This is a genomic window from Halorarius halobius (assembly GCF_024298865.1).
GTDB classification, from domain to species: domain Archaea; phylum Halobacteriota; class Halobacteria; order Halobacteriales; family Haloarculaceae; genus Halorarius; species Halorarius halobius.
Genome location: NZ_CP101161.1, coordinates 1,206,917 through 1,261,192, shown reverse-complemented (window position 1 = coordinate 1,261,192; position 54,276 = coordinate 1,206,917). Strand labels below are relative to the sequence as shown.

Here is a 54,276-nt window from a genome sequence, read left to right as displayed (position 1 = left end):
GGGTACACGAACTTCCGGGAAGTGCAGAAGGAGCGGGAGTACACCGCCGACAGGGACCACATCTCGTGGTTCTACACCGCCCGCAAGGCCGCCGAGCGGGAACACGAGGCGCTACGGAGCGTCTACCCGGAGGTGTCGGTTCCCCGGCCGGTCGACCACAACCGCCACGCCGTCGTGATGGAGCAGTTCGACGGCGTGGAGCTGTCGCGGGCGAAACTCGAGGACGGGCAGGCCGTGGGCGTGCTCGACCTGGTGCTCGGGGAGATGGGGACCGCCTACGAGCAGGGGTACGTCCACGCCGACATGAGCGAGTACAACGTCGCCGTCTCCTCGGAGGGCGTCACCGTCTTCGACTGGCCGCAGGCCGTCGAGACCGACCACGAGAACGCCGACGAACTGCTGGAGCGCGACTGCGAGAACGTCGTGGGCTACTTCCGCAGGAAGTACCCCGGGGCGACCCCCGACGAGGTGGACTGCGAGGCGCTGGCGGCGGCGCTTCGCGACGGCTCGTTCGAGACGGTGCGGGCGTTCGCCTGACCGAAACGCCTATACCCGACGACTGTCAGGGCCGAACCGACCGGCGGCCGCTACCGAACCGGGCCTACACGACCCCGGTCGCACCTGGGCGCCGCCGGTCAGGTATTCCCTTTCCCCCGTTCGGCGAGCGGCGGCGTTTCGACGCCCTTTTGAGCGCGGACGGGCAACCTCGGCCAAGCACGTCGGGTGCGGGCTCCGACGGGCACCTGCTACGGCAGGCTGGAATGTGGTTGCCCCCGTGGCAACTGAACCGCTCGACGCCCGCGGTGAACACACATGGCACGAAGCTTCTACTCGCACATCCGCGAGGCGTGGCAGACCCCCAAGGAGGGGAAGCTCGCCGAGCTCCAGTGGCAGCGACAGCAGGACTGGCGGAAACAGGGCGCTATCGAGCGCATCGAGCGCCCCACGCGGCTCGACAAGGCCCGCTCGCTCGGCTACAAGGCCAAGCAGGGCGTCGTCGTCGTCCGCGTCTCCGTCCGGAAGGGCTCCGCGCGCAAACAGCGGTTCAAGGCCGGCCGCCGCTCGAAGCGGCAGGGTGTCAACCGCATCACCCGCCGGAAGTCCATCCAGCGCATCGCCGAGGAGCGCGCCTCCCGCAAACACCCGAACCTCCGCACGCTCGCCTCCTACTGGGTCGGCGAGGACGGCTCCCAGAAGTGGCACGAGGTCATCCTGCTCGACCCCGAGCACGGCGCCATCCAGAACGACGACGACCTCTCGTGGATCTGTGACGACACGCAGAAGGGCCGCGCGTTCCGCGGCAAGACCAACGCGGGCAACGACGGCCGCGGCCTCCAGTCGAAGGGGACGGGCACCGAGCAGACCCGACCCAGCATCCGGTCGAACCGCCGCGCCGGCAAGTAACCACGCGCGTTCCGTTTTTTCCGTCGCACCCGCCGACCAGCGGCGCGTCCCTACGCGTACAGCTGTGACTCGACGTAGCCGTCGAGCACGTCGCGGACCTCGGCGGACGCGTCGGAGTCGGTGCTGAGCGTCCAGGTCACGCCGCCCGACGCGACCGCAAGCAGGAGGCGGGCCGTCCGCTCCGGGTCCACGTCCTGGAACGCGCCCGAGTCGACGCCGCGCTCGACGACGCCGACCAGCATCGCCTCGATGGCGTCGTACAGCTCCTCGAACCCCTCGGCGTACGCCGGGTCGTGTGGCGCCTGCGCCTGGAGCGCGAGGATGGCGACACGGAACGTCCGGTCCTCGCCGTCGAACGTCCGGGGGAGCAGTTCATCGAGCAGTGCCTCCAGCGCCGCCCGGGGGTCGTCGATGCGCCCGTTGAGGTCCCCTTCCATCTCGCTCCGGAACTCCTCGATGACCCAGTCGAGAAACGCCTGCAGGATGGCATCCTTGTCGTCGTAGTGGTAGTAGAGCAACGACTTCGACTTCGGGAACGCGTCCGCGATACCCTGGATGGTCAAGTCCGCGTGCCCGTGCGCGGACAGCGCCTCGTAGGTCGCCTCCATGATGGCGGCCTCCGTGTCGTTCGGCTCGGCGTCACCCATGAGACGGAAGGCGCAATCCGCGCGTAAATCCGTTTCGGGCGACCGGCCGCGGCCCCCCGTCGTTGGCCGTCAATAGCCGCCTCGTCGCCGGGGCGTGCGCTACTCGTCGCCGGTGAACTCCGCGCCCCCGTCGTCTGCGGACGACGATGAGTTGCCGGAGAGCGCGCCACCCGCGTCCTCGGCCGCCGAGGCCGCGTCGCCCGTGACGCTCCCGACCGGGTCGTTGGTGTCGACGCCGGCGACGACGTTCGTGTCGGAGGTGCTCGGAACCGCCACCCACGAGGCGTCGGGGTCCGCGGGCATGGGGTTCGCCTCCGCGGGCCCGAACGTGTACCGGTTCGACTCCGCGAGCGAGTCGGGCGCCTCCACCAGATAGGAGTACTCCGTCGACTCGCCGGCGGCGGCCTCGTCGGCGAAGTAGACGTACTTGGGGCCGCCCTCGTTCGGCTGTTCGACCCGTTCGATGTCGTCGGAGAACTCGGTCTTGACGGTCCAGGCGCCGGGCACGACGTCACGAACCGTCGCGTCGGCGTCGGGGTCGGTCACCGTCAGGTCGATTTCGTCGGTCTGGCCGCCGGTGAACAGCGAGCCGTCGTCGGTTCGGGAGCCGCCGGCGACGCCGAACGTCTCGGCCGTCGCGTCGACGCTCACCGAGAGGTCGAAGTGGCTCTGCACGTCGTGGCCGTTGACGACGCCGGGGACGTTGACGAGTTTGGCGACCACCACGTACGTGGTCGTCTCGCCTGCGTCGCCGGGCACCGAGACGCTGACCGAGGGCGCGCCCGTCATCCCCTGGCCGCGGGCGACGATGGTGGGCTCGCCGCGGTCGCTGGGGTTGGCGGGGTCGTAGACGAACAGGTCGACGTGGGGGTCGTCGGCCGCCATCCCCTTGTTGCCGCCCGACAGATGCGACAGTTCGACGGACACCTCGAGCGTGCCGGCCGGCGCCTCGACGTAGCCCGCCGTCGCCCGCGAGTCCTCGGGGACGTAGAGGCCGAGCGTCTCGCTCGTACTCCGGGAGCCGGTGGTCGGGTCGTCGTCGGCACCCGCCGTAACCTCGGGAGTCAGGTCGCGCGTGACCGCGTCGACGGCGGCGTCGGGGTTGACCCGGCCGTACCCCTCGTAGGGGTCGCGACCGCCGAAGTCGTAGGTCGGCGCCTTCGGCGGGTTCTGCCCCGCGTGGTACGGCGCGGCGGTGAACACCGACTCGCTGGCGGTCGCGAGCAGTATCTGCTTGAGCCGGTAGACGTCCGACTCGTCGGTCTTCGCCGGCTCGGGGAGCGTCACCGCCTCGGGACGCTTCCCCTGGTCGGGCAGGCCGAACTCCATCGCCTCCGCGACGAGGCCGGCGACGCCGTTCGTGTACGGCGACGACATCGAGGTGCCGGCCTTGTCGGTGTAGTCGCGGGGGGCGAACGGCTCGTCGGCACCCGCGTCGGGGGTGCCGTCGGCGTTGCCGTACGTCGTCGAGGGGTCGCCGTTCTTGGCCGCGCGAGCGAGTTCGTAGATGCTCGGAATCGGGTAGCCGACGCCGACGGGGGGCTCCGGCAGGAACTCCGTGACCAGCGGCGGGTTCGTCGCCAGCCCCAGCCCGATGTTGGCGAGCGCGTCCGGGCCGATGTCGCCGCCGGGCGCGGTCACGTCGGGCTTCATGTAGACGGGCGAGGACTCCGCGGAGGGGTCGCTCTGCTCGTCGACGCCGCCGATGCCGCCCGAGGAGTACGTCGCGATACCGTCGAACGGCCCGGTGGCGACGACCGAGATGGCCTCGTCCGCGGCGGCGGGGCCGCCGTTGCCGTTCGCGGGCGTGAACGCGTTGCCCGCAGAGGCACAGACCAGCATCCCGCCCTCGGTTATCTTCCGCACGTCCGCGCGGGTGGAGTCGAGCTGTTCGACCTGTCCCAGCGGGACGCCCTGGAGCGGCCCCCAGGACATGTTGACCGAGCGGATGTTGAACGTCTCCTTGAACTCGGTGGCGTACTCCCCGAGGTCGGCCGTCGGGGTGCCGAGCCCCTGCAGGCCGACGATGCCCGCGTTGGGCGCGACGCCGGGGTGGAGCGCCTGCTCGCTGTCGACGGCGTCGCCGGGAACGGCCTCGCCGACGGTGTCGGCGGCGAACTTCGTCGCGCCGACCGCGATGCGGTCGAGCGTGCCCGCGGTGGGGTTGCCCGCCTGCGCCTGCTCGGCGACGCCCTCCAGTTCGGCGTCCGTCTCGCGTGGCCGCACCTGCACGGTGTAGGTGCCGTCTTCCTCGATGGGGTGTTCGAGGATGATGGAGTCCTTCCGGATGGGCGAGGCGTCGAGTTCGCGGCCGTCCGGCGCGACGATGTGGAGCGCGACGTTCGTGCCGAACGCGGAGGCCCAGACGCTCTGGCCCGCCTTCGCCTCCACCTCGTACTCGCGGAAGTCGCCGGGGAGAAGCGTCGCCCCCGGTTCCTCGACGGCGCTCGTCTCGATGGTGCTGGCGCGGCCGGAGCCCGCCATGATAGAGGAGACGTGCGTGCCGTGGCCGTTCTGGTCACGGGGCTTCTCGAACTCGCCGTAGCGGGTGCCCGCGTCGTACCAGCCGACGGTCTTGCCGTCGCCGGCGAACGGGTCGACCGACTCACCCGTCTCACCCGTCTCGGTGTCGACCACCGAGAACCCCGAGTCGTCTATCTCGGCGCGCACGCCGCTCCACGGTCCGAGGTCCGGGTGGCGGGCGTCGACGCCCGAGTCGGTCAGCGCCAGCGTCCGGTCACGGCGGCCCCGCAGGCCGCGGTCCCAGACCTTCCGGGCTTCGACCGCTCGCCAGTTGAGGAACCGTTCGTCGATACCGTTCGTCGCCGCGCTCGCGCCGGTCGACCCGAGCGCGAGCGCGGTGGCCGTCAGGCCGACCCCCTTCAGGAACGTCCGGCGTCCCACGCCGGAGTCGTCGTCTGACATGTGGCTCAACGGGGCGTCAGCACGGTAAAGGTGGTTGTGACAAAACCGTCGAATGGACGTTCAGTCTATCGCGTGGTTTACATTTAAACACCACTCGATAGCCGGAACTACCACAACTCATTTAGTGTTGCTAACTAATTATCAGCCAGAACAGTCCGTCGACCATGAGGGGTATCTCACGAGGAGTGGCCGCTCTCCTCCTGTCGCTGGTCGTCTTCGGAGCCCTGGCTGGCGGCGCAACCGCGGGCGCCCCCGACGACCCACTGACGAACGACACCGCCACGCCGACCGGCGACACCGCCGAGACGGTGGGCGACACGGTCGAGGAGACGCTCGACGGCGATGGGTTGGACACGACCCTGGGTGACGCGGGGGAGACTACCCACGGGACGCTCGGCGAGACGGGCGACCGGACCGACGAGACGCTCGGCGACGCCGGGACCACCGTCACCTCCGACCTCGATGCGGCGGTCGGGGCACTCCCCGAGTCCGAAATCGCCAGCACCGGCACCGACGGCGTCGCCACGGTCGGCGCGGAGACGACGAGCGGGCTGAAGAGCGTCGGCGCCAACCTCACGAACGCGACCGAGACGGTCGGCGCCGAGACGACGGAGGGCGCCGAACGGGCGGGCGAGGCTCTCGCCGACGGTGACACGGCGCTGTCGGCGTCGCTCGACGGCGGCGACGCGTCCGCGGGAACGACCGGGGACGACGGCTCCGGGGGCGACGGCTCCGAGCCCTCCATCGAACCCGTCGGCGCGGGCGACGGCACCGACGACGCCGGAAGCGTCGCGGTCGGCAGTCTGGCCGCCCCCACCGACGCGACCACGCCGCGTATCGCCGCGATGAGCGCCGCCGGCACCCGACTCCCCGACGGACCGGTCTCGGTGACCGCCGGCGCGACCGCCGCCGCGGGCGTCGCCGCCGTCGCGGCGGGGACGATGCTCGGGAGCGGCACCGGCATCGAGACGGAGGTGAGTCGCCGTCTCACCGCCGGACTCGACCGCCTCGCACGGATGGTGGCGCCGTTCCGCTACTCCAGCTACGACGGCTCCGACCCGCTGGAACACGAGGACCGCGCGGCCATCCACGACTACGTCAGCGAGCAACCGGGCGCGTACATGTCGGCGGTGAGCGAGGCGGTCGACGTCCCCCACTCGACGGCCCGCCACCACGTCCGCGTCCTCGAGCGGGAGGGGCTCGTCGAGAACGCGAAGGTCCGCGGCCGCCGCCGACTGTTCCCGGCCCACAGCCAACAGCAGGAACTGGCGGCCGCGATGGCCGACGACGCCACCGCCGAGATGCTGGAGGCCATCGCGCGGCTCGGCCCCTGCTCGGGGTCGGCGCTCGCCGACGAGGTCGGGAAGTCGGTGTCGACGGTGAGCCACCACCTCTCGCGGCTGGAGGACGACGGGCTCGTCGTCCGCGAGAAGGACGGCCGCGCGACGGTGAACACGCTCCCGGCGGACGTACAGGACGCGCTCGCGCCGGACCGCGAGCCCGCCGACCGGGACGCGCCCACCGTCAGCGCGGACTGAACCTCTTGTAGGAAGCCGCGGCCACCCGCGGCATGGCCGACCGCACGCTCGTCGCGTACGCCCGCGACGACGGCTACGACACCCACTACGCCCACAGCGGCGTCGATGCGGACGCGCTCTCGCCCGAGACGCCCACCGGCGGCCCCGCCGACCGCGAGTTGACGCGCCTGCGCGAGGCGCTTGCGGACCGCGGGGTCGCCCTCGGCCCGACCCGCGACGGTCCCGCGGTCGACCCCGACCCGCTCCGCCGTGGAGTGTCGTGGGACGCGGTGGTCGCGGGTCTCGACTACCGCGCGTACGACCGCTGTCTCCGGGTGGCCGACGGCTGGACGGTAACTGCCTTCCTGGTCGTCTGGTTCGGGTTCGAATCCCGGGGCGGCGAGGAACGGGACCCGAGCGGCGACGGCGCCCTGCTCGCGGTCGAGGAGGGAGAGGAGACGTACGCCCGCGGCTGGTTCGAGGGGACGAAGAGCGCCGTCGCCGACGGCCTCCGCTGTGGCCTGTACGGCGAGGACGGCGCCCGGGCGTATCTCGGGGGGCGCGTCCGCGCGTTCGCGGGCGACCGGGAGGTGTACGTACCCTGATGAGCCGCCACGACAGGTACGTGACGGTTGAGTGACCCCCGGACGGCAAGGTTTTGCCCGCGGCCGCACAACCGCGACCGATGAGCGAGTCGTCCGTGCTGGCGGCCCCCGACGCCGCCGGCGCACGCGACGCGGTGGCCGCGGGCGTCGACGCCGGCGAACTGGTGAGCGTGTTCGGCCGCTGTACCGTCGAGTACGAGGGCCGCGCGAGTTCGACGCTCGGGGCCGGCGACCGCCTCCTGCTTCTGAAACCGGACGGCACCGCGCTGGTCCACACCGACGAGGGCCACCAGCCGGTGAACTGGCAACCCCCCGGATGCGAGCACGCGGTGCGGGTCGACGACGGCGCGCTGGTCGTCCACAGCACCCGAGAGACGCCCGAGGAGGAACTGCTGGTCCGGTTCGAGGCCGTCGAGCGCGTCACCCGCTACGCGGTGGCCGACGACTCCGAGTTGTCGCTGTCGGGCACCGAGGCGGACCTCAAGGAGCGGGTGCTCGACGACCCCGAACTGGTCGAACGGGGGTTCGAACCGCGCGCCACCGAGCGGGAGACGCCCGCCGGCGCCGTCGACGTGTTCGGCGTCGACGCCGACGGCAACACGGTGGTCGTGGAACTGAAGCGGCGGCGCGTCGGCCCGGACGCCGTCGGGCAGTTGAACCGCTACGTCGAGGCGCTCCGGCGCGACCTCCACGGGGACGCGACCGTGCGGGGGATGCTCGTCGCCCCCTCCGTCACGGACCGCGCGCGGCGCCTGCTCGCGGAGAAAGGACTGGAGTTCGTCGCCGTCGAACCGACGCCCGACGACTAATCGTCGAGGTCGCGTTTCAACTCGGCGAGCAGTTCCAGCGCCTCCATCGGCGTCGTCGTCGCCACGTCCGCGTCCTCGATGCGGTCACGAACGCCGGCCGGGAGCTCCTCGTCCGCCCCGTTCGTCCGCACGTCCGCGTCCGAGTGGCCGTTCGAGTCGAAACGCTCCCCCGCGTCGAGCAGTTCGTGCGCCCGCGAGACCACCGGGTTCGGGACGCCCGCGCTCCGGGCCACCTCGACGCCGTACGACGCGCCGGCGGCACCCTCCCGCAGTTCGTGCGAGAACGTCACCTCGCCGCCGGAGCCGTCGGCGGCGAAATGGAGGTTCCGGGCCCGCGGCAGGTCCGCGGCGGCCTCGGTCAACTCGTGGTGATGCGTGGCGAACAGGGTCGTCGCGCCGACGGCGTCGTGGAGGTGTTCGGTCACCGCGCGGGCGATAGCCAACCCGTCCGTCGTCGACGTCCCGCGGCCCACCTCGTCGAGCAGGACGAGCGACGCCTCGGTGGCGCTCCGCAGGATGCTCGACAGTTCGGTCATCTCGACCATGAACGTCGACTGCCCGCCCGCGATGTCGTCGCTGGCGCCGACGCGGGTGAACACCCGGTCGACCACGGGGAGCGACGCCGACCCCGCGGGGACGAAGGACCCCGCCTGCGCGAGTATCTGTATCAGCGCGACCTGCCGCATGTAGGTGGACTTCCCCGCCATGTTCGGCCCCGTGATGACCGCGACGGTGCCGGGCGCGAGGTCGGTCGGGTTCGGGACGAACGAGGACGGCGTGGCGGCGTCGCCGTCGGCGAGACTGCCGGCGGAGCCTGCGGTCCGCTCGACCACGGGGTGACGGCCCGCCTCGATGTCGAACCGGTCGCCCCCGATTTCGGGTCGACAGTAGTCCCGCTCGGCGGCGACGGTCGCGAGCGACTGGAGGGCGTCGAGCGCGGCGACGGCGTCCGCGACCTGCTGGACGCGCTCGGTCTCCGCGGCGACGCTCGCGCGCAGGTCCGTGAACAGCCGATATTCGAGGTCGTCCGCGCGGTCCTCGGCGGTGACTATCTCCTCTTCGCGCTCCTTCAGTTCCGGCGTGACGAACCGCTCGCTGTTTTTCAAGGTTTGGCGCCGCTGGTAGTCGTCCGGGACGGCGTCGAGGTTCGGGTTCGTCACCTCGATGTAGTAGCCGTGGACCTGGTTGTAGCCGACCTTCAGCGAGTCGATGCCCGTCCGCTCGCGCTCGTCGGCTTCGAGCGCGTCTATCCACGCTTTCCCCTCGCGTTCGGTCTCCCGCAGGGCGTCGAGGTCGTCGTCGTACCCCTCGCGGATGAGCCCGCCCTCCGTGAGTTCGATGGGCGGCTCCTCCCGGAGGGCGCGGCCGACGTGGTCGCGCACTTCTTCGAGGGGGTCCAGTCGGTCACGGAGGTCACCCAGCAGGTCGCTGTCGGCGTCCGCCAGCGCCGCCCGGAGGTCGGGCACCACGTCGAGCGTCGACTTCAGCGAGCGCAACTCGCGGGCGTTCGCCCGGCCCCGGGACACCCGCGAGATGAGCCGTTCGAGGTCGTACACGTCCCGCAGGTCCTCGTGCAACTGCTCGCGGGTGGCCACGTCACCGACCAGTTCCTCGACGGCGTCGTGACGGGCCGCGATGTCGTCCTCGTCGAGCAGGGGGCGGCGGAGCCAGTCCTTCAGGCGGCGCGCGCCGAGCGCGCTCGCGGTTTCATCGACCGTGCCGAACAGGGTGGCGCCGTCCTCGCCGTGGACCGCCCGCCGCTCGAACAGTTCCAGCGAGCGGAGCGCGACCGCGTCGAGCAGCAGGTACTCGCGGGGGTCGTACCGCGTCAGGTGGTTGAGGTAGTCGAGGCGGTCGGACTCGCCGGCGCGGGTGTACTCGGCGTACGCCAGCAGGGCGCCACACGCGCGGACCTCGGCGTCGCCGGCCAGCAGGCTCTCGGGGTCGCCGAAGTAGTCGCCGACCCGCTCGGCGGCCGCCTCGCGGTCGAACGCGTCCGGCCGGAACGGCGTCACCATCGTCTCCGAATCGAGGAGGTCGGTGTCGACGCCCGGCGCGACCACCGCTTCGGCCGGCGCGAACCGGTCGAGTTCGTCCGCGACGGCCTCGCGGTCGCCGCCGGTCGCGTAGAAGTCGCCCGTCGACACGTCGAGGACGGCGAGACCGAGCGCGTCGCGGTCGGCCGCCAGCCCCGCGACGAAGTTGTTGTCCTCGTCTAAGAACTCGTCTTCGGTGAGCGTGCCGGGCGTGACGATGCGGGTGACCGCGCGGTCGACGACGCCCGTCGTCTCGGAGGGGTCCTGCACCTGGTCGGCGACGGCGACGCGGTAGCCCGCATCCAGCAAGGTCTCGATGTAGCTCTCGGCGTTGTCGATGGGGATGCCCGACATCGGGTAGCGACCGGTCGAGTCCTCGCGCTTCGTCAGGGTGATTTCGAGCAGTCGGGCGGTCCGCTCGGCGGCTTCACAGAACGTCTCGTAGAAATCCCCGACCTGGAACAGCACCAGCGAGTCGGGGTACTGCTCGCAGAGGTCGAGATACTGGGACATCATCGGGGTGAGGTCCTCCCGCCGGTCGGCCATCTTCTCGGGGGGTCCCAGCGCGGCGTCCATGTCCCGCGGAAGCGCCTCGCGGCTCAAATACCCCTCGGTGGCGCGGCGACCCAAGGCTTATTCGCGGACCGGACCGCGTGGCCGCATGGTCCTCCTCGACAAGGCGGTGCGGCTCTACGTCGCCTACGCGCTGGCGGGCGTTCTCCTCCTCGGCTGTATCGCCCTCGTCGGCGCGGTACTGCCCGCGGGGGTGGCGGTGTTCGCGGGCGGCGTGCTGGCGGTGCTACTGGTGTTCGCGGGGCTGGCGTGGACTGCACTCGCGGGGTGAGGCGACCGGTCGTTTATATCCGATGGCGAACTACGTCTCCGTAGATGGCCGAAATCGTCCATACCGACGACGTGCTCGGCGGGGACCCGCGGATCGAGGGGACCCGGGTCGGCGTGTTCGACGTGTACGAACTGGTCGTCGAGGGCGACCACTCGCCGGCCGACATCGCCGACCAGTTGGACCTCTCGCTCGGCGAGGTGTACTCCGCGCTCGCGTACTACCACGAGCACGCCGAGGAGATGCAGGCGATTCGGGACGCCCGTGCGGACGGCGACGCGTCGGTAGCAGAGCGGTCGCTGTCACCGCCCGAGCGCGTTCCCTGAATGGGGTTCCTCACGGACGAGCACGTTCCCCGCGTGTTCGTCACGGCGCTCCGGTCGAACGGCCACGAGGTCGCCCGTGCCAAGGAGCTGTTCGGGGAAGCGACCAGCGACCAGCAGTTGCTTCACACTGCCGCCGAGCGGAACCACCTGCTCGTCACACACGACAAGAAGGACTTCGCGGGGGCGACCGGCGAGGCGGTGGACCACGCCGGCATCGTCGTCTACACCGACGCGAACTGGCTCCGCGACGAGCCGGAGCACGCGGTCCGGACGCTCGAGCGCGTACTCGCGCACTACCCGCTCGACGAACTCTCGAACGAACTGGTCTGGCTCGACCAGTGGCGCGGGTAGGGGCTCACTCCCCGACCGACGGCAGGTCGACGACCTCCCCGTCGGCGTACACGGTCGGCTCCCGCAACACGCCGTCCGAGTGGATGGGCGCGGAGGTGTCGCCGCCGATGGAGGCGTCGTCGCCGACGGCGATGTGGACGGTGCCGCCGGCCTTCTCGTCCAGCAGGACCGAGCCGACGAGGTCGGTGACCGCGAGGTTCGTCCCGATGCCCAACTCGGCGACGTTGTACGCGTCCCGGCCCACCTCCTCGGCCGCGGTTTCGAACTCGGCGCGCACCTCGGGGTCGTCGATGTCGGTGACGTAGCCGTCCTCGACCTCGAAGGTGACCGTCTGCCCCTCGTCGAGCAGGTCGTACGGGCGGATGGTGCCGTCGACGACGAACCGGCCGGTCGCGTCCGCGGGCGAGACGAACACCTCGCCCGCCGGGAGGTTCGAGAACGCGCCCGCCTCGTGGACGATGCCGGTGTCCGAGAGCCACTCGCGGCCGTCGAACGAGAAGGTGACGTCGGTGCCCTGCGGCGAGGTGACCCGGACCTCGTCGGCGCCGGCCACCTGGTCGAGCATCCTCTCGCACTCGGCGGCGATGGCCTCGTAGTCGGCGTCCAGTCCCGTCGTGAACACCTCCTCGGTGATGCCCGGAAGCGTCGCACCGCGGGCGCCCGCCTCGCAGGCGGACTGGCGGGCGCGCGTGTGCGAGAGGGATTTGGTGGTCGGCGCGAGGAACACGTCGGCCGCCGCGAGCGCCGCGGCGACGGTGTCGTCGGGTTCCTCGCCGTGCTGGTCCAGCGGCGGGTACTGCATCAGGACGGCGTCCTCGGTCACCTCGCGGGCGGCCTCGTACAGCGCCCGCCCGATGTCGACGCGCTTGTCGTCGGTGACGACGAGACACGACTCGTCCGGCTTGAGGTCGAGACACTGGTTCACGGCCGTCTCGGCGGGCGCTGAAAGGTCGCTCATACCCGGGGTTGGTCGGTCGCGCGCTTCAAGCCTCGGCTTCCGGTCCGCGGACTACGAAACCGTTAACCCCGCGCGCCAGCCACCGTCGCGTATGATTCAGGTCGGCATCAACGGCTACGGCACCATCGGCAAGCGGGTGGCCGACGCCGTCGTCGCACAGCCGGACATGGAACTGGTCGGCGTCGCCAAGACCCGCCCGAACCACGAGGCCGAGACGGCCGTCGAGAACGGGTATCCGCTGTACTACGCGGTCGACGAGCGCCGCGACCTGTTCGACGAGGCCGGCATCGACGTGGCCGGCCCCGTCGAGGAACTCGTCGAGGCATCGGACGTCGTCGTGGACGCCTGCCCGTCGGGCATCGGCGAGCAGAACAGCGAGATGTACGCCGCACACGACACGCCCGCGCTGTATCAGGGCGGCGAGGACGCCGGCTTCGTCGACGCGTCGTTCAACGCCCGCGCGAACTTCTCGGAGGTGGAGGGCGCCGACCACGTCCGGGTCGTCTCCTGTAACACGACCGGGCTGTCGCGGTTGCTCGCGCCGCTCCAGGAGGAATACGGCGTCGAGAAGGCCCGCGTGACGCTGGTCCGGCGCGGCGGCGACCCCGCCCAGTCGGGGCGTGGCCCCATCAACGACATCCTCCCGAACCCGGTGACGCTCCCCTCGCATCACGGCCCGGACGTCAACACCATCTTCCCCGAGTTGAACATCGACACGCTCGGGATGAAGGTGCCGGCGACGCTGATGCACACCCACTCGGTGAACGTCCAACTGGAGGACGTTCCCAGCGAGGCCGAGGTGAAAGAACTGCTCGCGGGCGAGGACCGCCTGTTCCTCATCCCGCCGGAGTACGACATCGACGGCGCGGGGAAGCTCAAGGAGTTCGCCATGGACCGCGGCCGGCCGCGGGCCGACATCTGGGAGAACGCCGTCTGGGAGAAGTCCATCTCGATGGAGGACGACGACCTGTATCTGTTCCAGGCGATTCACCAGGAGTCGGACGTGGTGCCGGAGAACGTCGACGCGGTGCGTGCGGTGCTGGGCGAGAGCGACCGCGAGGCGTCGATGGCCCGCACGGACGAGGCGCTCGGCGTCGGATTCTGACCGGAGTCCTGTCCCGGTCAGAAGGCTTTTGCGTCGAACGAGCGTACCGCAGGTATGCGCAGGGACGACCGCGACGACCCCTTCGACGACATCTTCCGCGAGATAGAGCGGATGATGGAGGAGATGACGGGCGGCAACGTCGACATCGACGCCAACGTCGGCGGGGCGGGGGGCGACGACGCACATTTCTCGGTGCAGGAGACCGACGGGGAGATACTCGTCGTCGGCGACCTGCCGGGTATCGAGCGCGACGCCATCGACATCAAGTGTGACGGCCGCCACCTCACCATCGCGGCCCACACGAACCACCGGGACTACGAACAGCGGCTCCAGTTGCCCGCACGCGTCGACGAACACTCCGCGAGCGCGACGTTCAACAACGGCGTCCTCGAGGTGCGGCTGAACCGGGTCGACGACAGCGCGGACATCGACCTCCGGTAGCGAGCGTTCTCCGGCCGTCGCTCCGCCGACCAGCCGCGGCACTCGCTGTGACGGCCGCATTTCGAGCGGTGAGTTCGACAGCGAATATAAAAGCGGGCGGGTGTAGTGACAAGGAGATGGCCACGGGGGAGCGTGCAGTACGGGAGAGTGTCCACGAAAGCGGAGCGGGTCAGATTCGCGTGCTACATCTCGACGACGACGAGATGTTTCTCGAGTTGACCGCGACGAGCCTCGAGCGCGAGGAGTTCGACGTCGTCTCGCTGTCGGACCCGCAGGAGGCGCTGGACCGACTCTGCGGCGATGTCGACTGTATCGTCTCCGACTACCAGATGCCCGAGATGGACGGCATCGAGTTCCTCGAATCGGTCCGGGAGGACTGCCCGAACGTCCCCTTCCTGCTGTTCACCGGGAAGGGGAGCGAGGACATTGCCGGGCGGGCAATCTCGGCGGGCGTCACCGACTACCTGCAGAAGTCGCCGGGACAGGACCAGTTCGCCCTGCTGGCGAACCGCATCGAGAACGCCGTCTCCCAGCATCGCGCCCAGGAGCGGGTCCGCGAGGTCCACGACCGCATCGACGACGCCGTCGTCGCCCTGGACAGCGACTGGCGATACACGTACGTCAACCGGCGCGCCGAGGAACTGCTCGGGGTCGACGCGGCCGACCTCGAGGGGAACCCCATCTGGGAGACGTACCCGGGACTGGTCGGCTCCGAGTTCGAGGAGGCGTTCCGCGAGGCCGTCCGCACCCAGGAGCCGACGACGGTCGAGGCGTATCACGACCTGACGGAGTCGTGGTACGAGACTCGGGCGTACCCCGACGAGAACGGCCTCTCGGTCTACTTCCGTGACGTGACGGAGCGGCGCGAGCGGGAACTGCAGTACGAGGCGGTGTTCAACCAGACGTACCAGTTCACGGGCCTGCTGGAGCCGGACGGCACGGTTCTGGAGGCCAACGAGACGGCGCTGTCGTTCGGCGGTCTCGACCGCGAGGACGTGGTCGGCGAGAAGGTGTGGGACACCGAGTGGTTCCAGCACGGCGACGCGGCCACCGTCGCGCGGGCGTTCGTCGACCGGGCGGCCGACGGCGAGTTCGCCCGGACCGACCTCGAGGTGCAGGGCGCCGAGGGCGTCGCCACCATCGACTTCTCCGTGCGACCGGTGACCGACGACGACGGGGAGGTAGTGCTTCTCATCCCCGAGGGACGCGACATCACGGAGCTGAAACAGCAGGAGGAACAGCTCCGCGAGGAGCGTGCGTTCGTCGACGGCATCCTCGAGGCGCTTCCGGACCCCCTGTACGCGTTCGACGCCGAGGGGAACTTCCTCCGGTGGAACGACGAGTTCGAGGCGGTGACCGGGTACGGCGCCGACGAGATTTCGGAGATGACGCCGCTGGATTTCATCCCCGCGGACGAACAGTCGAAAATCGCCGACAGCATCTCCGCGGTGTTCGACAGCGAGCGGACGGTCACCGTCGAGAGCCATTTCGAGCGGACGGACGGCACGCGGGTCCCCTACGAGTTCACGGGCGCCCGACTGGACGACGAGTCGGGCGACCCCATCGGTCTCGTCGGCATCGGTCGGGACATCACCGACCGGAAGCGGCGGGAACGGGAACTCAGGCGCCAGAACCAGCGGCTCGAGGAGTTCGCAAACGTCGTGAGCCACGGTCTCCAGAACCGGCTGAGCGTCGCCACCGGGAGCCTCGAACTGGCCGAGACGGACGACGAACATCTCCGTCGCGCCCAGCAGGCGCTCGACCGGATGCGACAGCTCACCGAGGACGTGTTGCGGCTGGCCGAACAGGGCGAGGTGGTCGACGACCCCCAGGCGGTGACTGCCCGTGACGCCATCGACGAAGCCGTCACGGCCGTCGCGCTCGACGACGCCACGGTCACGGTCGACTGTCCGCCCGACCGCCGCATCCGCGCCGACGCGACGCGGCTCCCGGAGCTGATAGAGAACCTGCTGGTCAACGCCGCCGAACACGGCGGAAGCGAGGTGACGGTCGGACTCGACGGCGACACGCTGTACGTCGCCGACGACGGCCCCGGCATCCCGCCGGAGAAGCGCGAGCGGGTGCTCGAAGCGGGCTACTCCAGCGACGGCGGCACCGGGTTCGGCCTCGCCATCGTCATCAGCATCGCCGAGGCGCACGGCTGGGAGGTCGACATCCGCGAGAGCGAGCGGGGCGGCGCACGCATCGAGGTGTCGGGCATCGAGTCGGCTTAGGTCCGCGAGCGAATCAGGTCCGCCAGCCGGTCGTAGAATTCGGGGTCGTACTTCGTCGCGGAGTCGACCGTCGGCCGCGCGTTCGTCTCGTTGACGACCACGCCGTCGGAGACGAGCACGTCCACCCCGAGCCAGTCGACGCCCAGCGCCGCGGCCGCCGCCTCCGCCGTCTCGCGTATCGGGTCGCCGGGGGCGAGGTCGACGCCCGTCGCCGCCGCGCCGCGGTGGACGTTGTGCTTCCACTGGCCGTCCGCGAGGCGGTCGGCGGGCAGGCGACGCTCGACGGCGCCGGCGTACTCGCCGTCGATGCACATGACGCGGTAGTCGCGGGCGTCGGGGACGAACGACTGGACGAGATACGAGCGGTCGCCCGTCGCGGGGTTCTCGTGGAGGAGGTCGAGGTAGTCGACGACGCCCAGAAAGGAGTCGTAGTCGGTCGCCTTGGCGACGCCGACCCCCCGGGTCGCCGAGTTCGGCTTCACCACGACGGGCGGGTCGAACCGCTCCCACACCGCCCGCAGGTCGGCCTCGTCGACGGGGTTCGACACCATCACCGTCTCCGGCGTCGGGACGCCCGCGGCACCGAGGCGGGCGAGCGCGCCGGCCTTGTTGCGCGACCGCAGGACGGCCTCGCGGTCGTTCACCCACGGCACGTCCAGCAGGGCGTCCGCGACGCCGCCCTCCATGATGCGGGGCGGGAACACGAATCCGACGTCGAAGCCGTCGAACTCGTCGGCGTCGAGCGGGAGCGACCGCTCGCGGGTGCGGACGTGCTCGGCGGCGATGTCACGCTCCGCGAGCGGGTCGCGGACCCGCGCGAGCGTCTCGGCGTCGGTGGCGACGGCCAGCCGGAGCATACCCGAGGCAGGGCCGGCGACGACAAGAACCGTTGGGTCACAGCAACCGCTGGAGGGGAGGAGAGACGGGAGAAGACGCCGGCGGTTACGCGATGAGCTGTTCCTCGCCGCGCTCGACCTTGATGCGACACGGCGGGGTGATCTTGTTGTACGCGCGGCGGAACGCGTCCTTGACCGTCTCGGCGTCCTCGGGGTGACACCACGCGGTGAACAGCTGTTCGCCCTTCTGGATGCGGGCGGCGGTGCCGACTATCTTGCCGAACGCCTGCCGCATCCCGTCGGAGACACGGTCTGCGCCCGCGCCGGTCGCCTGCTTGTTCTCCCGGAGCACCTGGTGGGGGAACTTCCGGAGAATCATCTTGTAGTCGCCGTCCTCGCCGAGCACCTTCAGCATCCGGCGGTTCGCCGACAGCCGCGAGGCCTCCAGCGAGCCGTGACGGATCTGGACGCTCTCCTCGACGATGAGGCTGATCTGTATCGGGTAGTCGTCGGGGTCCTTGTCTATCTTCCCCATCTTGTACTGGGCGACCTTCGAGCCGGGGATGCCCGTGATGTACTCCCGGCGCGTGTACGACGGCTTGTCGATGTCACGGTACATCGACGCGGGTTTGTCGCTCATATTACCGTAGACGAAGCCCACGACGTTAATGAAGGCTTCGAAGGTATCTCGCAGTCGGCGTGTCAACGGCTCACGTGGCTGTTCCGGCCACGGGGGGAGCCGCGGGGTCAGTCGAGGCCGGCGACGACGTCGCGGTACTCGTCTTCGGTGAACGCCTTCAGCGTCTCCGTCTCGACGGCGCCGCCCGCCGCGACGGTCAGCATCGCCTGCGCGGCCGCCTCGTCGTCGGGGAACTCCGCGATGTAGACGGCGTCGTACTGGCCGAAGGTGAGATAGAAGCCGACGTACTCGCCGCCGTGTGCCTCCGTCACCTCCTTGGCGGCCTCGAGCCGTTCGGGGCTCTCGGCCATGTTCTGGATGCCGTGCTGGGTGTAGTTGACGAGGGTGATGTACGTGGGCATGGTCGTGACCCGACCGAGTGACGACGCCCGCGGGCTTTACTATGCGACGCCAACCGGCGGGTACGACCGGCCTAGCGAGAGCGGCGTCGTCCGGCGGTCACCCGCAGGAAATCGGGTGACACAGGTGTCGCCACACGCATATAGGCGGTGCGGCCGTAGCCGGGGACACGATGGTCAACATGTTCGTCGACGGGGAGTGGCGCACCGACACCTACGAGTTCGAGGACGAGGACGGCGAGTTCGACCGCCAGGAGACGACGTTCCGCGACTGGCTGGGCGACGACTACCCGGCCGAGGACGGCCGCTACCACCTGTACGTCTCCCGGGCCTGTCCGTGGGCCCACGGCGCGGCGATGGTCCGGTCGCTGATGGGGCTGGAGGACGCGGTGTCGATGGACATCGTCGACCCGTACCGCGACGAGAAGGGGTGGCAGTTCACCCCCGAGAAGGACGACTGCACCGAAGACACGGTCAACGGGTTCGACTACCTCGGCGAGACGTACGTCGAGGCGGACCCGAACTACACCGGGCGCGTGACCGTCCCGGTTCTCTGGGACCGCGAGAACGAGACCATCGTCAACAACGAGTCCATCGAGGTGATGAAGATGTTCGCGCAGGCGTTCGAGGGGAACGGTGTGGACCTCTACCCCGAGGGGATGCGCGACGCAATCGACGAGGCGGTCGACGCCATCTACGACCCCATCAACAACGGCGTCTACCGCGCCGGATTCGCCGGCACGCAGGAGGCGTACGAGCGGGCCGTCGAGGAACTGTTCGCCGCGCTCGACCAGTGGGACGCGATTCTGGAAGGTCAGCGGTACATGGTGGGCGACGGCGAGCAGTTGACGCTCGCGGACCTGCGCATGTTCGCCACGCTCGTCCGGTTCGACCAGGTGTACCACACCCACTTCAAGTGCAACAGGCGGCTCATCCAGCAGTACGACAACCTCTGGCCGTACGTGCGCGACGTCTACCAGACGCCCGGCATCGCGAAGACGGTGAACATGGACCACATCAAGGAACACTACTACACCACCCACACCGACATCAACCCCACCGGGTTCGTCGCGGTCGGGCCGGACCTCGACTTCGAGGCCGACCACGACCGGGACGAACTGCCGGGGAGCCCGCCCGAGGAACTGCTCGAGACGGCCTGAATCTCGCGAACGTCCAGTTTTCGCGCCCTCCGAACCACGAGGTGCCCGCTCACCCGGCGAGCCCGCCGGTAGGGTTAAGTCCATGCGTGCTATTCCCACGCATTGTATGGGAGACACGAAGCGAGGCCGCGAGCGGAAGGGGCAGGTGAAGCGCGAACAGCGTCGTGAACACGAGATAGAGAAGGCCCTCGAACACCGCGACGAGGAACTCGACTTCGACGAACTCTACGACGACGTGGAACCCTGAACGGCCAGGGCGACGGCCGTGCCGTCGCCGTACACCACGTATATCTCCTCGGTGCCGTCGCCGTCCGTGTCCGCGAGCGTCGCGTGGGTGAACACCGCACCGTCGCGCTCGTAGCTCCCGCGTACGGTCCCATCCGCGGGGTTGACGACCAGCACCCGCCCGTCGTTCGTCACCGCCACCACGTCGGGGTCGCCGTCGCCGGTCACGTCGCCGACGACCGGCGGGGGGTTCATCTGCGTCTCGCCGGTCGTGAGCGTCGTCGTCCACTCGGTGTCGCCGGTCGTCCCGTCGAGTGCGTACAGCGTTCCGTTCCGGTTCGTCGCGTACACGGTCGCGTCCGCGCCGGTCCCGACGGGCGGCCCGACCGCCGCGAGCGTCCCCAGGTCGCGGGACCACTCCACCTCACCGGTCGCGCCGTCCAGTGCCGCGACCGTGCCCGAGGCGGTGGCCGCGAGGAACTCGCGGGCCGGGTCGTCGTCGACGTCGCCGTCGGCGGTCCACGTCACCGACCCCTCGACGGCCGTCGACCACGCCACGCCGCCGCGGGGCGTGAACGCGACGACGGTGCCGTTGCCGAGGCCGACGACCACCTCCTTGCCGCCCGACGCGTCGAAGTTCTCGACGGCGGGCGACGCCCAGGAGAAGGCGTTCAGCGGCCGGCGCCACACCGTCGTGTTGTCGGGTCGCACCACCGACAGCGTCCCGTCGATGTCGGTGACGACGAGTTCCGGCGTCGAGTCGCCGATGACGTCCGCCACGACGGGCCGGGTGTAGCCGTAGTCCGACAGCGGGTGGCGGAACGTCACCTCGCCCGTCAGCGGGTCGTAGGCGACGACTGCCTCCTCGGTGGTGGCCGCCAGCAGTTCCGGCCGGCCGTCGCCGGTGAAGTCCGCCAGGGTCGGGTCCGCGACGGCGTGGATGGTGCAGGCGCGCTTCGGCACGTCGTCGGCCCACCGGCGCTCGCCGTCCCCGTCGAGGACCAGCAGTTTACAGCCCGTTCTGCCGCTCCGGCCGCCGATAGGGACGGCGACGACGGCCTCGCCGCTGGACCCGTTCCCGCCGACCCGGCCGGCCGCCGCGGCGTGGTGGTTCCCCTCGATGGCGCTGTCGCCGGCCTGCCAGCGCTCGATGAGTTCCACGTCCTCGCTCGGCGCGGTCGGGCCGCCCGAACAGCCCGCGAGCGCGAGGAGGGCGACGAGCAGGGCGAAAGCGAACCGTCTCACACCGGCCGTTGTCGCCCCACGTGCAAAGCGGCCCCGCTTCTTCGACGGTCGTACCAGAACCCCTTTTCGGCGAACTCCCCACGTTCGCGTATGCACAGACGACGGTTCCTCGCCGCCGCGGGCGGGGCGACGAGCCTGCTGGCCGGCTGTTCGGGCATCACGGGGACGCCGACCGACACGGCGACGCCGGCCGGCACCGAGGACCTGCCGGACGCCATCTACGTCCAGAAGTTCCGCGAGACGATGTCGATGCAAGGGATGGCCGAGGCCGGCCCGTACACGGTGGCGTTCATGTACGCCGCCCCGCACGTGTTCTGGAACGTCAACGGGTCGGAGCTGTCGAAGACGCCGCGGTCGGGCGACATCCACGGGATGGCGGTGGTGTTCCACGAGCCGACGAACACCGTCGTCCCCGAGACGGGGCTGTCGCTGAAAGTCGAGCAGGGCGGCGACCTCGTCACACAGGAGGTCATCTACCCGATGCTCTCCCAGCGGATGGGGTTCCACTACGGCGCGAACTTCCCGCTGTCCGGCGACGGCGAGTACACCGCGAAGGTGTCGGTCGGTGCCGTCCCCGACTCGGTGGCGCTGACCGGCGACTACGAGGGGCAGTTCCGCGAGTCGGTCGACGCCGAGATACCGTTCGCGTTCAACGAGAAACAGCGCGAGAAGGTCGAGGTCGAGCGCCTCGACGCCTACGGGCGGAAGGGCGCGGTGAAGCCGATGCAGATGGGGATGATGCCACAGGCGACCGCGCCGCCGAACGACGCGCTCCCCGGCCGGGTCATCGGCGACCCGCTGTCGGACGGCGCGCGCCTCGTGACCACCGTACTCGACGGCGACGCCGCGAGTCGATTCGGTACCGACGCGTATCTCGCGGTCTCGGCGCGCACCCGCTACAACGGGCTGGTCCTCCCGGCGATGACGATGGACGCGACGGTGACCCGCGACGGCGAGACCGTCTACGACGGAACGCTCACACGGACGCTCGACCCCGACCTCGGCTACCACTACGGCGCCGACGTCGCCGTTCAGTCGGGCGACGAACTCGAGTTGCAGGTCACGCTCCCGCCGCAGGTCGCCCGCCACGAGGGGTACGAGCGCGCGCTACTCGACTTCGAGCCGGTGACGCTGACCGTCTGAACAGCCTTTTCCACCCGTGCTCCCAACCCAGCGTATGGAGACGCGCCACGCGGTCGGCCTGCTGGCCGCCGGGCTCGTCGTCGCCGCGCTCGCGGCGGCGGTCCCGATGCCGGCGTCGGCCCACGTCAACCACGTCGCCGCGGATCCGCAGGTCAGCCCCGACGGGAGGCTCGTCGCGGAGACGGCGTTCGTCGCCGTCGACGGCTACCTGGTCGTCCACCGCGACGACGACGGCGCCGTCGGCGAGCCCATCGGCCACGCGCCCATCTCGCAGGCGGGCGGGCTGAAGACCGACGTGAGCGTCACCGTCGCAGACGGCGCGTGGGACGACTGGACGACCGACGAGGCGTGGCTGGTGCTCCACACGAGCGACGGCGACGGGGAGTTCGAACCGGACGACGACGAGATGCTGACGACGTTCGGACAGCCCGCGGGCGAGCGCATCACGGTCGCCCGGGGCGACCGGGCGCTCGTGACCGCGGCGGCGTTCGCGCCCCAGCGGGTGAACGCGTCCGGGGGTGCCGTGACGGTCCGCACCGCCACGCTCCCGACCGACGGCGCGGTCCTCGTCCGCAACGGCTCCGACGGGGAGGTCGTCGGGCGGGCGAACCTCTCGGCCGGCACGCACGCGAACGTCTCCGTGCCGATAGACGAGTCGTTCCTCGACGGCCGCGACCGGTTCACGCCGACGGCAGTGCTGGTCGACGGCGACGGGGAGCCGCTGACCGCCGGCGACGCGGCGGTGGCGACGACGTTCGGTGCGCGCGTGCGCGGCGGCGCGGAGGGGACGACGACGCCCACGCCCCCGGTGGTTCAGACGGCGACGCCGACGCCCGCCAGCGAGACGACGGCCGCAACGACGAGCGAGTCGACGGACACCCCGACACCGACCGACGGCGGCGGCCCCGGCTTCGGGCTCGCGGCGGCGCTGGCGGCGCTGGCGGCCGTCGCGCTCCTGAGGCGGGTATGACCCCGGCTGTAGCCGGCGCTCGGCTTATCCGCGTGCGGTCCCGACACGGAGGTGATGGAACGGCGTGAGCAACGACCTCCTGCTGGCCGTGGTGCTCGCCGTCGCGGGGCTGTGTGCGGCCGGCATCGTCGGCGTGGCGCTGGCGGCGCTCGTCCAGCGGCAGTCGGTGCCGTACCTGCTGGTGACGCTGGCGCTGGCGACCCTGCTCGCGCGGACGGCGGTCGGGGTCGCGCTGATGTGGGGGGTGTTCCCCGATGCGACCCACCACACGCTCGAACACGCCCTGGACGTGGTGATGGCGGGGCTCGTCATCGCGGCCGTCTACACCGCCCGACAGGCGCGGGGTGGTCCTGAGTGAGCGAGACGCGCGAGCGCATCGCCGCCCACGTCCGCCGCGACCCGGGCGTCCACTTCAGCGAACTCGTCCGGGCGCTGGACCTCGCGCCCGGACAGGTGCAGTACCACCTCAAGAAACTCGACGTGGTCGCCGCCGACCTCTACGGGCAGACCCACTACTTCCCCGACGACTACGACGCGTGGGACCGGGGGGCGCTCGCGCTTCTCAGACGGGAGACCGCGGCCGACGTCGTGAGCGTGCTGATGGCGGACGGGCCCCTGTCGGCCGGCGAAACGGCCGAGCGCGCCGGCATCGCGCGCTCGACGCTGTCGTGGCATCTCGACCGACTCGTCGAGCAGGAACTCGTCGAGAAGCGCTACCGCTCCGGACGGGTGCATCTCGTGCTCGCACAGCCCGAACGGACGGCCGAACTGCTCGACCGCGCGGAGCCGACCCTCCCGGGGCGGCTCGTGGACCGGTTCACCCGGCTGGTCGACGCGCTACTAGAGGAGTAGCCGCGGCTACTCGACGGTCACCTCGTCCGTGCCCGAGAGCCCGTGGCTCCCGCCGACGTGTCGCTCCCACCGGAGCCGGACGGTGTCCGTGGCCGTCGTGATACCGGTGTCGGCCAGCGGGAACGTCAGCAGAACGGAGCCGTCGTGGAACAGCCCGCGGTAGGCGTACTCCGGTCGCGGGCCCGTGGCGACGGCGTCGGCCGTCCCCGCCCGGTAGTGCGTGTGGTTGTAGTGTGGCCCCGGCATCTCCCCGGTCGGGTCGTGCTCCTCGTTCGGAGCCACCCTGACGGCGAACCGCTCGCCAGCGAGGTCGATGCGGCCGTCGAAACCGGGGTTCACCTCGACGTCGAGTTCCTCGGGGTAGTGGGCCGTCGCCGACCCGGACAGCGAACCGAGACCGAGCGCCGCGGCACCGAGGCCGGTGGTCGTTCGCAGTACCGCTCGTCGCGTCGCGTCGTCGTTCGACATCGCGTCCGGGGCGACGCAGGACCACAGTATACGGGTTCTGGCGCGATTCTCGAACTCGTTCGACGGTCGTACCAGAACCCCTTTTCGCGTGACTCGACTAGGACGGGTATGCGACGACGCGACGTGCTCCGGGCGGGACTTGGCGCCGGCACCGCGGCGCTTGCCGGCTGTACGGGTCTCGTGACGGAGCCGGTGGGTGCCCCACCCGTGCTGGAGGACCGGCCGGACGCCGTCTACTTCCCCACCCACGTCGAGGGGATGGAGATGGCCGGCATGGGCAAGAGCGGCGCGTACCGATTCGCGCTGATGTACTCGTACCCCCACCGGTTCTGGAACGTCAACGGCACCGAGACATCGCTGACCGAGATCGACGACGAGGACAGCGTCCACCTGATGGCGACCGTCTGGGACGCCGAGACGAAGCAGGTGCTCCCGGAGACGGGGCTGTCCATCGAGATTTCGCAGGACGACGACCTCGTCACCCAGGAAGTCATCTACCCGATGCTCTCCCAGCCGATGGGGTTCCACTACGGCGCGAACTTCCCGCTGTCCGGCGACGGCACCTACGACGTGACCGTCAGCGTCGGCGGCGTCTCCACCCGCCGGACGGGCGCGTTCCAAGGCCGGTTCGAGGACGCCACGAACGCGACCATCCCGTTCGAGTTCTCCGAGTCGGCGCTCAACGAACTCAAGTACGAGCGAACTCCCGACAGGGCCGGCAACCGGGCGGCCGTCGAGCCAATGGAGATGGGGATGCCGATGGGCTTTGCTCCGACGGAAGAGGAGTTGCCCGGTGAGGTGGCGGCCACCGCGACCACCGGCGACGCGAAACTGGTGGTCGCGTCGCTCGACGCGCCGCCCGAGGGAGTCGACGGCGACGGCTACCTCGCGGTCTCGGCGCGAACCCCCTACAACCGGATGGTGATTCCCGCGATGGCGATGGAGGCGACGGTGACCCGCGACGGCGAGACCGTCCACGACGGGGCGCTCACCCGTACGCTCGACCCCGACCTCGGCTACCACTACGGCGCCGGCGTCGACATCGAGTCGGGCGACGAACTCGAACTCCGGGTCACCACTCCCCCGCAGGTCGCCCGCCACGAGGGGTACGAGACGGCGTTCATGCAGTTCGACCCCGTGGAGGTGAGCGTCTGATGGTGGAACGACGCACCGAGCGCACGCGACGGGAGTTCATGAAGGCCGCCGTCGCCATCGGCGGCGCGAGCGCGCTGTCGGCCTGCACCGAGCGGCTGGGCGGCGGTCCCGACGTCCCGGAGGGAGACCTCTCGGCCGTCCCCGAGCGCCAGCACGCGTGGAACGAAGTCCTCGAGCGCGACCAGCACGGCAACGTCGTCGCGCCGCGCCACCACGTCGCCGCGCTGTTCGATTTGACGCACGACGGTCCGCCGACCGAGAGCGACCGCACGCAGGTCGGGGAGGCGCTCGACGGCCTCAACCGCGCCTACGAGTGGTCGAACGAGGGCCTGCTCGTCACCGCGGGCTACTCGCCGTACTACTTCGAGCGGTTCGACGCCGACCTGTCCGACTCGGTCGACCTGCCGAAACCGGAGGCGCTGTCGCCGTTCGAGGACCCCGCACTCGACGACCCCGACCTCGTCGTCCACCTCGCCAGCGACCACGCGCCGGTCGTGCTGGAAGCCGAGGAGGCGCTGGTGGGCAACCGCGAGCAGGCCAACGGCGTCGAGATGGCCGCCTCGTTCGACGGCGTACTCGAGCGCCGGGAGCGCCGCACCGGGTTCATCGGCGCGGGCCTGCCCGCGGAGAACCAGGACGTCGAGGGCATCCCCGACGGCGACCCAGTCCCGGAGGACGCACCCCTCTACATGGGATTCAAGTCCGGCTTCGAGAAGAACCAGGCCAGCGAGGAGCGCGTTACCATCCAGGAGGGCCCCTTCGCGGACGGGACGACCCAGCACCTCTCGAAGATACGCCTACGGCTCGACGACTGGTACGGCGAGCAGGACCACGACACCCGCGTCGCGGAGATGTTCTGTCCGGCCCACGCCGAGTCCGGGAAAGTCGAGGGAACCGGCGAGTCGCTGGGCGACGACTCCGGGATGAGCGACTGCCCCGCACCCGAGGAGTCGGCCCGCGACTACGGCCGCGTCGGCCACTCCCAGAAGATGGCGACGAACGCCCGCGAGGACGACTCGCCCATCATCCTGCGGCGCGACTTCGACTCGACGGACGGCGGCGAGGCCGGCCTCCACTTCCTCGCGGTCCACCGCGAGATCAGCGACTTCGTGGAGACGCGCGAGGCGATGAACGGCGAGGACCTCACCGAGAACCCCGCGGTCCGCCAGCGGGTCAACAACGGTATCCTCGAGTACACGTTCGTCCGCCGGCGCGGCAACTACCTGCTTCCCCCCACCTCGAAGCGCGCGCTTCCCGACCCCCAGTAGCGGTTCCGTTTTCCCGCTCGCACCCCAACGGTGAGCGTGGCCGAGTGTTCCGTCTGCGGCGCCGAGGCGTCGGTCAGCGACGCCTGCCCCCACTGTGCGCGGCCGGTCTGCGAGGAACACCGCCCCCCGGACGCGCACGACTGCCCCGGCGTCAGAGATGACGCCGCCCGCCGCTGGTACACGGACCCCGACGCCGGCCGCGCGAGCGCCGGAACCGGCCTGCCGGAGTTGTCGAACCCGCGACGGCTCGCGGTCGGCGTCCTGCTCGTCGCCGTCGTCGCCGTCGCCGCGATGGCCGCGTTCGCCGCCGTGGGCGTCCCGACGGCCGGCATCGACGCCGAGCGTACGGAACGGCTCGTCGCGCAGGGGGCCAACGACGCCCGCACGGAGCGGGGGCTCGACCCGCTGGGATACGACCCCGAACTGGCGGCCGTCGCGGAGACCCACAGCCAGCGGATGGCCACCGCTGGGTTCGTGAACCACACGTGGCCGGACGGCACCACCGTCGCGGACCGGTACGCGGCGGCCGGCATCGACTGCCGCGGCGGCGAGAACGTCTACTTCACGCCCAACGGCGCGCTCCGGGTGAGCGAGGCGGCGCTGGCCGACGCCGTCGTGCGCGCGTGGCTCGGCTCGCCCGGCCATCGGGCGGCGCTTCTCGACGCCGACCACACGAAGCAGGGCATCGGCATCGTGGTCGACGAGGACGGCGGCGTGTACGTGACCCAGGACTTCTGCTGACCCACTTTTTGCACCTCCCTCGTCGCGGTGGAACCGCGTCGGCGCGACGTGGCCGCGCCTCGCGGAGGCACAGAGGGGGAACCCGGGTTCGCCGTGCCGGGAGTATTTGTCCGCGGCGCCCGACCCGCGGGTATGGACACGTTCGACATCGGCGGGACGGACACCGTCAATCGACTCGGCTTCGGCGCGATGCGCATCACCGGCGACGACATCATCGGCCGGCCGGACGACGAGGAGAACGCGCGGGCGGTGGTGCGGCGCGCGCTCGACCTCGGCGTGAACCTCGTGGACACCGCCGACTCCTACGGGCCGGGCGTCTCCGAGCGCCTGCTCCGGGAGGCTGGCGCGCCCGAGGAGGCGTTCGTGGCGACGAAGGCGGGACTGCTCCGGGAGTCGGGCGGCAACTGGCTCCCCCACTGTGACCCCGACTACATCCGCAATCAGGTGCTCGTCTCACGGGACCGGCTCGGCGTCGACACCATCGACCTCTACCAGTTGCACACGGTCGACCCCGACACCGACTTCGAGGCGAGCGTGCAGGCGTTCGCGGAGCTGAAGGACGACGGGTTCGTGAAGCACGTCGGCCTCTCGAACGTCTCCGCCGAGCAACTGGAGACGGCCCGCGACCACGTCGAGGTGGCGACGGTCCAGAACCACTACAACGTCAAGACCCGCGACACCGACCGCGTCGACGGCGACGGTCGGCGCGTGCTGGAGGCGTGCGAGGAGTACGACATCGGCTTCATCCCCTACTTCCCGCTGGCGGCGGGCGACCTCTCCGAGGTGGAGGGCATCGAGGACGTGGCGGACGCCCACGACGCCACCGTCCACCAGATAGCGCTGGCGTGGCTCCTCCAGCACTCGGACGTGACGCTCCCGATACCGGGCACCTCCAGCATCGACCACCTCGAGGCCAACGTCGCCGCCGCCGACATCGAGTTGACCGACGAGGAGATGAGCCGACTCACCTGAACCGGGCGAGCGACAGGACGGCGGCGAGCGCCGACCCGGGCCGACGGCGCCGGTGCCGGTGTCGGCGGCGCACCGCCCGGAGCCGTTCCCGGGCGGCGGCGACGGTCCGGCGACAGCGGTAGGCGAGACGGGCGCGGCGGTGACGCCGGCGCAGGCGCGCGGCCCGTCGCCACCGCGCTACGCGGCGGGCGAGGCGTCGCCGCACCGGCGCGAGACGGTGGTAAACGCCGAGTCTGAACCGCTGGGCCCGGGCGAGGCCGACCAGAAGCGTCGCCACCAGCGTCACGCCGACGTTGAACGCCGTCACCGCGACGACGCCGTCCGTGACGTACGCGACGAACAGCCCGGTGAGCAGGACCCGAGAGACGAGACCGGCCAGAAGCGCGACGACGGCGGCAGTGAGGACGGCCGCCCGCCAGCCGTAGGCGAGTCGCATGTCCCCGGCCGGACAGCCGAAGCCGCGGACGCGGTCGGCGAGCGTCGACAGCGCCGCGTCGTCGGCGCGGCGGGCGGCACGGGCCCCGTCGACGAACCGCGCGAGGCGGTCCGGCGGGTCCCGCGACCGAGCGCCGAGCGACCCCGACAGGGAGCGGCGAGCCATCGTCGGACGGCCCGCTTCGACGCCGTCGGCCTTCAAACCGCGTCAGACGGGCGTCGTCGGTGCGGTCGACGCGCTGTGTCCGGAGCTAGGACTAAACCCCTCCCGCCCCCAGCCAGCGGTATGTTACTCACGTTCGGGGAGACAGCGCTTCGGCTCTCCCCGCCCGACGGCGACCGGCTGGCGACCGCCGACCGGTTCGACGCCCACGCGACCGGCCCCGAGAGCAACGCCGCCGTCGCGGCCCGCGCGACCGGCGTCGAGACGACCCACGCGACCGTCCTCGCTGACGGCCCGCTCGGCCGACGCGCGGCCCGTGACCTGCGGGCCCACGACGTCGACGTGCGGGCCACCTACCGCGAGGGTCGCCAGTCGCTTGCGTTCCACGAGCGCGGCACCGGCGTCCGCGAGACGACGACGGTGAGCGACCGGGGCCACAGCGCGTTCGCGGGCGTCGAGGAAGGAGCGCTCCCGCTGGACGCCGTCGAGCGGGCCGACTGCACCTACGTCACGGGAGCGGTGCCAGGCTGTTCGACCGCCGCCGCCGAAGCGGCCGCACGGTTCCTCCGGGCGGCGAGCGACGGCGGCGCGACCACCGCCTTCGGCCTCGGCTACCGTCCCGACCAGTGGACCCCCGACGACGCCCGCGAGGCGCTGACGGGGTTCTTCCCGGCGGTCGACCTGTTCGTCGCCACCGAGACCGACGTGGCGACGGTGCTGGAACGCGACGGCGAACCGAAACAGGTCGCCCACGCGCTCGCAAGCGAGCACGGCTTCGAGACGGTCGTGCTCGCCCGCGACCGGACGACCGTGGCGTGGCACGGCGCCACCGTCTACGAGTTCCCCACCCTCGATACCGACACCGTCGACACGGCGGGCGCGACCGAGGCGCTGGTCGGAGCGTTCCTCGCGCGGCGGGTGGAGGGCACGGACGTGGAGACGGCGCTCCGCTACGGCACCGCCGCACGCGCGCTGGCCGGCTCCGTCGCCGGGCCGCTGGCGTCGTTCTCGCGGGCCGAACTGGACCGCGCGGCCGAGGCTGTGACCGACGGGTGACCGGCGGCGCGTCCGTCGCGTCCGTGCCCCACTAATAAAGTACCGTCTCCTGACGGGTTTTGACCCTCGAACGACACCCCGAACAACATTTCGGGTAGTAGAGCCCCTGAGACAGTATATTCGATTCGTTCGAGAGTGTGCGAAACACACCCAAAATGCCCACGAGGCTTATATGTCGCGCTTGGGACGACTCAAATGCGATGAACGTGAAAGCACTCGCGGCGACGCTGCTGCTGGTCGTTTCGGCCGTCGGGCCGGCGACCGCCGCGGCAGTCGGCGCGACACAGGACGCCGAGGCGTACAGCGGGACGTACGTCTCGTTCCAGGCGAACGGGGACGCGGTAGCGGACTACAGTGTCAACCAGAAGACCGTCGTCGATTCGGTCGCGGTCCAGTCGACCAGCGAGGCCGAGTCGAGCGGCGGTCTCACGAGCGACATCGACCTGACGGCCGTGACGAACTTCGAGGCGGCCGGGCTCTCGGTGGCGTCGAACTTCGAGGGGTCGGCCTCCACGACGGCCACGGTCGAGTCCGAGAGCGGTGCCACCATCAAGGCCAACGACAACGACCGCGGTATCATGGTCGTGACGGCCAGCGAGAACAGCCAGTACGTGCGAGCGAACGTCTCCTCGGGCTCCGAGGCCGAGGCGGCCGGTGAGAACCGCGTCGTCGTCACCGGCGACGACGGTGCGACGGGCACCTTCATCGTCGTCGGCGAGGGTGACGTGACCGTCAACGAGGAGGGCCACGTCTCCGCCGAACTCCAGCAGGGTGCCGACCTCGTCTACCGGCAGTACAACGAGGAGCGCTCCGACTCCGAGAAACAGCAGGAACAGCTCATCGCCGAAGGCAAGGCGACCGCCGAAGTCTACTACCAGCAGGCCGCCGAGTCCGGAAGCGACGGCGAACAGCGGACGACCAACGTGGTCAACTACGGGCAGGAGACCACCGTCGAGGTGACCTCCAAGTCGCAGAGCCACGTCAACATGACCGTCGAGCGCGCCCAGAGCCAGGGGAAGGTCGTCATCGTCAGCGCCTCCGAGGCGGCGCTGAACAACGCGGAGAACGCCGAGGTGTACGTCGACGGTGAGGCCGCCGCGCAGGCATCCTCGTACTCCGAAGTGAAATCCGCGACGAACGGCGGCGACACCTCGAAGTACCTCGTCCGCTCGTCGTCGTCGGCGCAGGCCTCCTCCGACGTCGTGGTCGGCGTCAACCACTTCTCCGAGCGGCAGATGTCGGTCCAGTCCGCGGACGACAGCTCCGCCGGCGATGACGGCGGCGACGCCGACACCAGCCCGACCGGCGACGGCGGCCCCGGCTTCGGTGTCCTCGCGGCCATCGCGGCCATCGGCGCGGCGCTGTACGCCCGCGCCAAGCTGTAACGCACGCCAACCGGACGTTTCGACCCGTTTTCCCTTCTTCGACGCTCCGCCCGGCGAGCCGTGCGTGTGGCGACCCCGGGGCGCGGGGCCAACGGATAAACCGTCGCCGCGCGAGACTCCGGGCATGGACGTCATCGTCATCGGCGCGTACGGGAGCGCGGGCGTCGTCGTCGCGGAGCGGCTGGCCGAGGCTCCCGACGTGGAACTGACGCTGTTCGACGACGGCGACCCCGGTGGCGGGCTGTGCATCCTCCGGGGCTGTATGCCGTCGAAGGAACTGCTGTCGGCCGGCGAGCATCGCTTTCTGGCACGCCACGACGACCGGCTGGCGGAGCCGCCGTCGGTCGACGTCGAGCGGACCGTCGAACGCAAGGACGACCACACCGCGAACTGGGCGACCCACCGCCGGAAGGCGGTCCACAAGCTCGCGGACCGCGACGACGTGGAGTTCGTCCGCGAGTCCGCGCGGTTCGTCGACGAGGGCACCGTCGCGGCCGGCGGCGAGACGTACAGCGCCGACTACGTCGTCGTCGCAACCGGCTCCGTCCCGAACGTCCCCGACCTCGACGGCCTCGACGACGTGCCGTTCCACACGAGCGCCGAGGTGCTCGACGCCACTGAGTTCCCCGACTCCGCGGTCGTGATGGGGTTCGGCTACGTCGGCCTCGAACTCGTTCCCTACCTCTCGGAGGTGGGCGGCGTCGACCTCACCGTAATCGAGCACGACGACCGGCCGCTCGACGAGGCCGACCCCGCGTTCGGCGACGCCCTGCTGGACTACTACCGCGAGCAGTTCGACGTGGACGTGGTGACGAACGCCCGCGAACGGCGGGTCGAACCCACCGACGAGGGCGTCCGGATGCATCTCGACACGGGCGAGGCCGTCGACGCGGAGGCCCTGTATCTGTTCACCGGCCGCCGGCCGAACGTCGACGGGCTTGACCTGGAGGCCGCGGGCATCGAGACGGGCGAGGGGTGGGTGCGCGACACGATGCAGGCCCGCGACGACGACCGGGTGTTCGTGGTGGGCGACGCCAACGGTCGCGAACCCATCCTCCACGTCGCCAAGGAGCAGGGCGGCGTCGCGGCCGACAACGTGCTCGCTCACGACGCGGACGAGGAACTCGACGCCTACGAGAACGTTCACCACCACGTCGTGTTCTCGGGACTGGGCGCGCTCCCGTACGCGCGGGTCGGCCACTCGAAGGCCGCCGCCGAATCGGCGGACGAGGCGTTCGTCCACGTCAGCCGGGAGGCGGCCGACGACGGCGTGTTCAAGACGAAGGCGGTGCCGGAGGGCCGGGCGTCGCTGGTCGTCGGGACCGACGGGACGGTGCTGGGCTGGCAGGGGCTCCACTACCACGCGGACGTGATGGCCAAGACGATGCAGATAGCCGTCGAGATGGGGCTCGACGTCCGCGAGATACCCGACCGGGCGTACCATCCGACGACGCCCGAGATACTCGACGGACTGGTACGCGAGGCCGCCAGCGAGGTTCATTCCACGGAGCCAACAGACTAACGTACGACGACGGTGAGTAGTTGGATATGCGACGCCATCTCCTCCTCGTGGCCGTCCTGCTCGTGTCGGTGGTCGCCGGCGTGGCCCCTGCCGCCGGACAGGAGAGCGTCACGCTGACAGTTACCGTCGAGACCGGGTCGGGCGACACGGTCGGCGGTGCGACCATCAACGCGACGTGGGACGGCGGTTCGCGGACGACGACGACCGCGAGCAACGGGAAGGCGTTCGTCGACGTGCCGCGGGGCGCCGACGTGCGTCTCGGCGCCGAGAGCGACGAGTACATCCGGAACACGCCGATACTCGTCGAGAACGCGCAGGGCGGCGACGTGACCGTCGAGGTCGCCCCCAAGGGGCAGTTCACGCTCCGCGTGAGCGACACCGAGGGCGCCGTCGAGGACGCGCTGGTGACGCTCCGGCGCGACGGCGAGACCATCGTCGAGGGACGGACCGGCCCCGACGGCCGCTACACGACGCCCGTCATCGAGCAGGGGAACTACTTCGTGCGGACGTTCAAGAGCGGCTACTACCGGAACGCGACCCGCGTCGACGTGGGTGCAGACACCACGACGAACATCGAGATGCGGACCGGCACGGTCAACGTCGAGTTCGAGGTGCTGGACGACCACTTCGATCCGCCGCAGACGGTGCCGGACGCCCGCGTCCAGATAGACACCATCGGCACCCAGCGGACCACCCAGGGCACCGTCACGTTCACCCTCCCGGTGAACAGCCGCTACCAGGTGTCGGCGACGAAGGACGGCTACACGACGAACGCCTCGCGGTACTTCTTCGGGACGGACGCCAGCACCGGAACGAAGACGCTCACCATCCAGCGCGAGCGGAACCTCTCGGTCGACCCGGCCAACGAGCGCATCGTCGTCGGCGAGCGCCTGTCGGTGACGGTGACGAACGCCTACGGCGAACCCGTGGCGAACGCGACGGTCTCGCTCGACGGCGACCAGGTCGCCACCACCGACGGCGACGGCCAGGCGCGGTTCCTCATTCAGGAGGCAGGCGAGCACACCATCACCGCCGGCCGGAACGGCGTGACGAGTCCGGGCGTCGTCGTCGACGGCGTCGCAGTCGACGACTCGACGCCGACCGCCTCGCCGTCCGCGACGCCGACAGCCTCGGCCACGCCGGGAGGCCCACAGGTGCCGCTACCCGGGTTCACGCCCGTGACGGCGGTACTGGCACTGCTCGCGCTCGCGGGCGTCGCCCTGCTGTCCCGGCGCTGACGACACCGTTTATCCCGCTGTAGCTCCCACCCGTGCGTATGCCGTGGGGTCTGTCGACCGACCCGGTCACGCTGGCCGTGCTCGCGTTCCTGGCGCTGTTCTCGGTCGTGAACTGGCTCCGCTGGCGCTCGAAGGAGGCGTGGCTCGAACGCGTGATGCTGGAACGCGCCGCCGAGGAGCGCGACGACGAGGAGGATATATAGCCCACATAGCAACCGCCGTGAGCCCCCGCTTCGACTCCCGCACATGACCGACGCCGTCGACGCCGAGGAGAGCCCGCTGGCGACGCTCAGGGGGTATCTCGCGCTCGAACGCGACGTGCTCGTGCTCTCGGTGGCGATGTTCGCATTCTCGCTGGGCTACCAGGGGACGAACCAGTACATGGCCGAGTACCTGTTCGTGCTGGGCGCTGGCCCCGTCGTCGTCGGCATCTTCGGCTCGCTCGGCAACCTCGTCGCCGCGGTGTACCCGTACCCGGGCGGCGTCATCTCCGACCGCATCGGCTCCCGACGAGCGCTCACGCTGTTCGGCCTGCTGTCGGCCGTCGGGTTCGCGGTGTGGGCGTTCGCCGGCGCGTTCGGCCTGCTCCGCACGCCCGCGGTGGCCGTCGGCCCCCTCTGGGTGCCGGAACTCGCCTTCCCGGTCGGCCTGTTCGTCGGCCTGTTCCTGGTGCAGTGCTGGAAGTCGTTCGGGCTAGGCGCGACGTTCGCCGTCGTGAAACAGTCCGTCGAACCCGAGCGGCTGGCGACGGGGTTCGCCGCCACCGAGACGGTCCGACGGCTCGCCTTCCTCGTCGGGCCCCTGCTCGTGGCGGCGGCGCTCGCCGTCTACGAGTTCGAGGTGGGGTTCCGGCTGGTGCTCGGCGCGGCCGCGGTGGTCGCCCTGCTCGGCACCGTCGCCCAGCACCTGCTGTACGACGCGGGCGCCGACTCCATCGGGAAGTCGGCCGAGAGCCTGCGCGACGTGGTCGGCGACCTGCGGGCGATGCCCGAGCAGTTGCCGCCACTGCTCGTCGGCGACACGCTCGTCCGGTTCGCCAACGGGATGGTGTACGTGTTCTTCGTCGTCGTCGTCAGCGACTACCTCGGCGTCGGCGTCACGCTTCCCGTCGTCGGCGAGTTGTCGCCGGAAGCGTTCTTCGGCGTCCTGCTCGCCATCGAGATGGCCGTCGCCCTCCTGTCGATGGTGCCCGTCTCGCGGCTCACCTCGCGGGTCGGCCTCAAGCCGGTGGTCGCGCTCGGCTTCGCGGTCTACGCGGTGTTCCCGGCGCTCCTGATTTCGGCGCCGGCCGACGCCGTCACCGTCGCCGGTGTGCGGGTCCCGCCGAGCGCGGTGCTCGTGGCGCTGTTCGCCTTCTCGGGGCTCAGGTTCGCGGGACTGCCGGCCCACAAGGCGCTCATCGTCGGCCCCGCCGAGCGGGACGCCGGCGGCCGCGTCACGGGGTCGTACTACCTCGTCCGCAACGTCGTCACGGTCCCCTCGGCCGTCGTCGGCGGGGCGCTGTACGCCGTCTCGCCCGTCGTCGCGTTCGGGACGGCGTCGGCCGTCGGCGTCGTCGGCGTCCTGCTGTTTCTGGTCGTCGGCGAGGAGTTCGACGCGGTCCGGGGTTAGTCGTCGGCCGCGGCGAGCACCTCCTCGGGGATGGTGATGCCCAGTCCGGGGGCGTCGGGCGCCGCGATGTAGCCGTCGTCGTGCTCGAACGACTCCTCCAGCATGAACGACCAGACGTCGGGCGTCCACGGCGGTTCCATCGGGTACTCCACCCAGTCGCCACCGACGGCGGTGGTGACGTGGAGGTTCGCCGCGAAGCCGACGGCGTTCGTCCAGGTGTGGGGGACGAACCGCAGGCCGTGCGACTGGGCGGTGCGGGCCACGTCGACGGCCCGCTGGATGCCCGTCGCGAGCGCCGCGTCCGGCTGGAGGACGTCCAGCGAGCCGTGCTCGATGAACTCGCGGAACTGGTGGCGGCCGTTGTTGAACTCCCCGCCAGCGATGGGCACGTCCGTCTTCTCGCGGAGCCGCGCGTAGCTGTCGTAGTCGTGGCGCGGCAGGGGCTCTTCGAGCCACGCGATGCCGCCGACGTCCTCGAGGCCGCGGCAGAACTCCAGCGCATCGGAGAACGACCACTCGACTTCGTCCTCCATCACGCGGACGGCCCACCCCTTGTTGGCGTCGACCATCAGCGTCAGGTCGGGGAACGCCTCCCGCACCGCGCGGACCGTCTCGATGTCGTCGACCTCCGTGACCCGGAGCTTGACGGCCTCGAACCCCTCCTCGACCCGCTGTTCGACGTAGGGGATGCGCTCGTCGGCCGGCTGGCGCTCGCCCGTGGAGGCGTAACAGGGAATCTCGGCCCGCTCGGCGCCGAACAGTTCGTAGACCGGCTTGCCGGCGTCCTTGCCGATGATGTCCCACAGCGCGAGTTCGATATGCCACGGGCGGGGGCCGACGAGGTTCACCGTCTCCAGTTTCCGGAGGATGCCGTCCACGTCGTGTGGGTCCTCGCCGAGCAGGAACAGCGACAGCGGGTCCTCGTAGTCGAGGCCGCCGGCGAAGGAGGGGGAGGCGCCGTAGCCGGTGATGCCCTCGTCGGTCTCTATCTCGAACAGTTCGAGTTCGTGGGTCGTCTGGGGGTAGCCGGGTATCCACGTCGGGTAGAACGCGTCGCCCTCGACCGGTGAGTCGAGGTGGTACTGGTTGACGCCGGTTATCTGCATGCGCGAGGGCCGGAGCCGAGCCAGCAAATAGGTTCGGCCCCGGCGGGACGGCCCTTTATCAGTCGTCGGCCGCCCCGACGCTCCGCCAGCGGTCCGTCGCGGGAGGTTGCGTCCGGACGCCGGTGAACTCGAACCGGGCGCCGCCGGCCCGGCCCTCGGAGACGCCGACGCTCCAGCCGTGGGCGTCCGCGATGATACGGACGACCGAGAGCCCGAACCCGGCGCCGCCGTCGGCCGTCGAGTAGCCGTAGTCGAACACGGACTCCCGCTCGCCGGTCGGGATACCGGGGCCGTCGTCCTCGACGTAGAACCCGTCGGACAGGCCGTCGACACGGACGGTGACGCTCGGACCGGCGTGTTCGACGGCGTTGCGGAACAGGTTCTCGAACAGTTGCTGGAGCCGGGCGTCGTCGCCGTACACCGTCGCCGACCGGACGACCAGTTCGGCCTCCTCCGTGGCGACGTCGTGCCATGCTCGCTCGGCGACCGACTGGAGGTCGAGTTCGTCCACCTCCTCGACGAGGCGGGCGCGCTGGCCCAGCGAGAGGAGGTCCTCGACGAGGTTGTGCATCCGCTTGGCCGACGATTCGATGCGGTCGAGATGTTCGACCACCGCCTCGTCGGCCTGCCCACGAGCGACATCGGTGTACCCCTCGATGACGTTCAGCGGGTTCCGCAGGTCGTGGGCGGCGGCGGCGGTGAACTCCTCTAACCGCTCGTTTTGCCGTTCGAGCCGCTGGCGGTTCCGCTCGAGTTCCGTGGCGTCGCTCACCAGCAGGGCGTCGACGTCCGCCTCGACGTGGACCCGCTGGACCCGGAGCCACCGGGTCGCCGCGTGGGTGGACGCGCCCGGTTCCGGCCGCCCGACCCTTCTCAACGGCGGGAGCCGCTCGGCGGATAACTCGACCAGTCGCGGCTCCGCGTCGGCCTCGCGCAGGGGGCCGGGGAGCACCGCATCGACGGACCGGCCCACCAGCGGCCGACCCAGAAGTGCCCGGGCGGCGTCGTTGGCGTCGATGACGACGTCGTCGTCGACGACGACCACGCTGTCGTGCATCGCGTCGACGACGGCGCTCCGGGCCACCGGCGTCACGTCCGTCAGCGGGACGTCGGAGACGGCGAGCGCGATGAACACGCTCCCGGCGGCGAACGCGACGGGGGTGAGATCGAGCGTCGGATGCGGCCGCAGTCCGAACACGAGGGCGGCGTTGACGACCCAGGGGACCAGCGCACCGACGACGAGTTCCCCGGCCTGGACCCGGTGGACGTCGCGGTAGGTGACGGCGACGTTGACGAGCAGGGCCGTGCCCACCAAGAGCAGCAGGTAGCTGTACGCGGTGTGGACCCAGAACCAGGGGCCGGCGTTCCGCATCAGCACCTCGATGCCCCCGGTCGTGACGAGTTCGTAGCTCGCGTAGTGGAGGCCGAACAGCGGCGAGGAGACGAGCGCGGCCAGCGTCCCCGCCGGAACGAGCAACAGCAGTGCGGCGGTGTCGGTGGTCACGTAGCGGTCGTAGCCGGCGTAGCTACACGCGAACAGGACGAACCCGACGGGAGCGGTGGTGATGCCGAAGTACGCGACGACGGTCCAGGCCAGCGCCGCGTCGACCGTCCCCGCGAACAGGCGGGCGACGTACGCCAGCGACCAGACGACGATGGCGGCCATCGTCGCGGCGAACAGCCGGGTGGTGGTGTTCGCGCGGCTACGGACCGCCTGCCAGCCGAGTCCCGCTGCCGTCACCCCGGCGGCGAGGTAGCCGACGGTGGCCCCCAGCAGGACGGACGGAACCGATTCCATGCCGGCAACCACCGACAGTAGACCGCTTCGCGTTGAAAAAGGTTGAGTCGGTTTCAGTTCGGCGAGCCGCTACAGTCGGAGATACTGGGCGTGGCGCGTTTCGCCGACCTCGAGGACGTTCCCTTCCTCGACGAAGCCGGCCTCGACGGCGACACCGACCGCCTCCTCGCCGACGAGGTTGGCGACGCTACAGCGGGCCAGCGCCGACGTCACCTCTTCGGCGGTGGCCTCCTCGCCGTCGTAGAAGCCGGAGTCGACCGTCAGCGACACCTCGCCGTTCTCGAACGTCTCGCCGAGGGTGTCGGCGTCCGCGACGGCGACCAGCCGCCCCTCGGGCGTCTCCCGTTCGGACAACAGCATCATTCCCCGACGAACTCCGCTTCCGCGCGCTCGCGCATCTCCTCGGCCTCCTCTGCGAGCTCCTCGGCGCGCTCGTCTTCCCCGAGTTCCTCGTGGGCGATGGCCTTCTCCTCGAGCAGTTCCGGCGACCGGTAGCCGAGCCGGACGGCGTTGTCGAACGCGTCGAGGGCGTCCTCCGCGAGCCCCCGCTCCAGCAGGAAGAAGCCGCGGTTGTACCACGCCTGTCCGAACCGGGAGTCTATCTCGACGGCGCGCTCGGCGTGTTCCAGCGCCTGCTCGCTCCGGCCGGCTTCCCACAGCGCGTACGCGAGGTTCGTGTGAGCGGTGGCGGCGTGGTCGCTCTCCTCGTCGAGGTGGATGGCCTCCCGGTAGGCCTCGATGGCCTGCTGGTGCTCCTCCAGTTCCGCGTGGGCCGCCCCCTTGTTCGTCCACGCCTCCTGCTCGATGCGGTCGTCCTCGGCGAACTGGGCGACGCGCTGGAACGCGTCGACGGCCTGCTCGTAGCGGTTGATACCCATGTACGACAGGCCAACGTCGAGCAGTTCCTCGGCGTCCACCTCCTCGCTGGCTATCTGTCGCGTGTCGAGTGTGTCAGCGACGACCCGGGAGTCCACGGGGTCGACCTTCCCGGGGTCGACGTCGAGTTCCGGCGGGTCGAGGTCGAACCCCTCGTGGGGGTCGTCGAACCCCTGGCCCTCGGAGAACTGGTGGTCGTCGCGCTCGTCGGTCATACATCGGGGTTGGCCGCAAGGACGGTTAAGGGCTACGGGCCGTCACTGCCGGACCTCGACGGCCTCACCCTGGAGCCACGCCGCCTGCACGTCGGTGTCGTAGACGAGTATCTCCCCGTCGCCCACGACCACGTCGGCCACGTCGGCCGACGAGTCCGCGTCGGGGTCGTCTTCCAGTGGCATACTCGGGTCCGGGGCACCGACACGTATGGGTCTTGTGCGAACTCCGTCCTGCATCTCACCCAAATCTCCGTGGGAGCCTTACCCCGGAGGACCCAAGACGGGGTATGCGCGCGTTCGTCTCCGTCGACCTCGACGGCCTCGCCGACGAGATAGCGCGGGTCCAGGAACCGTTCCGGGCGCCCGGCCTGAACCCGGTCGACCCCGCACAGGCCCACGTGACGCTGAAGTTCCTCGGCGACGTCGACGACGACCGCCTGGACGCCGTCTGCGAGGCGCTCGAGCGGGCAGTCGAGGACGCCGAGGTGACGCCGTTCACGGCCGCGTTCGGCGGCTACGGCGTGTTTCCCTCGCTCGACTACATCTCCGTCGTGTGGCTGGGCGTCCGCGAGGGTGGCGAGCAGGTGACCCGCCTCCACGAGGCTATCGAGGCCCGCACCACCGCGCTCGGTTTCGACCCCGAGGACCACGAGTTCACGCCCCACGTCACGCTCGCGCGGATGAACGACGCCCGGAGCAAAGACGCCGTCAGGGAAGCCGTCACCGAGCGGGACCCCGACGCCGGCCGCCTCGACGTCGAGGAGATTCGGCTGACCGAGAGCGTCCTGACCGACGACGGTCCCGAGTACGAGACGTACGAGGCGTTCCCGCTGTGACGTTTCGGCCGGCCTAAACCTGTTCAAAATCCGATAGGTATTACCGGGGCTGGGCCGTAGCGCGGACATGGTCGAGGTGGGCGCCTACGCGTTGGTGTTCGTCGCGGGGTTCATCACGGCGCTCGCGACCGGCGTCGGCGCCCTCCCCTTTTTCGTCGTCGAAGAGGTGAGCGACCGTCTCAACGTCGCGCTGTGGGGGGTCGCCTCGGGCATCATGGCCGTCGCCTCGGTGGTCGGTCTCGTACCGGAGGGGCTGAACGCCGGGTCGCCCGTCGCCGTCGGCGCCGGCCTGCTCGCGGGGGTCCTGCTCGTCGTCGTCGCCCACGACGTGCTGATGGACGCGGACATCGACCCGAAGCAGTACGAGGAGGCCGACTTCAAGAAACTCGTGCTCATCCTGGGGGTGTTGACCGTCCACTCGTTCCCGGAGGGAATCGCCATCGGCGTCGCCTTCGCGGAGTTGAATCTCGCCGCCGGCGTGGCCGTCGCCGGGTTCACGGTGCCGGCGTTGGCGGTGGCGATGACCGTCGCCATCTCCATCCACAACGTCCCCGAGGGCGTCGCCATCTCCATCCCGCTCCGCTCGATGGGCGTCTCCGAGTGGCGGATGGTCGGCTGGTCGGTGTTCTCGAGTCTCCCCCAGCCCATCGGTGCGGTCATCGCCTTCGGGTTCGTCCGCCTCGCCGAGCCGCTGTTGCCGGCCGGGTTCGGGTTCGCGGCGGGGGCGATGCTGTATCTCGTCGCCAGCGAGTTCATCCCCGAGGCGCTGGCGGTGGGGAAGCCGCTCGCGGGCAACGGCTACGGCGAACTCGCGGGCGGGTTCACGCTCGGCGGGGCGGCGATGCTGGGGTTGCTCGCCGTCGTGTAGCCGGCCGCCGCGCTGAAAGGACAGGGATAAATGTGCGGCGGTAGAACGGGCGACCACTATGGGCAAGAAGTCGAAGGCACAGAAGAAGCGTCTCGCGAAGCTGGAGCGACAGAACAGCCGCGTCCCGGCGTGGGTCATCATGAAGACGGACCGCGACACGATGCGCAACCCGAAGCGCCGCAACTGGCGCCGGAGTAACACGGACGAATGAGCGCCAGCGACTTCGAGGAGCGCGTCGTGACGGTGCCGCTACGCGACGCCAAGGCGGAAGCCAGCCACGAGCGCGCCGACAAGGCGATGAGCCTCGTCCGCGAGCACCTCGCACAGCACTTCTCGGTCGACGGAGACGACGTCCGCCTCGACCCCTCCATCAACGAGGCGGTCTGGGAGCGCGGCCGGTCGAAGCCGCCGTCCAAACTCCGCGTCCGTGCGGCCCGCTTCGACGAGGAGGGCGAGACGGTCGTCGAAGCAGAGACGGCCTGACGTGCTTCGCGCGGCACTCTCCGGCTCGTCGTACGTCGGCGTCTACGCCCGGGCCACGGACGACGTACTGTTGGTCCGCCCGGACGTCGACGACGACCTCCGCGAGGCGTTCGCCGACGAGCTAGAGGTCGCCGCCTGCCCCACCACCGTCGCCGGCTCCGGCACCGTCGGGGCGCTCGCCGTCGGCAACGAGAACGGTTTGCTCGTCTCATCGCGGGTGCGCGACACCGAACGCGAGCGCATCGCCGACACGACGGAGCTGTCGGTCCACGAGTTGCCGGGCCGCATCAACGCCGCCGGCAACGTCGTCCTCGCCAACGACTACGGCGCGTACGTCCACCCGGACCTCTCCCGGAAAGCGGTGCAGGCCGTCGAGGACGCCCTCGGCGTGCCCGTCCAGCGGGGCGACATCGCGGGCGTCAAGACCGTCGGGACGGCCGCCGTCGCTACCAACGCGGGCGTGCTCTGTCACCCGAAGGCGACCGACGACGAACTCGACGCGCTCGAAGCCCACCTCGACGTCTTCGCCGACATCGGCACCATCAACTACGGCGGCCCGCTCGTCGGGTCAGGGCTGGTGGCCAACTCGTACGGCTACGTCTGCGGACAGGACACCACCGGGCCGGAACTCGGGCGCATCGAGGACGCCCTGGGCTACATCGACTGACCGTCCTCCGGCCCCGGCCCCGTTCACACCGACTCGACAGTCTCAACTTCACCGAGTCGCACCTCCGAGTCGATGCCCGCCGAACTCGACGCCCTCCTCGAAGCCCTGGAGTTGAAAGACGAGCGCCGAACCGGCTGGGTCCTGCGCGGTATCGAGAACCCGGAGTCGGTGGCGGCCCACACCTGGAGCGTGGCGACGCTGTGTCTCCTCTATGCCGACGACGCGGGCGTCGACCGCGCCCGTGCGGTCGAGATGGCCCTGCTCCACGACCTGGGCGAGGCCCGCACCGGCGACGTGGCGACCCGCGCCGAACCGGGCGAGCAGACGACCGGCAACGACGAGAAAGTCGCGGCCGAACGCGACGCCGTCACGGACATGCTCGACCCGTTCGGCGACGAACTGCTGGCGCTGTGGGAGGCGTACGAGGCCCGAGAGACGGCGACGGCGCGGTTCGTGAAGGACATGGACCTTCTCGACAACTGCCTGCAGGCGCTCGCGTACGAGCGGGGCGACCGCTACGACCCCGACGAGGAGAACGACGCGTTCACCGAGTACGAGCATCTCGACGAGTTCTTCGCCACCGCCGCTCCCCGGTTCAGGACCGCGGTGGGCGAGGCGCTGTTCGAGCGCGTCACGGCCGCCTACGGGGCGGAACTCGGCCGGGACGTGAAACTGTAAGTCAGGCCCCGACGATGCGGTCGACTATCTCCTGTGGATCGAACTTCTCGAGGTGGTCGTACCCCTGGCCGACCCCCAGGAACAGTATCGGCTTGCCGGTGACGAACGCGATTGAGACGGCCGCGCCGCCCTGCGAGTCGGCGTCGGCCTTCGTCAACACGACGCCGTCTATCTCGGCGGCGTCGTTGAACTGCTTGGCGCGGTTGGTCGCGTCCTGGCCCGCCACGGCTTCGTCGACGAACAGCGTCATGTCCGGGTCGACGACGCGGTCTATCTTCTCCAGTTGCGCCATCAGGTCGTTGGAGGTGTGGAGCCGACCGGCCGTGTCACCGAGCACCACGTCCGCGTCGTTCGCGTCGGCGTACTCGACGGCGTCGTAGATGACCGCCGCCGGGTCGCCGCCCTGCTCGTGGCTGATGAGCTTCAGGTCGAGGTTGTCCGCGTGCTTCTGGAGCTGCTCGTTGGCGCCCGCCCGGTAGGTGTCGCCGTTGGCCAGCACCACGTCGTAGCCGCGGTCCTCGAGGTACTTGCCGAGCTTGGCGATGGTCGTCGTCTTGCCGACGCCGTTGACGCCGGTGAAGATGAGCGTCACCGGTTTCTCGGCGGCCGCGATTCGCTCGTCGAAGTCGAACTGGCCGACGCTGATGACGTCGTACAGGGCGTCGCCGATGGCCTCCTCGACGACGATTTCGCCGGTCTTCACCTGCGCGGCGGTCTGCCCGACGAGCTCCTCGCGGAGATTCTCGACGATGGCGCTGGCGACGCTCATCTCCACGTCGCCCTGCAGGAGCGCCATCTCGAGCTGTTCGAGCGGCTCCTCCAGTTCCTCCTCGGTTATCTTCTTCTGCCCGGTGGCGAACATCTTCGCCCGCTCGGTGAGGCTCGCGTCCTCACCCGCGTCCGCCGACTCCGTCTCGGCCTCGGCGGGCTCCGGGTCGGTATCGGCCGGTTCCGTCGTCTCCGCGGCCGCCTCGGATGAGACCTCGTCCTCGGCGGCCTCACCCTCGGCCTCCTCGGCGCTCTCCTCGACGTCGTCCTTGAACCGGCCCAGCTTGTCCTTCAGCGAGTCGAACATCGCGCGTTACTCGTCGTCACCCTCGTCGCCCTGCATCTGGCCCATCTGCTGTTGCATCATCTGCATCTGCTGCTGTTGCATCTGCTGGGCCTTCTGCTCGAGTTCGGCCGTCTCCTCCTCGACCTCGCTTATCTCCTCCTGCACCTCGGAGATGCGGTTGTCGACGGCGTCCTTCTTGTCTTCGAGGGTGTCGACGGCGTCGTCCTGCTCGTGTTCCGCGGCGTAGCCGCCGCCGAGCGAGACGATGACCTCGTCGATGTCCTCGACCTCGGCGCGGACGTACGCGCCGCCGCCGAGCGGCACCTGTACGATGGAGCCCGTCTCCAGAGTGTCGAGCGCCTCGATGGCCTCGTCCATCTCGGTCTGCTCCTGACGGAGCTCCTCGATCTGTGCCTCGAGCTCCTGTTTCTCCTCCTCGAGCGCCTGAATCTGCTGTTGCATCTCCTGCATCTCGGGCGGCTGTCCCATCAGGCGGACACCCCGTTGACCTCGACCTGCGTGCGCTTCAGCCCGTGCTGGGAGCCGAACTGCGCGTACGCGTGTTCGAGCGCCACGTCCTCGTTGGGCGCGTCGATGACCTTCTGGAACTCCTGCCAGCCGTCGCGAGCCTGGAACCGGCCGCTCACCGTAAACTCACTCATACCGAAACACCGTCGCCCGAGATGAAAGAACCTTCCGAACCACTCTTTCCACGAGCGGCCCCCTGCGCTCGGTAGAGCCTGGCCGGAGACACCCGCGTCTGCACCGTCGACGCGGCGTCACCGCGCCGTGAACCGCGCTCGTTTCGCCCGCCGGCGCCGACCCACCGGTTCAAAGCGCCTCGCGTGCGGCCAGTGCCCCGAGCGCGATGGTCGTCCCGCCGGCGACCCGCCGGAGCCAGCGCCGGACGCCCGGCCGCTCGATGGCCGCGCGCGCCCGCCCCGACAGCGCCGCCAGCCCGCCGAGGTAGACTGCCGTAATGGCCGCGTACAGCCCACCGAGCGGCAGGAGTTCGAGCCCGGTGCCGAACTGCGGGAGAAAAGCGAGGAAGAACAGCGCCACCTTCGGATTGAGGACGTTCGTGACCAGCCCTCGACGGAAGCCGCCGGAGGGCGCGGCACCGTCCATCTCGAACTCGCCCGAGCGGAGGATGTCGACGCCGAGATAGACGAGGTACGCGGCGCCGACGAGCGCGACGGCGTCGTACGCCACCGCCGACGCGCGCAGGAGGGCCGCGAGGCCGACGGTGGCGGCGACGGTGTGGACCAGCACGCCCGCCGCGACGCCGAGGGCCGCGCGGACGCCCGCCGTGCGGCCGCCGCCCACGGACTGCGCGAGCACGAACGCGGTGTCGGGGCCGGGCGTGAGGATGAGCGCCACCGCCGCGACGACGTACGCCAGGAGGGTGGCCTCGACCATACGCCCGGGTTCGCGCCCGGGGGCGTAAACGCGACGGTGGCGGCGACGGTTCGCGCCACGCTTTCGACGGAAAAGCGTTTACCGTGTCGGCGGCCTACACCGAGCAAATGGTACTCGACGACCTGGGAACCTCGCTTCGGGGCTCCCTCGACAAACTCCGCGGGAAGTCCCGCATCGACGAGGAGGACGTCGAGGAGATAGTCAAGGAGATTCAGCGGTCGCTACTGCAGGCCGACGTCGACGTCGACCTCGTGATGGAGCTGTCGGGCAACATCCGGGAGCGCGCCCTGAACGAGGACCCGCCGGGAGGAACCTCCGCGCGCGACCACGTCCTCAAAATCGTCTACGAGGAGATGGTCGACCTCATCGGGGAGTCGACCGACCTCCCGCTCGAGGAACAGACCATCATGCTCGCCGGCCTACAGGGGTCGGGGAAGACGACCACCGCCGCGAAGATGGCGTGGTGGTTCTCCAAAAAGGGCCTCCGACCGGGCGTCATCCAGACCGACACGTTCCGGCCCGGCGCGTACGACCAGGCCAAGCAGATGTGCGAGCGCGCGGAAGTGGAGTTCTACGGCAACCCCGACAACGACGACCCCGTCGACATCGCCCGCACGGGGATGGAGGAACTCTCGGACGTGGACGTGCTCATCGTCGACACCGCGGGCCGTCACGCGCTGGAGGACGAACTCATCTCCGAGTTGGAGGAGATAGAGCAAGTCGTGAACCCCGACCGGAACCTGCTGGTGCTCGACGCCGCAATCGGCCAGGGCGCGAAGGAGCAGGCGAAGCGGTTCGGCGACGCGGTCGGCATCGACGGCGTCGCCATCACCAAGCTCGACGGGACCGCGAAGGGTGGCGGCGCGCTCGCCGCGGTCGACCAGACGAACTCCTCCATCGCGTTCCTCGGTACCGGCGAGGAGGTGCAGGACATCGAGCGGTTCGAGCCGTCGGGGTTCATCTCCCGACTGCTCGGGATGGGCGACCTCAAGCAACTGTCCGAGCGCGTCGAGCGCGCGATGCAGGAGACGGGGCAGACCGAGGAGGACTGGGACCCCGAGGACCTGATGCAAGGCGAGTTCACGCTCGTCGACATGCGCAAGCAGATGGAGGCGATGAACAACATGGGACCGCTCGACCAGGTGATGGACATGATTCCGGGGCTGGGCGGCGGCATCAAGGACCAGCTACCCGACGACGCGATGGACGTGACCCAGGAACGGCTCCGCGCGTTCGAGGTCATCATGGACTCGATGACCGAAGACGAACTTGAGAACCCCCGCTCCATCTCGAAATCGCAGATAGAGCGGGTCGCCCGCGGCTCCGGCACCAGCGAGGAACAGGTCCGGGAACTGCTCGAACAGCACAAGATGATGAACAGGATGATGAAGCAGTTCCAGGGGATGGGCGACGGCGACATGCAACGCATGATGAAGAAGATGCAGGGCGGTGGCGGCGGCGGTGGCGGCATGGGCGGTATGGGCCCGTTCGGGTGACGCCGGCCCGCCGTTAACGCGACGTTAAGCGACGGTTCGGTCCGCGTTGCCGTGCGTTAAACCCACACGCACAATCGGCGCAGTTATCTACTCATCCACCGTATTCTCCGGTAAGGCACGCCAACCGGCCGGTCGCGACCGGGCCACCGCGCCGGTATGCCGCTCCTGCGGTCGCCCGCTGGCGTCTCCACGCCCAGCGTCGCGTCCGCCGCCGCGGTAGTGCTGGAGAAACACCCATGAACCTCACAGACATCAAGCAGTTGCTCGCCGACGAGGACGCCGTCTCGCCCGTCATCGGCGTTATCCTCATGGTCGCCATCACGGTCATCCTCGCCGCGGTCATCGGCACGTTCGTCCTCGGCCTCGGCCAGAACGTGCAGGCCAGCCCACCGAACGCCAACTTCCAGTTCGAGTATCCGGACGACCCGTACGACGACTCGGCCGGGAGCGAGACAATAGACATAACCCACAACGGTGGACAGGACCTCAGTCGGAGTGAAATAACCGTCCAGGTCGGGAGTATCACGGCCGAAGATCTGACCGACAGCGGCACCTACGTTGTCAGTAGCGACGATGCGTGGCCCGAGAGTGTGTCGACCGGCGATACGCTGGTTCTAACGGAGAACACTGACAGCGACTTCTCGTCGGGCGACACCGTCCGCGTCGTCTGGTCTGCGCCGGGCGGTGGCTCCTCGAATACAATCGGTTCCAGTCAGGTTCCCTAATCCTGACTCCATCTGACCCTTTCTGATGATTTCCATTTATTCCATCTCCTCCAGACACGCCCGTATCCGCTCGCGGTCCTGCAGGTTCTCGGGCAGGTCGTCGGCCGCGAACCAGCGTGCGTCCTCGATCTCCGGTTCGCCGGATGGCACCCGGTTCCAGGGCACGGCGAGGCGACCCTCTACGGGCCGGGCGGTGTAGACGACCATCGGGATGCGGACGGGCGCGGGCGGCCCGTAGTCGATGTGGACCTCGCGGGCGTAGAACACGCCCGTCAGCTCCACCTCGTAGTTCGTCTCCTCGCGGACCTCCCGGCGTGCGGTTTCGGCCAGGGACTCCCACTCGCGGCTCCCGCCGGTCGTCGCTCGGTCGGACCGTGGGGCTCCCTCCGGTCGGTCCGCGCGTTCGAGGTCGCCGCCCGGTCCCGTCCACCGCTGTTTGTAGCCGGGCTTGACCGCGAGCATCTTCGGCTCGCCGTCCCGCACGTCGAACACGTTGGCGCCGCCGATGCCGGCCCAGCGGTCGAACTGCTCGTCGGCGCTGTCGGGAAACGAGTCGTCGAAGTACCGCGGCGGGTCGATGACCAGCGGGTCGAGCGTCGTCGCGTGGGGGAACGGGTCGAGCGCCTCGTCGAGCAGTCGCTCGGTGTGGTCCCGACTGCGTTCGACCACCGTCTCGGGGTCGGTCGCCTCGGCCATCGACGGGGATGGGCGCGCGGCGGGCAAAAGCACTCGGTGAAGGCGCGTTCACCCGGCCACGCTTTTGACCCCGGCGCGCGTCGCTTCACCCGATGACCGTCCGCGAGGTGGCGACGGAGGCCTACCGCGAAGCCCTGCCGGTGCTGGCCGTCAGCGCGGTCGGGGGGCTGTTCGCGGGCGTCGTCCTCGGCGGGATGGAGGCGGAACTCGCGGAGATACCCGGACTGCTGTTGCTCGTGCCGGCGCTTCTGGCCACCCGCGGGAACGTGTACGGGTCGCTCGGCGCGCGACTGGCGAGCGCGCTCCACCAGGGGCTCGTCGAACCCCGGTTCGACGCGGGCGACGAGCGCCTGCGCGCGGCCGTGACCGCGGCGCTCGCCAACGGGCTGGTCGTCTCCGCGTTCGCGGCGACCGCGGGGTTCGCACTGCTCGCGGCGCTCGGCCGCCCGCACGCCTCGCTCGGAACGCTCGTGGGCATCGCCCTGCTGGCGGGACTCGTCTCGGGCGTGCTGTTGACCGTCGCCGTCGTCGGCGTCGTGTTCCTCGGCTACCGCCGAGGGCTGAACCCCGACACGCTCGCCGGGCCGGTGGTGACGACGACGGGCGACGTGGTGGGGGTGGCGACCCTGCTCGTCGCCGCGCGTATCGTCCTCGCGATGGGGGGCGGGTAGATGGCCCGCTGGACCGTCCGCGCCATCGTCCGCGACATGCTCCCCGTGCTCGTCGTCCTGACGCTCGTGGAACTCGCCTCGGGGCTGGTGCTCGACACGTTCCAGGGGACGCTACTGCGCTACCCCTCGCTTCTGGTGCTCGTGCCGGTGGTCATCGGCATGGGCGGCAACCTCGGGAGCATCCTCGCCTCGCGGCTCTCGACGGCGGTCCATCTGGGCCTGCTCTCCTTCGACCCCGCGGACGACACGCTCGCGGGCAACGCCCTCGCGACGGCCCTGCTTGCGGTGACGCTGTTCCCCGTCGTCGGTGCGGGCGCGTGGCTCCTCCAGTCGCTCGTCGGTGGGGCGCGGCTCCCGCTCGGCGTCGTCGTGTTCGTCGCTACCGCCTCGGGCGCGGTCCTGGCGGCACTCGCCGTCGTGGTCACGCTCGTCGCCACCTACGCGGCCTACCGGCTCGGCACCGACCCCGACGACGTGGTGTTGCCCGTCGTCACGAACACCTGCGACGTGCTGGGGGTGCTCGTGCTGTTCGGCGTGGTACGCGTCGTACTGTAGCGGCTGTTTGTGCCTCCACGAGGCTTATGCCGGACGCACGGCGACGCCCGGACATGCCCTCCAGACGCGCGTACCTGACTGCACTCGCCGCGACCGTGGCCGGCCTCGCCGGCTGTTCGAGCGACCCCGGCACGGACGGCCCGGCCGACCCGCCGGAGACGCCCATCGGCTCCGAGTCGCCGACCGACAGCCCGTCGCCGCCCCCGACGCCCGAGGAACCCGAACGCCTCCCGGCGGACGACCCCGCGCTCGCGTGGGCGGTGCGGCTCCCCGAGACGGTCGAGCATCCGCCGACGGTCGACCCCGAGACCGGCCGGGTGTACGTCGGCGCCGGCGAGAACCGCATCACGACGCCCACACCGGGCGAAGACGCACCGGGTGGCGGCATCTACGCGCTCGACGCCGCGGACGGCGCGGTCGGCTGGCACGAGACGACCGACGCGCCGGTCGTCAGGCGGCCGGTCGCCCACGACGGGCGCGTCCACGCCGTCACCGGCCACTCGACCGGCTACACGGGCGTCGACCAGCGTGTGCTCGCGTACGGGGCGGGCGGCGACCGCCTGTGGGCGACCACGCCCCGGGGGAAGTTCCTCGTCGTCGTCGCCGCGGACGGCGGCCGGCTGTTCGTCGGCACGCGTGACGACGCCCTCGGCACCGGCGGGGAGACGCTGTTCGCCGTCGCGCCGGACGGCTCGACCGCGTGGAGCCGCGAGGCCGGCGATGCGATGGGCGGCGCCGTCGACGACGGCCGCCTGCTGTACAGCGACGCCGGGCAGGACCTCGCCGCCTACGACGCGACCGGCGGCTCGGAACTGTGGGCGGCCGGCGGCGAGCCGCTGGGCAACGCCGAGACCGATATCGCCACGGCGGGCGCGCTCTGTTTCACCGAATCGCCGGAGCGCAACGAGGACGGCTACCCGCTGGTCGCACACCTGCTCTCGACCGGCGAGGAACGCTGGCGCTACAGCACGGAGCCGGCACGCGGCGAGAACTACGTCCCCGTGAGCGTCGCCGACGTGCCGACCGACCTCGGCACCACGATGGCGAACCCCGTCGTCGTCGCCGGTCTCGGCGGGACGGTGTCGTACGTGCGCGCCGGCGACGCCTCGTGGACGGCCACGACCGACGAGCGAGCGACGGGTGCCGTCGTCGGCGACGGCATCTACGCCGGCGACCAGGCGGGCACGGTCTACGCGCTCGCGGCCGACGACGGCTCGGTTCGCTGGCGGGCGTCGCTCCCGGACGCCGCGTACCTCCAGCCGCTCGCCGACGGCGTCCTCGCGGCGACTCCGTACGGCGACGGGGGCCGAACCGTCGCCTCGTTCCACCGCGACGGGACGGAGCGGTGGCGCTACGAGACCGGCGCGACGACGAACGAACCGGTCGTCGCCGGGAACCGGGCGTACGCCACGACCGAGGACGGCGTAGTGCTGGCGTTCGCGGACGAAGCGTAGGAGCCGGTCAGCCGCCGAGATACAGCCGCGACACCTCGGGGTTGTCGAGCAGGGCGTCGGCGTCGTCGGCGTACGCGACGCTCCCCTGGTCGAGGACGTAGCCGCGGTCGGAGATAGCCAGCCCCTTCCGGGCGTTCTGCTCGACCATCAGGATGGCCGTACCGAGGTCGTTGACCGCCTGTACGTCCGCGAACACCTCGTCGGCGGTGTTGGGCGCCAGCCCCGCCGAGGGCTCGTCGATGAGCAGGACGTCGGGTTCCATCACGAGCGCGCGGGCGAACGCGAGCACCTGCCGCTGGCCGCCCGACAGCGTGCGGGCCTTCGCCGACCGCTTCTCGGTCAGGATGGGGAACCGGTCGTACAGTTGCTCCAGCACGGGGTCGAGGTCGTCCGAGCGGGCGACGCCGCCCATCCGGAGGTTCTCCTCGATTGTGAGGCTCCCGAACACGTTGTCCGTCTGGGGGACGTAGCCGATACCCTCCCGGACGATGGCCTCGGGCGCCATCCCGCCGATGTCGTCGCCGTGGTAGCGTACCCGTCCGGACCACGGCGTCAGCATCCCGAACACCGTCTTCAGCACCGTCGACTTCCCCGCGCCGTTCGGCCCGACGAGACACGCGATCTCCTCCTGTGCGAGCGACAGCGAGAGGTCGTCGAGCACCTGTACGTCGCCGTAGCCGCTGTCGACGTTCTCCACCGAGAGGACAGCGCCGCCGGCCATCGGTTGGGCCGTCTGCTCGGCGCTCATGCGTCTGGCCCTCCGAGATAGGCGTCGATGACTCGGTCGTCGCCCCGGACCGCCTCGGGGTCGCCCTCCACGAGGACGCTCCCCTGGTCGAGGACGATGATGGGGTCCGCGAGGTTCATGATGAACTCCATGTCGTGTTCGATGATGAGGAAGGTGACGCCCGCCTCGTTGAGCCGGGCGATGTGCTCGCGCAGTTTATTCGCCAGCGTCGGATTCACGCCCGCGACCGGCTCGTCGAGGAGCAGTATCTCGGGCTCCGCGAGCATCGCGCGGGCCAGTTCCACGAGCTTCATCTGCCCGCCCGAGAGGTCGGTCGCGGGCTGGGTGGCGAGATGCCCGATTTCGAACTGCTCGAGGATGCGCTGGGCGTCCTCGAGGTTCGCCCGCTCCTGTTCGTGGACCGTCCCGCCCGAGGTGAACAGCGCGAGGAACGACTCGCCGGTCTGGGTCTGCGGGCCGACCAGCATCGCCTCGCGGACGGTCATCCCCTCCAGTTTCCGGGGCGTCTGGAACGTCCGTATCAGCCCGTGGTCGGCAATCTCGTGGGGTTCGTCGTCGGTCACGTCGGCGCCGTTGACGCGGACGGTGCCGGCGTCCTCCTCGTAGAACCCCGAGACGAGGTTGAAGATGGTCGATTTCCCCGCGCCGTTCGGGCCGATGAGGCCGGTGATGGTGCCCCGCTCGACCTGAAACGAGGCGTCGTCGGTCGCGACGAGTCCGCCGAACGACTTCCGGAGGCCGTCGACGTCGAGCACGACGTTCGGCTTCGAGAGGTTCCCCCCCTCGTGGACCGGGGGCCGCTCGCGCTGTTCACTCACCGGCACCACCTCCGTCGGCCGCCGCGTCGCCCTCCTCGGCCCCGTGGGGTCGCTTTCCGGCGCCCGGGTCGGGCACGTCGGCATCGTCGAGTGCGGCCGGCCAGATGAGTTCCCGCTGGGGCGGGAGGACGCCCTCGGGCCGGAACCGCATCACGAGGATGATGAGCAGGCCGACGACGAGCAGTCGCGTCGACGCGAAGTTGCTCACGACCGTCGTGTACGTGTTCGTCAACAGGTCGAACAGGCCGGCGATGGCCCCCTCGACGAGCGCCGGGAGCGCGGCGGCGACCCCCTCGGGAAGCGTTATCGACAGCGACCCCGGCAGGAGGTTGCCGAGGAACCGCGTCCCTTCCCGGATGGCGATGACGACGAACCCGCCGAACATCGCCCCCCGGTTCGAGCCGCTCCCGCCGAGGATGACCGCAATCCAGACGTAGAACGTGTTGATGGGCTCGAAGTCGCCGGGGCTGACGAACAGGTTCAGATGTGCGTAGAACACGCCCGCAAGCGCCATGATGACGCTCCCGAGCACGAACGACTGCATCTTGAACCCGTAGGTGTTCTTGCCGAGCGCCTCCGCGAGGTCCTCGTCCGAGCGGATGGTGCGGAGCACCCGTCCCCACGGCGAGCGGTGGACCCGCCGGAGCAGGAGGAACGTCACCGCGACGAACACGAACACGAGCGAGACGTTCAGAAGCGCCTGCCAGAACGGCTCCCCGAGGAGTATCGCCCTCCCCGAGACTATCTCGACCCGGAGCCCGGGCATCGCTTCGGGAAACGTCGACAGCACGGGCCAGCCCTGAAAGAACCCCGGAATCCCGCGCAGGCCGGCGCTCCCGTTGGTCCACTGTCGTTCGTTGAGGACCACCAACCGGACCACCTCGGCCAGTCCCAGCGAGGCGATGGCGAGGTAGTCCGCCCGCAGGCGGAGCGTCGGAATTCCGATGATGACGGCCAGCACCGCCGCCAGCAACAGGCCGACGACGAGCCCCGCCAGCGGGTTGATGCCGCCCGCGATGGGGGAGTTGCCGGCCGTCAACAGCGCGGTCCCGTACGCGCCCAGCCCGAAGAACGCCGCGACGGAGAAGTTGATGAGCCCGGTGTACCCCCACTGGGCGTTCAGCCCGAACGACAGCAGGACGTACATCCCGACCAGCCCTACCAGATACAGGAAGTAGGTGGGGCCGAGCCCGCCGGTGACGAGCCCGTACACCAGAAGCGCCGACAGGCCGACGACGAACGCGACGACGCCCTGTTCGGCGCGGGTGAGCGCGGCCCACCGCCCCGCGGCGTCGGTCACGACGTCACCTCCCCGGCGATGCCGTTGGGTCGGACCAGCAGGACCGCGACCATGATGACGAACGCGATGGCGTTGGCGTACTCGATGCCGATGGGGATGCCAACGTCCGTGAGGAGGGGCGTCAGCTGGTT

62 protein-coding genes (2 of these 62 only partly in view) are annotated in these 54,276 nt (G+C 70.3%); 38 read left to right on the top strand and 24 right to left on the bottom strand.

Annotated features, from left to right (window positions below):
* Both NL112_RS06705 and NL112_RS06700 read left to right on the top strand, forming a co-directional pair.
* A protein-coding gene (locus NL112_RS06705) for a serine/threonine-protein kinase RIO2 (protein ID WP_255151857.1) crosses the window boundary here: on the top strand, positions 1-537 show its 3' portion. It extends 372 nt beyond the left edge of the window; 537 of the gene's 909 nt are visible here — the last part of the coding sequence; the start codon falls outside the window, past its left edge; the stop codon is at positions 535-537.
* A gap of 276 nt (positions 538-813) precedes the next feature.
* The gene (locus tag NL112_RS06700; protein ID WP_255151856.1) at positions 814-1,404 is read left to right on the top strand and encodes a 50S ribosomal protein L15e; all 591 of its coding nucleotides are present in this window, start codon (positions 814-816) and stop codon (positions 1,402-1,404) included.
* A 50-nt stretch (positions 1,405-1,454) separates the two neighbouring features.
* On the opposite strand, the gene NL112_RS06695 is transcribed toward NL112_RS06700, so the two are convergent.
* Positions 1,455-2,051, bottom strand: a complete 597-nt coding sequence (locus NL112_RS06695) for a TetR/AcrR family transcriptional regulator (RefSeq protein WP_255151855.1) — start codon at positions 2,049-2,051, stop codon at positions 1,455-1,457.
* Between the two features lie 99 nt (positions 2,052-2,150).
* Positions 2,151-4,976, bottom strand: a complete 2,826-nt coding sequence (locus tag NL112_RS06690) for a S8 family serine peptidase (RefSeq protein WP_255151854.1) — start codon at positions 4,974-4,976, stop codon at positions 2,151-2,153.
* Between the two features lie 185 nt (positions 4,977-5,161).
* Here NL112_RS06690 and NL112_RS06685 point away from each other — a divergent pair, with 185 nt between their 5' ends.
* From NL112_RS06685 to nucS, 3 genes are all read left to right on the top strand, one after another.
* The gene (locus NL112_RS06685) at positions 5,162-6,514 is read left to right on the top strand and encodes a winged helix-turn-helix transcriptional regulator (RefSeq protein ID WP_255151853.1); all 1,353 of its coding nucleotides are present in this window, start codon (positions 5,162-5,164) and stop codon (positions 6,512-6,514) included.
* A 32-nt stretch (positions 6,515-6,546) separates the two neighbouring features.
* A complete protein-coding gene (locus tag NL112_RS06680) occupies positions 6,547-7,098 on the top strand; it encodes a DUF6735 family protein (RefSeq protein ID WP_255151852.1) in 552 nt (183 codons plus the stop codon).
* 80 nt (positions 7,099-7,178) lie between these two features.
* Positions 7,179-7,907 carry an endonuclease NucS gene (nucS, locus tag NL112_RS06675; RefSeq protein WP_255151851.1) on the top strand — a complete coding sequence of 243 codons (729 nt, stop codon included), beginning with the start codon at positions 7,179-7,181 and terminating at the stop codon, positions 7,905-7,907.
* On the opposite strand, the gene mutS is transcribed toward nucS, so the two are convergent.
* A complete protein-coding gene (mutS, locus tag NL112_RS06670; protein WP_255151849.1) occupies positions 7,904-10,519 on the bottom strand; it encodes a DNA mismatch repair protein MutS in 2,616 nt (871 codons plus the stop codon). The genes nucS and mutS overlap by 4 nt on opposite strands.
* Before the next feature lie 85 nt (positions 10,520-10,604).
* Here mutS and NL112_RS06665 point away from each other — a divergent pair, with 85 nt between their 5' ends.
* Genes NL112_RS06665 through NL112_RS06655 form a run of 3 tightly spaced genes read left to right on the top strand, consistent with a single transcriptional unit; the run spans position 10,605 to position 11,461 of the window.
* Complete coding sequence (locus tag NL112_RS06665) at positions 10,605-10,787, top strand: hypothetical protein (protein ID WP_255151848.1); 183 nt, start codon at positions 10,605-10,607, stop codon at positions 10,785-10,787.
* A gap of 44 nt (positions 10,788-10,831) precedes the next feature.
* The gene (locus tag NL112_RS06660; protein WP_255151847.1) at positions 10,832-11,110 is read left to right on the top strand and encodes a DUF433 domain-containing protein; all 279 of its coding nucleotides are present in this window, start codon (positions 10,832-10,834) and stop codon (positions 11,108-11,110) included.
* The gene (locus tag NL112_RS06655; RefSeq protein ID WP_255151846.1) at positions 11,111-11,461 is read left to right on the top strand and encodes a DUF5615 family PIN-like protein; all 351 of its coding nucleotides are present in this window, start codon (positions 11,111-11,113) and stop codon (positions 11,459-11,461) included.
* A gap of 4 nt (positions 11,462-11,465) precedes the next feature.
* Here the strand turns inward: NL112_RS06655 and NL112_RS06650 are convergent, their stop codons facing one another.
* Complete coding sequence (locus NL112_RS06650) at positions 11,466-12,419, bottom strand: aminopeptidase (RefSeq protein WP_255151845.1); 954 nt, start codon at positions 12,417-12,419, stop codon at positions 11,466-11,468.
* Positions 12,420-12,510: 91 nt separating this feature from the next.
* On the opposite strand from NL112_RS06650, the gene NL112_RS06645 reads away from it, so the two are divergent.
* The 3 genes from NL112_RS06645 to NL112_RS06635 all read left to right on the top strand — a co-directional run bounded on the left by NL112_RS06645 (position 12,511) and on the right by NL112_RS06635 (position 16,199).
* Entirely contained in the window at positions 12,511-13,524 is a 1,014-nt protein-coding gene (locus NL112_RS06645; protein WP_255151844.1) for a type II glyceraldehyde-3-phosphate dehydrogenase, read from the top strand.
* A gap of 54 nt (positions 13,525-13,578) precedes the next feature.
* Positions 13,579-13,965, top strand: a complete 387-nt coding sequence (locus NL112_RS06640) for an Hsp20/alpha crystallin family protein (RefSeq protein WP_255151843.1) — start codon at positions 13,579-13,581, stop codon at positions 13,963-13,965.
* A gap of 116 nt (positions 13,966-14,081) precedes the next feature.
* A complete protein-coding gene (locus NL112_RS06635; protein ID WP_255151842.1) occupies positions 14,082-16,199 on the top strand; it encodes a PAS domain-containing protein in 2,118 nt (705 codons plus the stop codon).
* Here NL112_RS06635 and NL112_RS06630 read toward each other — a convergent pair.
* The 3 genes from NL112_RS06630 to NL112_RS06620 form a co-directional block, all read right to left on the bottom strand.
* The gene (locus NL112_RS06630; RefSeq protein WP_255151841.1) at positions 16,196-17,056 is read right to left on the bottom strand and encodes an ATP-grasp domain-containing protein; all 861 of its coding nucleotides are present in this window, start codon (positions 17,054-17,056) and stop codon (positions 16,196-16,198) included. The two genes, NL112_RS06635 and NL112_RS06630, sit on opposite strands and share 4 nt — an antisense overlap.
* Before the next feature lie 85 nt (positions 17,057-17,141).
* Entirely contained in the window at positions 17,142-17,675 is a 534-nt protein-coding gene (locus NL112_RS06625) for a 50S ribosomal protein L16 (RefSeq protein WP_255151840.1), read from the bottom strand.
* Positions 17,676-17,782: 107 nt separating this feature from the next.
* On the bottom strand, positions 17,783-18,076 hold the full coding sequence (locus NL112_RS06620) for a GYD domain-containing protein (RefSeq protein ID WP_255151839.1): 294 nt from the start codon (positions 18,074-18,076) through the stop codon (positions 17,783-17,785).
* A 170-nt stretch (positions 18,077-18,246) separates the two neighbouring features.
* Between NL112_RS06620 and NL112_RS06615 the strand changes: the two genes are divergently transcribed.
* Together NL112_RS06615 and NL112_RS06610 are read left to right on the top strand one after the other, a co-directional pair.
* Positions 18,247-19,233 (top strand): glutathione S-transferase family protein, encoded by a 987-nt coding sequence (locus tag NL112_RS06615; protein ID WP_286672168.1) that lies wholly within the window; start codon positions 18,247-18,249, stop codon positions 19,231-19,233.
* A 106-nt stretch (positions 19,234-19,339) separates the two neighbouring features.
* Positions 19,340-19,480: a hypothetical protein gene (locus NL112_RS06610; protein ID WP_255151838.1), complete on the top strand. Its 141-nt coding sequence runs from the start codon at positions 19,340-19,342 to the stop codon at positions 19,478-19,480.
* Here NL112_RS06610 and NL112_RS06605 read toward each other — a convergent pair.
* Positions 19,459-20,703, bottom strand: coding sequence for an outer membrane protein assembly factor BamB family protein (locus NL112_RS06605; RefSeq protein WP_255151837.1), 1,245 nt, complete (start codon positions 20,701-20,703; stop codon positions 19,459-19,461). The genes NL112_RS06610 and NL112_RS06605 overlap by 22 nt on opposite strands.
* A 90-nt stretch (positions 20,704-20,793) precedes the next feature.
* On the opposite strand from NL112_RS06605, the gene NL112_RS06600 reads away from it, so the two are divergent.
* From NL112_RS06600 to NL112_RS06585, 4 genes are all read left to right on the top strand, one after another.
* Positions 20,794-21,846 carry a DUF7350 domain-containing protein gene (locus NL112_RS06600; RefSeq protein ID WP_255151836.1) on the top strand — a complete coding sequence of 351 codons (1,053 nt, stop codon included), beginning with the start codon at positions 20,794-20,796 and terminating at the stop codon, positions 21,844-21,846.
* A gap of 34 nt (positions 21,847-21,880) precedes the next feature.
* On the top strand, positions 21,881-22,816 hold the full coding sequence (locus NL112_RS06595; protein ID WP_255151835.1) for a DUF7282 domain-containing protein: 936 nt from the start codon (positions 21,881-21,883) through the stop codon (positions 22,814-22,816).
* 64 nt (positions 22,817-22,880) lie between these two features.
* Positions 22,881-23,174, top strand: coding sequence for a DUF7471 family protein (locus NL112_RS06590; RefSeq protein ID WP_255151834.1), 294 nt, complete (start codon positions 22,881-22,883; stop codon positions 23,172-23,174).
* A complete protein-coding gene (locus NL112_RS06585) occupies positions 23,171-23,668 on the top strand; it encodes a winged helix-turn-helix transcriptional regulator (protein WP_255151833.1) in 498 nt (165 codons plus the stop codon). The genes NL112_RS06590 and NL112_RS06585 overlap by 4 nt, the downstream gene beginning before the upstream one ends.
* Positions 23,669-23,674: 6 nt before the next feature.
* Here the strand turns inward: NL112_RS06585 and NL112_RS06580 are convergent, their stop codons facing one another.
* Positions 23,675-24,136, bottom strand: coding sequence for a hypothetical protein (locus NL112_RS06580; RefSeq protein ID WP_255151832.1), 462 nt, complete (start codon positions 24,134-24,136; stop codon positions 23,675-23,677).
* 108 nt (positions 24,137-24,244) lie between these two features.
* On the opposite strand from NL112_RS06580, the gene NL112_RS06575 reads away from it, so the two are divergent.
* The 4 genes from NL112_RS06575 to NL112_RS06560 all read left to right on the top strand — a co-directional run bounded on the left by NL112_RS06575 (position 24,245) and on the right by NL112_RS06560 (position 28,272).
* Entirely contained in the window at positions 24,245-25,291 is a 1,047-nt protein-coding gene (locus NL112_RS06575; protein ID WP_255151831.1) for a DUF7350 domain-containing protein, read from the top strand.
* Positions 25,291-26,559, top strand: a complete 1,269-nt coding sequence (locus tag NL112_RS06570; RefSeq protein ID WP_255151830.1) for a Dyp-type peroxidase — start codon at positions 25,291-25,293, stop codon at positions 26,557-26,559. The genes NL112_RS06575 and NL112_RS06570 overlap by 1 nt, the downstream gene beginning before the upstream one ends.
* A 36-nt stretch (positions 26,560-26,595) precedes the next feature.
* Positions 26,596-27,300 carry a CAP domain-containing protein gene (locus tag NL112_RS06565; RefSeq protein ID WP_255151829.1) on the top strand — a complete coding sequence of 235 codons (705 nt, stop codon included), beginning with the start codon at positions 26,596-26,598 and terminating at the stop codon, positions 27,298-27,300.
* Positions 27,301-27,432: 132 nt separating this feature from the next.
* Positions 27,433-28,272, top strand: coding sequence for an aldo/keto reductase (locus tag NL112_RS06560; RefSeq protein ID WP_255151828.1), 840 nt, complete (start codon positions 27,433-27,435; stop codon positions 28,270-28,272).
* Here NL112_RS06560 and NL112_RS06555 read toward each other — a convergent pair.
* Entirely contained in the window at positions 28,265-28,873 is a 609-nt protein-coding gene (locus NL112_RS06555) for a hypothetical protein (RefSeq protein WP_255151827.1), read from the bottom strand. The two genes, NL112_RS06560 and NL112_RS06555, sit on opposite strands and share 8 nt — an antisense overlap.
* 120 nt (positions 28,874-28,993) lie before the next feature.
* On the opposite strand from NL112_RS06555, the gene NL112_RS06550 reads away from it, so the two are divergent.
* The 6 genes from NL112_RS06550 (at position 28,994) to NL112_RS06525 (ending at position 35,682) form a co-directional block, all read left to right on the top strand.
* A complete protein-coding gene (locus NL112_RS06550; protein ID WP_255151826.1) occupies positions 28,994-29,926 on the top strand; it encodes a PfkB family carbohydrate kinase in 933 nt (310 codons plus the stop codon).
* Between the two features lie 200 nt (positions 29,927-30,126).
* On the top strand, positions 30,127-31,311 hold the full coding sequence (locus NL112_RS06545; RefSeq protein WP_255151825.1) for a hypothetical protein: 1,185 nt from the start codon (positions 30,127-30,129) through the stop codon (positions 31,309-31,311).
* Positions 31,312-31,435: 124 nt separating this feature from the next.
* Positions 31,436-32,833 (top strand): dihydrolipoyl dehydrogenase family protein, encoded by a 1,398-nt coding sequence (locus tag NL112_RS06540; RefSeq protein WP_255151824.1) that lies wholly within the window; start codon positions 31,436-31,438, stop codon positions 32,831-32,833.
* Positions 32,834-32,859: 26 nt separating this feature from the next.
* Positions 32,860-34,071 carry a carboxypeptidase-like regulatory domain-containing protein gene (locus NL112_RS06535; RefSeq protein ID WP_255151823.1) on the top strand — a complete coding sequence of 404 codons (1,212 nt, stop codon included), beginning with the start codon at positions 32,860-32,862 and terminating at the stop codon, positions 34,069-34,071.
* 38 nt (positions 34,072-34,109) lie between these two features.
* Positions 34,110-34,274: a hypothetical protein gene (locus NL112_RS06530; RefSeq protein ID WP_255151822.1), complete on the top strand. Its 165-nt coding sequence runs from the start codon at positions 34,110-34,112 to the stop codon at positions 34,272-34,274.
* Between the two features lie 43 nt (positions 34,275-34,317).
* Positions 34,318-35,682, top strand: a complete 1,365-nt coding sequence (locus tag NL112_RS06525; RefSeq protein ID WP_255151821.1) for an MFS transporter — start codon at positions 34,318-34,320, stop codon at positions 35,680-35,682.
* On the opposite strand, the gene NL112_RS06520 is transcribed toward NL112_RS06525, so the two are convergent.
* The 5 genes from NL112_RS06520 to NL112_RS06500 all read right to left on the bottom strand — a co-directional run bounded on the left by NL112_RS06520 (position 35,679) and on the right by NL112_RS06500 (position 39,860).
* On the bottom strand, positions 35,679-36,788 hold the full coding sequence (locus NL112_RS06520) for a mandelate racemase/muconate lactonizing enzyme family protein (RefSeq protein ID WP_255151820.1): 1,110 nt from the start codon (positions 36,786-36,788) through the stop codon (positions 35,679-35,681). The two genes, NL112_RS06525 and NL112_RS06520, sit on opposite strands and share 4 nt — an antisense overlap.
* Positions 36,789-36,846: 58 nt before the next feature.
* Positions 36,847-38,586 carry a sensor histidine kinase gene (locus NL112_RS06515; RefSeq protein WP_255151819.1) on the bottom strand — a complete coding sequence of 580 codons (1,740 nt, stop codon included), beginning with the start codon at positions 38,584-38,586 and terminating at the stop codon, positions 36,847-36,849.
* Positions 38,587-38,655: 69 nt separating this feature from the next.
* A complete protein-coding gene (locus NL112_RS06510) occupies positions 38,656-38,946 on the bottom strand; it encodes a DUF424 domain-containing protein (RefSeq protein ID WP_255152582.1) in 291 nt (96 codons plus the stop codon).
* Positions 38,946-39,677: a tetratricopeptide repeat protein gene (locus NL112_RS06505; protein ID WP_255151818.1), complete on the bottom strand. Its 732-nt coding sequence runs from the start codon at positions 39,675-39,677 to the stop codon at positions 38,946-38,948. The genes NL112_RS06510 and NL112_RS06505 overlap by 1 nt, the downstream gene beginning before the upstream one ends.
* Positions 39,678-39,719: 42 nt before the next feature.
* Positions 39,720-39,860: a hypothetical protein gene (locus tag NL112_RS06500; RefSeq protein WP_255151817.1), complete on the bottom strand. Its 141-nt coding sequence runs from the start codon at positions 39,858-39,860 to the stop codon at positions 39,720-39,722.
* A 104-nt stretch (positions 39,861-39,964) separates the two neighbouring features.
* Here NL112_RS06500 and thpR point away from each other — a divergent pair, with 104 nt between their 5' ends.
* The 6 genes from thpR (at position 39,965) to NL112_RS06470 (ending at position 43,209) form a co-directional block, all read left to right on the top strand.
* A complete protein-coding gene (gene thpR, locus NL112_RS06495) occupies positions 39,965-40,513 on the top strand; it encodes an RNA 2',3'-cyclic phosphodiesterase (RefSeq protein ID WP_255151816.1) in 549 nt (182 codons plus the stop codon).
* A gap of 67 nt (positions 40,514-40,580) precedes the next feature.
* On the top strand, positions 40,581-41,381 hold the full coding sequence (locus tag NL112_RS06490; RefSeq protein WP_255151815.1) for a ZIP family metal transporter: 801 nt from the start codon (positions 40,581-40,583) through the stop codon (positions 41,379-41,381).
* A 58-nt stretch (positions 41,382-41,439) separates the two neighbouring features.
* Positions 41,440-41,592, top strand: a complete 153-nt coding sequence (locus NL112_RS06485) for a 50S ribosomal protein L39e (RefSeq protein WP_255151814.1) — start codon at positions 41,440-41,442, stop codon at positions 41,590-41,592.
* Positions 41,589-41,864 (top strand): 50S ribosomal protein L31e, encoded by a 276-nt coding sequence (locus NL112_RS06480; RefSeq protein WP_255151813.1) that lies wholly within the window; start codon positions 41,589-41,591, stop codon positions 41,862-41,864. The genes NL112_RS06485 and NL112_RS06480 overlap by 4 nt, the downstream gene beginning before the upstream one ends.
* A 1-nt stretch (position 41,865) precedes the next feature.
* Positions 41,866-42,531, top strand: coding sequence for a translation initiation factor IF-6 (locus tag NL112_RS06475; RefSeq protein ID WP_255151812.1), 666 nt, complete (start codon positions 41,866-41,868; stop codon positions 42,529-42,531).
* 72 nt (positions 42,532-42,603) lie between these two features.
* On the top strand, positions 42,604-43,209 hold the full coding sequence (locus NL112_RS06470; protein WP_255151811.1) for an HD domain-containing protein: 606 nt from the start codon (positions 42,604-42,606) through the stop codon (positions 43,207-43,209).
* A 1-nt stretch (position 43,210) separates the two neighbouring features.
* On the opposite strand, the gene ftsY is transcribed toward NL112_RS06470, so the two are convergent.
* The 4 genes from ftsY to NL112_RS06450 form a co-directional block, all read right to left on the bottom strand.
* Positions 43,211-44,284, bottom strand: a complete 1,074-nt coding sequence (ftsY, locus tag NL112_RS06465) for a signal recognition particle-docking protein FtsY (protein WP_255151810.1) — start codon at positions 44,282-44,284, stop codon at positions 43,211-43,213.
* A 6-nt stretch (positions 44,285-44,290) separates the two neighbouring features.
* Positions 44,291-44,752: a prefoldin subunit alpha gene (pfdA, locus tag NL112_RS06460; protein WP_255151809.1), complete on the bottom strand. Its 462-nt coding sequence runs from the start codon at positions 44,750-44,752 to the stop codon at positions 44,291-44,293.
* Entirely contained in the window at positions 44,752-44,925 is a 174-nt protein-coding gene (gene rpl18a, locus NL112_RS06455) for a 50S ribosomal protein L18Ae (protein WP_255151808.1), read from the bottom strand. The genes pfdA and rpl18a overlap by 1 nt, the downstream gene beginning before the upstream one ends.
* A gap of 169 nt (positions 44,926-45,094) precedes the next feature.
* Positions 45,095-45,682, bottom strand: a complete 588-nt coding sequence (locus NL112_RS06450) for a LysE family translocator (protein WP_255151806.1) — start codon at positions 45,680-45,682, stop codon at positions 45,095-45,097.
* A gap of 107 nt (positions 45,683-45,789) precedes the next feature.
* Here NL112_RS06450 and NL112_RS06445 point away from each other — a divergent pair, with 107 nt between their 5' ends.
* Entirely contained in the window at positions 45,790-47,178 is a 1,389-nt protein-coding gene (locus NL112_RS06445; RefSeq protein WP_255151805.1) for a signal recognition particle protein Srp54, read from the top strand.
* A gap of 236 nt (positions 47,179-47,414) precedes the next feature.
* Positions 47,415-47,903: a type IV pilin domain-containing protein gene (locus tag NL112_RS06440; protein ID WP_255151804.1), complete on the top strand. Its 489-nt coding sequence runs from the start codon at positions 47,415-47,417 to the stop codon at positions 47,901-47,903.
* Positions 47,904-47,939: 36 nt separating this feature from the next.
* Here NL112_RS06440 and NL112_RS06435 read toward each other — a convergent pair whose 3' ends face one another.
* On the bottom strand, positions 47,940-48,599 hold the full coding sequence (locus tag NL112_RS06435; RefSeq protein WP_255151803.1) for an NUDIX domain-containing protein: 660 nt from the start codon (positions 48,597-48,599) through the stop codon (positions 47,940-47,942).
* Between the two features lie 92 nt (positions 48,600-48,691).
* Between NL112_RS06435 and NL112_RS06430 the strand changes: the two genes are divergently transcribed.
* Genes NL112_RS06430 through NL112_RS06420 form a run of 3 tightly spaced genes read left to right on the top strand, consistent with a single transcriptional unit; the run spans position 48,692 to position 51,279 of the window.
* Positions 48,692-49,270 (top strand): magnesium transporter, encoded by a 579-nt coding sequence (locus tag NL112_RS06430; protein ID WP_255151802.1) that lies wholly within the window; start codon positions 48,692-48,694, stop codon positions 49,268-49,270.
* Positions 49,271-49,825 carry a magnesium transporter gene (locus NL112_RS06425; RefSeq protein ID WP_255151801.1) on the top strand — a complete coding sequence of 185 codons (555 nt, stop codon included), beginning with the start codon at positions 49,271-49,273 and terminating at the stop codon, positions 49,823-49,825. It begins immediately after the preceding gene.
* A 53-nt stretch (positions 49,826-49,878) separates the two neighbouring features.
* The gene (locus tag NL112_RS06420; protein WP_255151800.1) at positions 49,879-51,279 is read left to right on the top strand and encodes an outer membrane protein assembly factor BamB family protein; all 1,401 of its coding nucleotides are present in this window, start codon (positions 49,879-49,881) and stop codon (positions 51,277-51,279) included.
* A gap of 7 nt (positions 51,280-51,286) precedes the next feature.
* Here the strand turns inward: NL112_RS06420 and NL112_RS06415 are convergent, their stop codons facing one another.
* The 4 genes in view from NL112_RS06415 to NL112_RS06400 are tightly spaced (each overlapping or abutting the next) and all read right to left on the bottom strand, a layout consistent with a single transcriptional unit that may run on beyond the window.
* Complete coding sequence (locus NL112_RS06415; protein WP_255151799.1) at positions 51,287-52,027, bottom strand: ABC transporter ATP-binding protein; 741 nt, start codon at positions 52,025-52,027, stop codon at positions 51,287-51,289.
* Entirely contained in the window at positions 52,024-52,845 is an 822-nt protein-coding gene (locus NL112_RS06410) for an ABC transporter ATP-binding protein (protein WP_434084194.1), read from the bottom strand. The genes NL112_RS06415 and NL112_RS06410 overlap by 4 nt, the downstream gene beginning before the upstream one ends.
* Positions 52,838-54,145: a branched-chain amino acid ABC transporter permease gene (locus tag NL112_RS06405; RefSeq protein WP_255151797.1), complete on the bottom strand. Its 1,308-nt coding sequence runs from the start codon at positions 54,143-54,145 to the stop codon at positions 52,838-52,840. The genes NL112_RS06410 and NL112_RS06405 overlap by 8 nt, the downstream gene beginning before the upstream one ends.
* On the bottom strand, positions 54,142-54,276 hold the 3' end of the coding sequence (locus NL112_RS06400; RefSeq protein ID WP_255151796.1) for a branched-chain amino acid ABC transporter permease. It continues 780 nt past the right edge of the window; 135 of the gene's 915 nt are visible here — the last part of the coding sequence; its start codon lies off the right edge, out of view; its stop codon occupies positions 54,142-54,144. Before NL112_RS06400 ends, NL112_RS06405 begins: the two co-directional genes overlap by 4 nt.

Coding starts and splice junctions, on each gene's coding strand:
- NL112_RS06425 (WP_255151801.1), top strand. CDS start 49,271: ATGGCCCGCTGGACCGTCCGCGCCATCGTCCGCGACATGCTCCCCGTG.
- NL112_RS06630 (WP_255151841.1), bottom strand. CDS start 17,056: ATGCTCCGGCTGGCCGTCGCCACCGACGCCGAGACGCTCGCGCGGGTC.
- NL112_RS06645 (WP_255151844.1), top strand. CDS start 12,511: ATGATTCAGGTCGGCATCAACGGCTACGGCACCATCGGCAAGCGGGTG.
- NL112_RS06625 (WP_255151840.1), bottom strand. CDS start 17,675: ATGAGCGACAAACCCGCGTCGATGTACCGTGACATCGACAAGCCGTCG.
- NL112_RS06505 (WP_255151818.1), bottom strand. CDS start 39,677: ATGACCGACGAGCGCGACGACCACCAGTTCTCCGAGGGCCAGGGGTTC.
- NL112_RS06690 (WP_255151854.1), bottom strand. CDS start 4,976: ATGTCAGACGACGACTCCGGCGTGGGACGCCGGACGTTCCTGAAGGGG.
- NL112_RS06515 (WP_255151819.1), bottom strand. CDS start 38,586: ATGGAATCGGTTCCGTCCGTCCTGCTGGGGGCCACCGTCGGCTACCTC.
- NL112_RS06480 (WP_255151813.1), top strand. CDS start 41,589: ATGAGCGCCAGCGACTTCGAGGAGCGCGTCGTGACGGTGCCGCTACGC.
- NL112_RS06545 (WP_255151825.1), top strand. CDS start 30,127: ATGAACGTGAAAGCACTCGCGGCGACGCTGCTGCTGGTCGTTTCGGCC.
- NL112_RS06680 (WP_255151852.1), top strand. CDS start 6,547: ATGGCCGACCGCACGCTCGTCGCGTACGCCCGCGACGACGGCTACGAC.
- NL112_RS06470 (WP_255151811.1), top strand. CDS start 42,604: ATGCCCGCCGAACTCGACGCCCTCCTCGAAGCCCTGGAGTTGAAAGAC.
- NL112_RS06570 (WP_255151830.1), top strand. CDS start 25,291: ATGGTGGAACGACGCACCGAGCGCACGCGACGGGAGTTCATGAAGGCC.
- NL112_RS06695 (WP_255151855.1), bottom strand. CDS start 2,051: ATGGGTGACGCCGAGCCGAACGACACGGAGGCCGCCATCATGGAGGCG.
- NL112_RS06580 (WP_255151832.1), bottom strand. CDS start 24,136: ATGTCGAACGACGACGCGACGCGACGAGCGGTACTGCGAACGACCACC.
- NL112_RS06575 (WP_255151831.1), top strand. CDS start 24,245: ATGCGACGACGCGACGTGCTCCGGGCGGGACTTGGCGCCGGCACCGCG.
- NL112_RS06660 (WP_255151847.1), top strand. CDS start 10,832: ATGGCCGAAATCGTCCATACCGACGACGTGCTCGGCGGGGACCCGCGG.
- NL112_RS06440 (WP_255151804.1), top strand. CDS start 47,415: ATGAACCTCACAGACATCAAGCAGTTGCTCGCCGACGAGGACGCCGTC.
- ftsY (WP_255151810.1), bottom strand. CDS start 44,284: ATGTTCGACTCGCTGAAGGACAAGCTGGGCCGGTTCAAGGACGACGTC.
- NL112_RS06500 (WP_255151817.1), bottom strand. CDS start 39,860: ATGCCACTGGAAGACGACCCCGACGCGGACTCGTCGGCCGACGTGGCC.
- NL112_RS06415 (WP_255151799.1), bottom strand. CDS start 52,027: ATGAGCGCCGAGCAGACGGCCCAACCGATGGCCGGCGGCGCTGTCCTC.
- NL112_RS06450 (WP_255151806.1), bottom strand. CDS start 45,682: ATGGTCGAGGCCACCCTCCTGGCGTACGTCGTCGCGGCGGTGGCGCTC.
- NL112_RS06510 (WP_255152582.1), bottom strand. CDS start 38,946: ATGCTGTTGTCCGAACGGGAGACGCCCGAGGGGCGGCTGGTCGCCGTC.
- NL112_RS06555 (WP_255151827.1), bottom strand. CDS start 28,873: ATGGCTCGCCGCTCCCTGTCGGGGTCGCTCGGCGCTCGGTCGCGGGAC.
- NL112_RS06610 (WP_255151838.1), top strand. CDS start 19,340: ATGGGAGACACGAAGCGAGGCCGCGAGCGGAAGGGGCAGGTGAAGCGC.
- NL112_RS06640 (WP_255151843.1), top strand. CDS start 13,579: ATGCGCAGGGACGACCGCGACGACCCCTTCGACGACATCTTCCGCGAG.
- NL112_RS06595 (WP_255151835.1), top strand. CDS start 21,881: ATGGAGACGCGCCACGCGGTCGGCCTGCTGGCCGCCGGGCTCGTCGTC.
- NL112_RS06620 (WP_255151839.1), bottom strand. CDS start 18,076: ATGCCCACGTACATCACCCTCGTCAACTACACCCAGCACGGCATCCAG.
- NL112_RS06615 (WP_286672168.1), top strand. CDS start 18,247: ATGGTCAACATGTTCGTCGACGGGGAGTGGCGCACCGACACCTACGAG.
- NL112_RS06435 (WP_255151803.1), bottom strand. CDS start 48,599: ATGGCCGAGGCGACCGACCCCGAGACGGTGGTCGAACGCAGTCGGGAC.
- NL112_RS06655 (WP_255151846.1), top strand. CDS start 11,111: ATGGGGTTCCTCACGGACGAGCACGTTCCCCGCGTGTTCGTCACGGCG.
- rpl18a (WP_255151808.1), bottom strand. CDS start 44,925: ATGAGTGAGTTTACGGTGAGCGGCCGGTTCCAGGCTCGCGACGGCTGG.
- mutS (WP_255151849.1), bottom strand. CDS start 10,519: ATGGACGCCGCGCTGGGACCCCCCGAGAAGATGGCCGACCGGCGGGAG.
- NL112_RS06560 (WP_255151828.1), top strand. CDS start 27,433: ATGGACACGTTCGACATCGGCGGGACGGACACCGTCAATCGACTCGGC.
- NL112_RS06535 (WP_255151823.1), top strand. CDS start 32,860: ATGCGACGCCATCTCCTCCTCGTGGCCGTCCTGCTCGTGTCGGTGGTC.
- thpR (WP_255151816.1), top strand. CDS start 39,965: ATGCGCGCGTTCGTCTCCGTCGACCTCGACGGCCTCGCCGACGAGATA.
- NL112_RS06550 (WP_255151826.1), top strand. CDS start 28,994: ATGTTACTCACGTTCGGGGAGACAGCGCTTCGGCTCTCCCCGCCCGAC.
- pfdA (WP_255151809.1), bottom strand. CDS start 44,752: ATGGGACAGCCGCCCGAGATGCAGGAGATGCAACAGCAGATTCAGGCG.
- NL112_RS06485 (WP_255151814.1), top strand. CDS start 41,440: ATGGGCAAGAAGTCGAAGGCACAGAAGAAGCGTCTCGCGAAGCTGGAG.
- NL112_RS06635 (WP_255151842.1), top strand. CDS start 14,082: ATGGCCACGGGGGAGCGTGCAGTACGGGAGAGTGTCCACGAAAGCGGA.
- NL112_RS06665 (WP_255151848.1), top strand. CDS start 10,605: ATGGTCCTCCTCGACAAGGCGGTGCGGCTCTACGTCGCCTACGCGCTG.
- NL112_RS06430 (WP_255151802.1), top strand. CDS start 48,692: ATGACCGTCCGCGAGGTGGCGACGGAGGCCTACCGCGAAGCCCTGCCG.
- nucS (WP_255151851.1), top strand. CDS start 7,179: ATGAGCGAGTCGTCCGTGCTGGCGGCCCCCGACGCCGCCGGCGCACGC.
- NL112_RS06530 (WP_255151822.1), top strand. CDS start 34,110: ATGCCGTGGGGTCTGTCGACCGACCCGGTCACGCTGGCCGTGCTCGCG.
- NL112_RS06445 (WP_255151805.1), top strand. CDS start 45,790: ATGGTACTCGACGACCTGGGAACCTCGCTTCGGGGCTCCCTCGACAAA.
- NL112_RS06540 (WP_255151824.1), top strand. CDS start 31,436: ATGGACGTCATCGTCATCGGCGCGTACGGGAGCGCGGGCGTCGTCGTC.
- NL112_RS06420 (WP_255151800.1), top strand. CDS start 49,879: ATGCCCTCCAGACGCGCGTACCTGACTGCACTCGCCGCGACCGTGGCC.
- NL112_RS06600 (WP_255151836.1), top strand. CDS start 20,794: ATGCACAGACGACGGTTCCTCGCCGCCGCGGGCGGGGCGACGAGCCTG.
- NL112_RS06650 (WP_255151845.1), bottom strand. CDS start 12,419: ATGAGCGACCTTTCAGCGCCCGCCGAGACGGCCGTGAACCAGTGTCTC.
- NL112_RS06520 (WP_255151820.1), bottom strand. CDS start 36,788: ATGCAGATAACCGGCGTCAACCAGTACCACCTCGACTCACCGGTCGAG.
- NL112_RS06525 (WP_255151821.1), top strand. CDS start 34,318: ATGACCGACGCCGTCGACGCCGAGGAGAGCCCGCTGGCGACGCTCAGG.
- NL112_RS06490 (WP_255151815.1), top strand. CDS start 40,581: ATGGTCGAGGTGGGCGCCTACGCGTTGGTGTTCGTCGCGGGGTTCATC.
- NL112_RS06700 (WP_255151856.1), top strand. CDS start 814: ATGGCACGAAGCTTCTACTCGCACATCCGCGAGGCGTGGCAGACCCCC.